52 protein-coding genes and 1 riboswitch (2 of these 53 cut by a window edge) are annotated in these 57,331 nt (G+C 69.0%); of the genes, 18 read left to right on the forward strand and 34 right to left on the reverse strand.

Features of this window, described 5'->3' with window-relative positions:
- The 3 genes in view from AMK34_RS41010 to AMK34_RS41020 are tightly spaced (each overlapping or abutting the next) and all read right to left on the reverse strand, a layout consistent with a single transcriptional unit that may run on beyond the window.
- A protein-coding gene (locus AMK34_RS41010) for an SDR family NAD(P)-dependent oxidoreductase (protein WP_073849138.1) crosses the window boundary here: on the reverse strand, positions 1-604 show its 5' portion. It extends 158 nt beyond the left edge of the window; the window shows 604 of its 762 coding nt (coding positions 1-604); the start codon lies at positions 602-604; its stop codon lies off the left edge, out of view.
- A complete protein-coding gene (locus AMK34_RS41015) occupies positions 601-1,902 on the reverse strand; it encodes an enolase C-terminal domain-like protein (protein WP_038509644.1) in 1,302 nt (433 codons plus the stop codon). Before AMK34_RS41015 ends, AMK34_RS41010 begins: the two co-directional genes overlap by 4 nt.
- The gene (locus AMK34_RS41020) at positions 1,902-2,762 is read right to left on the reverse strand and encodes a fumarylacetoacetate hydrolase family protein (protein WP_038509641.1); all 861 of its coding nucleotides are present in this window, start codon (positions 2,760-2,762) and stop codon (positions 1,902-1,904) included. The genes AMK34_RS41015 and AMK34_RS41020 overlap by 1 nt, the downstream gene beginning before the upstream one ends.
- 230 nt (positions 2,763-2,992) lie before the next feature.
- On the opposite strand from AMK34_RS41020, the gene AMK34_RS41025 reads away from it, so the two are divergent.
- Positions 2,993-4,252, forward strand: coding sequence for a Bcr/CflA family multidrug efflux MFS transporter (locus tag AMK34_RS41025; RefSeq protein WP_073849139.1), 1,260 nt, complete (start codon positions 2,993-2,995; stop codon positions 4,250-4,252).
- Positions 4,253-4,329: 77 nt separating this feature from the next.
- Here the strand turns inward: AMK34_RS41025 and AMK34_RS41030 are convergent, their stop codons facing one another.
- A complete protein-coding gene (locus AMK34_RS41030; RefSeq protein ID WP_073849140.1) occupies positions 4,330-5,553 on the reverse strand; it encodes an NAD(P)/FAD-dependent oxidoreductase in 1,224 nt (407 codons plus the stop codon).
- A gap of 196 nt (positions 5,554-5,749) precedes the next feature.
- Between AMK34_RS41030 and AMK34_RS41035 the strand changes: the two genes are divergently transcribed.
- The 3 genes from AMK34_RS41035 to AMK34_RS41045 all read left to right on the forward strand — a co-directional run bounded on the left by AMK34_RS41035 (position 5,750) and on the right by AMK34_RS41045 (position 9,922).
- Complete coding sequence (locus tag AMK34_RS41035; RefSeq protein ID WP_039922712.1) at positions 5,750-5,968, forward strand: hypothetical protein; 219 nt, start codon at positions 5,750-5,752, stop codon at positions 5,966-5,968.
- A gap of 58 nt (positions 5,969-6,026) precedes the next feature.
- Entirely contained in the window at positions 6,027-8,000 is a 1,974-nt protein-coding gene (locus tag AMK34_RS41040) for an SDR family oxidoreductase (RefSeq protein WP_073849141.1), read from the forward strand.
- Between the two features lie 113 nt (positions 8,001-8,113).
- Entirely contained in the window at positions 8,114-9,922 is a 1,809-nt protein-coding gene (locus AMK34_RS41045; protein ID WP_073849142.1) for a hypothetical protein, read from the forward strand.
- A 72-nt stretch (positions 9,923-9,994) separates the two neighbouring features.
- Here the strand turns inward: AMK34_RS41045 and AMK34_RS41050 are convergent, their stop codons facing one another.
- Complete coding sequence (locus AMK34_RS41050) at positions 9,995-11,311, reverse strand: aminotransferase-like domain-containing protein (protein ID WP_073849143.1); 1,317 nt, start codon at positions 11,309-11,311, stop codon at positions 9,995-9,997.
- Between the two features lie 128 nt (positions 11,312-11,439).
- Between AMK34_RS41050 and AMK34_RS41055 the strand changes: the two genes are divergently transcribed.
- Both AMK34_RS41055 and AMK34_RS41060 read left to right on the forward strand, forming a co-directional pair.
- On the forward strand, positions 11,440-12,267 hold the full coding sequence (locus tag AMK34_RS41055; RefSeq protein ID WP_038509632.1) for an ABC transporter ATP-binding protein: 828 nt from the start codon (positions 11,440-11,442) through the stop codon (positions 12,265-12,267).
- 32 nt (positions 12,268-12,299) lie between these two features.
- Positions 12,300-12,956 carry an O-methyltransferase gene (locus tag AMK34_RS41060; protein WP_073849144.1) on the forward strand — a complete coding sequence of 219 codons (657 nt, stop codon included), beginning with the start codon at positions 12,300-12,302 and terminating at the stop codon, positions 12,954-12,956.
- A gap of 542 nt (positions 12,957-13,498) precedes the next feature.
- Here AMK34_RS41060 and AMK34_RS41065 read toward each other — a convergent pair.
- Complete coding sequence (locus AMK34_RS41065) at positions 13,499-15,439, reverse strand: transglycosylase domain-containing protein (RefSeq protein ID WP_073849145.1); 1,941 nt, start codon at positions 15,437-15,439, stop codon at positions 13,499-13,501.
- A gap of 100 nt (positions 15,440-15,539) precedes the next feature.
- Between AMK34_RS41065 and AMK34_RS41070 the strand changes: the two genes are divergently transcribed.
- Together AMK34_RS41070 and AMK34_RS41075 are read left to right on the forward strand one after the other, a co-directional pair.
- On the forward strand, positions 15,540-15,869 hold the full coding sequence (locus AMK34_RS41070; protein ID WP_007031391.1) for an ArsR/SmtB family transcription factor: 330 nt from the start codon (positions 15,540-15,542) through the stop codon (positions 15,867-15,869).
- A 4-nt stretch (positions 15,870-15,873) separates the two neighbouring features.
- Entirely contained in the window at positions 15,874-17,544 is a 1,671-nt protein-coding gene (locus AMK34_RS41075) for a SulP family inorganic anion transporter (RefSeq protein WP_073849146.1), read from the forward strand.
- Here AMK34_RS41075 and AMK34_RS41080 read toward each other — a convergent pair.
- From AMK34_RS41080 to AMK34_RS41130, 11 genes are all read right to left on the reverse strand, one after another.
- The gene (locus AMK34_RS41080) at positions 17,518-18,240 is read right to left on the reverse strand and encodes a FadR/GntR family transcriptional regulator (protein ID WP_016336365.1); all 723 of its coding nucleotides are present in this window, start codon (positions 18,238-18,240) and stop codon (positions 17,518-17,520) included. The two genes, AMK34_RS41075 and AMK34_RS41080, sit on opposite strands and share 27 nt — an antisense overlap.
- A gap of 88 nt (positions 18,241-18,328) precedes the next feature.
- Positions 18,329-19,702 (reverse strand): L-serine ammonia-lyase, encoded by a 1,374-nt coding sequence (locus AMK34_RS41085; protein WP_073849147.1) that lies wholly within the window; start codon positions 19,700-19,702, stop codon positions 18,329-18,331.
- Positions 19,703-19,718: 16 nt separating this feature from the next.
- On the reverse strand, positions 19,719-20,720 hold the full coding sequence (lipA, locus tag AMK34_RS41090) for a lipoyl synthase (RefSeq protein WP_016336367.1): 1,002 nt from the start codon (positions 20,718-20,720) through the stop codon (positions 19,719-19,721).
- Entirely contained in the window at positions 20,717-21,985 is a 1,269-nt protein-coding gene (glyA, locus tag AMK34_RS41095) for a serine hydroxymethyltransferase (protein ID WP_073849148.1), read from the reverse strand. Before glyA ends, lipA begins: the two co-directional genes overlap by 4 nt.
- 1 nt (position 21,986) lies before the next feature.
- Positions 21,987-22,364, reverse strand: coding sequence for a glycine cleavage system protein GcvH (gene gcvH / locus AMK34_RS41100; protein ID WP_038509617.1), 378 nt, complete (start codon positions 22,362-22,364; stop codon positions 21,987-21,989).
- A gap of 17 nt (positions 22,365-22,381) precedes the next feature.
- A complete protein-coding gene (gene gcvT / locus AMK34_RS41105) occupies positions 22,382-23,473 on the reverse strand; it encodes a glycine cleavage system aminomethyltransferase GcvT (protein ID WP_038509615.1) in 1,092 nt (363 codons plus the stop codon).
- An 8-nt stretch (positions 23,474-23,481) separates the two neighbouring features.
- Positions 23,482-26,313 (reverse strand): aminomethyl-transferring glycine dehydrogenase, encoded by a 2,832-nt coding sequence (gene gcvP, locus AMK34_RS41110; RefSeq protein WP_073849149.1) that lies wholly within the window; start codon positions 26,311-26,313, stop codon positions 23,482-23,484.
- Positions 26,314-26,455: 142 nt separating this feature from the next.
- Positions 26,456-26,549: riboswitch (glycine riboswitch) on the reverse strand.
- Between the two features lie 370 nt (positions 26,550-26,919).
- Positions 26,920-27,687, reverse strand: a complete 768-nt coding sequence (locus tag AMK34_RS41115) for a 3-oxoacyl-ACP reductase (protein ID WP_037342142.1) — start codon at positions 27,685-27,687, stop codon at positions 26,920-26,922.
- Positions 27,688-27,689: 2 nt separating this feature from the next.
- Positions 27,690-29,054: an aldehyde dehydrogenase family protein gene (locus tag AMK34_RS41120; protein ID WP_038509612.1), complete on the reverse strand. Its 1,365-nt coding sequence runs from the start codon at positions 29,052-29,054 to the stop codon at positions 27,690-27,692.
- Positions 29,051-29,764: a gamma-glutamyl-gamma-aminobutyrate hydrolase family protein gene (locus tag AMK34_RS41125; protein WP_038509610.1), complete on the reverse strand. Its 714-nt coding sequence runs from the start codon at positions 29,762-29,764 to the stop codon at positions 29,051-29,053. Before AMK34_RS41125 ends, AMK34_RS41120 begins: the two co-directional genes overlap by 4 nt.
- Positions 29,745-31,109 carry a glutamine synthetase family protein gene (locus tag AMK34_RS41130; protein WP_083650152.1) on the reverse strand — a complete coding sequence of 455 codons (1,365 nt, stop codon included), beginning with the start codon at positions 31,107-31,109 and terminating at the stop codon, positions 29,745-29,747. Before AMK34_RS41130 ends, AMK34_RS41125 begins: the two co-directional genes overlap by 20 nt.
- A gap of 228 nt (positions 31,110-31,337) precedes the next feature.
- Here AMK34_RS41130 and AMK34_RS41135 point away from each other — a divergent pair, with 228 nt between their 5' ends.
- Positions 31,338-31,862 (forward strand): general stress protein, encoded by a 525-nt coding sequence (locus tag AMK34_RS41135; RefSeq protein WP_038509609.1) that lies wholly within the window; start codon positions 31,338-31,340, stop codon positions 31,860-31,862.
- A 124-nt stretch (positions 31,863-31,986) separates the two neighbouring features.
- Here the strand turns inward: AMK34_RS41135 and AMK34_RS41140 are convergent, their stop codons facing one another.
- The gene (locus tag AMK34_RS41140) at positions 31,987-33,231 is read right to left on the reverse strand and encodes a DUF1700 domain-containing protein (protein ID WP_073849150.1); all 1,245 of its coding nucleotides are present in this window, start codon (positions 33,229-33,231) and stop codon (positions 31,987-31,989) included.
- Positions 33,228-33,551 carry a PadR family transcriptional regulator gene (locus tag AMK34_RS41145; RefSeq protein WP_034323457.1) on the reverse strand — a complete coding sequence of 108 codons (324 nt, stop codon included), beginning with the start codon at positions 33,549-33,551 and terminating at the stop codon, positions 33,228-33,230. The genes AMK34_RS41140 and AMK34_RS41145 overlap by 4 nt, the downstream gene beginning before the upstream one ends.
- Before the next feature lie 163 nt (positions 33,552-33,714).
- Between AMK34_RS41145 and AMK34_RS41150 the strand changes: the two genes are divergently transcribed.
- From AMK34_RS41150 to AMK34_RS41165, 4 genes are read left to right on the forward strand one after another with little or no spacing between them, the layout of a single operon-like run.
- A complete protein-coding gene (locus AMK34_RS41150) occupies positions 33,715-34,092 on the forward strand; it encodes a GntR family transcriptional regulator (RefSeq protein WP_016336380.1) in 378 nt (125 codons plus the stop codon).
- Entirely contained in the window at positions 34,089-34,976 is an 888-nt protein-coding gene (locus AMK34_RS41155; protein WP_073849151.1) for an ABC transporter ATP-binding protein, read from the forward strand. The genes AMK34_RS41150 and AMK34_RS41155 overlap by 4 nt, the downstream gene beginning before the upstream one ends.
- On the forward strand, positions 34,973-35,662 hold the full coding sequence (locus AMK34_RS41160; RefSeq protein WP_038509601.1) for a hypothetical protein: 690 nt from the start codon (positions 34,973-34,975) through the stop codon (positions 35,660-35,662). Before AMK34_RS41155 ends, AMK34_RS41160 begins: the two co-directional genes overlap by 4 nt.
- Before the next feature lie 28 nt (positions 35,663-35,690).
- On the forward strand, positions 35,691-36,038 hold the full coding sequence (locus AMK34_RS41165) for a DoxX family protein (protein ID WP_038509599.1): 348 nt from the start codon (positions 35,691-35,693) through the stop codon (positions 36,036-36,038).
- On the opposite strand, the gene AMK34_RS41170 is transcribed toward AMK34_RS41165, so the two are convergent.
- The 14 genes from AMK34_RS41170 to rsmD form a co-directional block, all read right to left on the reverse strand.
- On the reverse strand, positions 36,022-37,215 hold the full coding sequence (locus AMK34_RS41170; RefSeq protein ID WP_073849152.1) for an MAB_1171c family putative transporter: 1,194 nt from the start codon (positions 37,213-37,215) through the stop codon (positions 36,022-36,024). The genes AMK34_RS41165 and AMK34_RS41170 overlap by 17 nt on opposite strands.
- Positions 37,212-37,775 carry a hypothetical protein gene (locus tag AMK34_RS41175; protein WP_073849153.1) on the reverse strand — a complete coding sequence of 188 codons (564 nt, stop codon included), beginning with the start codon at positions 37,773-37,775 and terminating at the stop codon, positions 37,212-37,214. The genes AMK34_RS41170 and AMK34_RS41175 overlap by 4 nt, the downstream gene beginning before the upstream one ends.
- Positions 37,776-38,216 carry a helix-turn-helix domain-containing protein gene (locus tag AMK34_RS41180; protein WP_016336386.1) on the reverse strand — a complete coding sequence of 147 codons (441 nt, stop codon included), beginning with the start codon at positions 38,214-38,216 and terminating at the stop codon, positions 37,776-37,778.
- Positions 38,217-38,283: 67 nt separating this feature from the next.
- The gene (gene mutM / locus AMK34_RS41185; RefSeq protein ID WP_073849154.1) at positions 38,284-39,144 is read right to left on the reverse strand and encodes a bifunctional DNA-formamidopyrimidine glycosylase/DNA-(apurinic or apyrimidinic site) lyase; all 861 of its coding nucleotides are present in this window, start codon (positions 39,142-39,144) and stop codon (positions 38,284-38,286) included.
- Positions 39,145-39,186: 42 nt separating this feature from the next.
- Positions 39,187-40,545: a polysaccharide lyase 6 family protein gene (locus tag AMK34_RS41190; RefSeq protein WP_073849155.1), complete on the reverse strand. Its 1,359-nt coding sequence runs from the start codon at positions 40,543-40,545 to the stop codon at positions 39,187-39,189.
- A gap of 111 nt (positions 40,546-40,656) precedes the next feature.
- Positions 40,657-41,403, reverse strand: coding sequence for a ribonuclease III (gene rnc / locus AMK34_RS41195; RefSeq protein WP_198941857.1), 747 nt, complete (start codon positions 41,401-41,403; stop codon positions 40,657-40,659).
- A 15-nt stretch (positions 41,404-41,418) separates the two neighbouring features.
- A complete protein-coding gene (gene rpmF / locus AMK34_RS41200; protein ID WP_005160412.1) occupies positions 41,419-41,601 on the reverse strand; it encodes a 50S ribosomal protein L32 in 183 nt (60 codons plus the stop codon).
- Between the two features lie 72 nt (positions 41,602-41,673).
- A complete protein-coding gene (locus AMK34_RS41205) occupies positions 41,674-42,291 on the reverse strand; it encodes a YceD family protein (protein ID WP_037342128.1) in 618 nt (205 codons plus the stop codon).
- Between the two features lie 233 nt (positions 42,292-42,524).
- On the reverse strand, positions 42,525-43,250 hold the full coding sequence (locus AMK34_RS41210; protein ID WP_073849191.1) for a DivIVA domain-containing protein: 726 nt from the start codon (positions 43,248-43,250) through the stop codon (positions 42,525-42,527).
- A 119-nt stretch (positions 43,251-43,369) separates the two neighbouring features.
- Positions 43,370-44,125, reverse strand: coding sequence for a hypothetical protein (locus tag AMK34_RS41215; RefSeq protein ID WP_073849156.1), 756 nt, complete (start codon positions 44,123-44,125; stop codon positions 43,370-43,372).
- The gene (locus AMK34_RS41220) at positions 44,125-44,640 is read right to left on the reverse strand and encodes a SigE family RNA polymerase sigma factor (RefSeq protein WP_073849157.1); all 516 of its coding nucleotides are present in this window, start codon (positions 44,638-44,640) and stop codon (positions 44,125-44,127) included. The genes AMK34_RS41215 and AMK34_RS41220 overlap by 1 nt, the downstream gene beginning before the upstream one ends.
- Before the next feature lie 67 nt (positions 44,641-44,707).
- Positions 44,708-45,400: a ribonuclease domain-containing protein gene (locus AMK34_RS41225; RefSeq protein WP_073849158.1), complete on the reverse strand. Its 693-nt coding sequence runs from the start codon at positions 45,398-45,400 to the stop codon at positions 44,708-44,710.
- Between the two features lie 99 nt (positions 45,401-45,499).
- Positions 45,500-45,982, reverse strand: a complete 483-nt coding sequence (gene coaD / locus AMK34_RS41230) for a pantetheine-phosphate adenylyltransferase (RefSeq protein WP_016336395.1) — start codon at positions 45,980-45,982, stop codon at positions 45,500-45,502.
- A gap of 52 nt (positions 45,983-46,034) precedes the next feature.
- Positions 46,035-46,589, reverse strand: coding sequence for a 16S rRNA (guanine(966)-N(2))-methyltransferase RsmD (gene rsmD / locus AMK34_RS41235; protein ID WP_073849159.1), 555 nt, complete (start codon positions 46,587-46,589; stop codon positions 46,035-46,037).
- A 122-nt stretch (positions 46,590-46,711) separates the two neighbouring features.
- On the opposite strand from rsmD, the gene AMK34_RS41240 reads away from it, so the two are divergent.
- A complete protein-coding gene (locus tag AMK34_RS41240) occupies positions 46,712-48,826 on the forward strand; it encodes a HelD family protein (RefSeq protein ID WP_073849160.1) in 2,115 nt (704 codons plus the stop codon).
- 256 nt (positions 48,827-49,082) lie between these two features.
- Here AMK34_RS41240 and AMK34_RS41245 read toward each other — a convergent pair whose 3' ends face one another.
- Positions 49,083-52,898: an nSTAND1 domain-containing NTPase gene (locus AMK34_RS41245; protein WP_443111225.1), complete on the reverse strand. Its 3,816-nt coding sequence runs from the start codon at positions 52,896-52,898 to the stop codon at positions 49,083-49,085.
- A gap of 164 nt (positions 52,899-53,062) precedes the next feature.
- Here AMK34_RS41245 and AMK34_RS41250 point away from each other — a divergent pair, with 164 nt between their 5' ends.
- The 4 genes from AMK34_RS41250 to AMK34_RS41265 form a co-directional block, all read left to right on the forward strand.
- On the forward strand, positions 53,063-54,058 hold the full coding sequence (locus tag AMK34_RS41250; protein WP_172843578.1) for an LLM class flavin-dependent oxidoreductase: 996 nt from the start codon (positions 53,063-53,065) through the stop codon (positions 54,056-54,058).
- A 798-nt stretch (positions 54,059-54,856) separates the two neighbouring features.
- Positions 54,857-55,651 (forward strand): MlaE family ABC transporter permease, encoded by a 795-nt coding sequence (locus AMK34_RS41255; protein WP_016336400.1) that lies wholly within the window; start codon positions 54,857-54,859, stop codon positions 55,649-55,651.
- Positions 55,651-56,502, forward strand: a complete 852-nt coding sequence (locus tag AMK34_RS41260; protein WP_038509575.1) for an MlaE family ABC transporter permease — start codon at positions 55,651-55,653, stop codon at positions 56,500-56,502. The genes AMK34_RS41255 and AMK34_RS41260 overlap by 1 nt, the downstream gene beginning before the upstream one ends.
- Positions 56,499-57,331, forward strand: the 5' portion of a protein-coding gene (locus AMK34_RS41265) for an MCE family protein (RefSeq protein WP_038509574.1). 433 nt of this gene lie beyond the right edge of the window; the window shows 833 of its 1,266 coding nt (coding positions 1-833); its start codon is at positions 56,499-56,501; its stop codon lies beyond the right edge, outside the window. Before AMK34_RS41260 ends, AMK34_RS41265 begins: the two co-directional genes overlap by 4 nt.

Here is a 57,331-nt window from a genome sequence, read left to right on the forward strand (position 1 = left end):
CGGCCAGCGCGGCGCGTTCGGCCTCCGGATCGCCCGCGGCGTCGAGCAGCCTGCCGACCCACGGCGTGTCCGCGGTGCCGGGGCAGACGCAGTTGACGCGGATCCGGTCGGCGAGGTGATCGGTCGCCATCGCCAGGGTCAGCGAAAGCACCGCGCCCTTGCTGGCCGAGTACAGCGCGCGGTTGGGCAGGCCCGCCCACGCGGCGATCGAACAGGTGTTGACGATCGCGGCCGACGGCGAGTTCTTCAGATGCGGCAACGCCGCCCGCGCGAGCCGCACCATGCCGACGACGTTGATGTCGAGCACCCGGTGCCATTCGTCGTCGCTGTTGGCGGTGACGTCGCCCTGCGCGCCGATACCCGCGTTGTTGACCAGGACGTCGAGCCTGCCGAATCGCTCGGCGACCGCGTCGATCGCCGACCGGACCTCCTTGTCGGAGCCGACGTCGCAGCGGAATCCGGTGAGGCCTTCGGGAAGGTCGCCGGGATTCAGGTCGAGCACCGCGACCTTCGCCCCTCGCGCGGCGAGCAGGTCGGCGGTGGCCCTGCCGATTCCCGAGGCACCGCCGGTGACGGCGGCGACGAGGCCTTCGAACTCACTCACTGGTTTGTCTCCGTCCACTCTGGACCGTCGGGGAAGGTGAACCGGCGCAGGGTCGCGTCGTGCATCCGGGCCGAGAAGCCCGGCGCGGACGGGGCGACGTAGCGGCCGTCGACGACGGCGGCCGGATCGGTGAAGTGCTCGTGGAGGTGGTCGACCCATTCAATGGACCGGTCGGTGTCGCTCCCGGACACGGCCACGAAGTCGAACATCGACAGGTGCCGGACGAGTTCGCACAGCCCGACGCCACCGGCGTGCGGACAGACCGGGACGCCGAATTTGGCCGCCAGCAACAGGATCGCCAGGTTCTCGTTGAACCCGCCGACCCTGGCGGCGTCCAGCTGCAGTACCGAGATCGCGCCCGCCTGCAGCAGCTGCTTGAACACCACGCGGTTCTGGACGTGCTCGCCGGTGGCCACCCGGATCGGGGCGAGCGCCTTGGCGATCGCGGCGTGCCCGAGCACGTCGTCCGGCGAGGTGGGTTCCTCGATCCAGTACGGGTCGTACGGTGCCAGCGCGGTCATCCAGGTGATCGCGGTCGAGACGTCCCAGCGCTGGTTCGCGTCGACGGCGACCCGGATGTCCGGGCCGACGGTCTCGCGGGCGAGCTTCATCCGGCGGACGTCGTCCTCGAGATTCCCGCCGACCTTCAATTTGATCATCTCGAAGCCGTCCGCGACCGCCTGTTCGGCGAGCCGGACCAGTTTCGCGTCCGAGTAGCCGAGCCAGCCGGGGGAAGTGCTGTACGCGCGGTAGCCGTCGCGCTCGATCTTGGCGATCCGCTCGGCGCGGCCGGGTTCGGCGGCGCGGAGGATGTCGAGCGCCTCCTGTTCGGTCAACGCGTCGGAGAGATACCGGAAATCGACGAGGGAGACCAGGTCCTCCGGCGACATCTCGGCGGCGAACCGCCAGACGGGGAGACCGGCGATCCGCGCGGCGAGATCCCAGGCGGCGTTGACCACCGCGCCGATCGCCATGTGCGCGACGCCCTTTTCCGGGCCGAGCCAGCGCAGTTGCGAGTCGCCGACCAGTGCCCGTGAAAGGTCGCCGAGCGCGGCCGCGTCGGTGGGCACGTCCCTGCCGACGACGTGCGGTTCCAGCGCGCGGATCGCCGCGGCCTGGACGTCGTTGCCGCGTCCGATGGTGAAGGCGAGCCCGTAGCCGTCCGGGCCGCCGTCGGTGTGCAGCACGACGTACGCGGCCGAGTAGTCCGGGTCCGGGTTCATGGCGTCCGAACCGTCCAGCTCCCGCGAAGTGGGGAAGCGGACGTCGAGCACCTCCATGCCCACGATCTTCGCCATCACGCCTGCCTGACGTTCTGACGCTGGCGGCCGAGGCCGTCGATCTCGAGCTCGATGACGTCACCTTCGGTCAGGTACGGCTTCGGCTCGGGCTGGCCGAGCGCGACGCCCTGCGGGGTGCCGGTGTTGATGAGGTCCCCGGGGCGCAGCACCATGTACTGGCTCACGTAGTGCACGATCTCCGCGACCGAGAAGATCATGTCCTTGGTCGACGAGTCCTGCTTCTTCTCGCCGTTGACCCACAACCGCAGGCCGAGGTCCTGCGGGTCGGCCACCTCGTCGGCGGTGACCAGCCACGGGCCGAGCGGGTTGAAGTTCTCGCACGACTTGCCCTTGTCCCAGGTGCCGCCGCGTTCGAGCTGGAACTCGCGCTCGGACACGTCGTTCGAGACGGTGTAGCCGGCGACGTACTCCAAGGCCTCTTCGACACTTTCGAGGTAGCGCGCGGTCTTGCCGATGACGACGCCGAGCTCGACCTCCCAGTCGGTCTTGGTCGAGCCGCGCGGCACGAGCACGTCGTCCTCCGGGCCGACGACGACGTCGGGCGCCTTCATGAAGACAACGGGTTCGGTCGGGACCTCGGCGCCGGATTCCTCGGCGTGCTGCCGGTAGTTGAGGCCGATGCAGACGACCTTGCCCGGCCGCGCGATCGGCGAGCCCACTCTGGCCGACGTGAATTCGGGGCCCGCTTCGGGCAGTTCACCGGCGGCCAGCGCGGCCGCGACCCTGGCGACGCCGTCGCCCGCGAAGAAGCTGCCATCGATGTCGGCGGTCAGCGCCGAGAGGTCGCGCAGCGTGCCGTCCCCGGCACGTACGAACGGACGCTCACTTCCCGGCTCCCCGAGTCGCAACAGCTGCACGGATTTTCCCTTCCAGCCGAACCGTCAACAATCAACGGCTCCCACAGCAACGAACAGACATCCGATGTATACCCGACGACCTCCGACGAGATCTAGGGGCCACTCGGATTTGTCCGGAAAATTGATCGGATCAGTCTTGCGAAGTCCGGGTGGCGAGACTCACAGTGGGAATAGTTACCTACTCTAAGCAAGTTGTTCCTCGCGGAACCATCACTGGGGAAGGAACGAGCATGACCATCGCGCCCGAGCGAGTGGAAGAACCCGTCGCGCGTCCTCTCACGACCGGACGCGCCCGGTTCGTCCTGATCCTCGGCGGCCTGTCCGCCTTCGGGCCCCTGTCCATCGACATGTACCTGCCCGCGCTGCCGCAGATGGCGGGCGAGCTGCGCGCGGCGGACGCGACCGTGCAGCTCACGCTGAGCGCGTTCATCATCGGGCTCGCGCTCGGCCAGCTGATCCTCGGACCGCTGTCCGACGCGATCGGCCGCCGCAAACCGCTCGTGGCCGGGCTCGCGCTCTACATGGTCGGCTCGATCCTGTGCGCCGTCGCCCCGACCGCCGAACTGCTCATCGCCGCCCGCGGGGTGCAGGCCTTCGGCGCCGCGGCCGGCATCGTGATCGCCAGGGCGACCGTGCGCGACCTCTACTCCGGCACCGCGATGACGAAGTTCTTCTCGCTGCTCATGCTGGTCAACGGGCTCGCGCCGATTCTGGCGCCGATCATCGGCGGCCAGGTCCTGAACTGGACGTCGTGGCGCGGCGTGTTCGTCTGCCTGACCGTGTTCGGCGCGGTCCTGCTGGCCGTCGTCTTCTTCCTGCTGCCGGAGCCTCTGCCCGAGGAACGCCGCACCCCCGCGCGGTTCGGCTCGGTGCTGCGGAAGTACGCGAGCCTGTTCCGCGATCGCGGCTTCCTCGGCTACGCGCTGGCCTCCGGCCTGATGTTCGGCAGCCTGTTCGCCTACATCTCCGGCTCCTCCTTCGCGCTGCAGGGCGTCTACGGGCTCAGCCCGCAGGCGTACAGCCTGGTATTCGGCCTCAACGGCATCGGCATCGTGGCCGTCGGACAACTGAACGGGCGCATCGTCGGACGTTTCCCGGAGCGGACGCTGCTGACCGTCGGCCTGGTCATCGCGGCGGTGGCCGGCTTCGGCGTGCTGGCCGCGACGGTGCTGGACCTCGGGCTGATCGGGCTGCTGATCCCGCTGTTCATCCTGGTGTCGAGTATCGGCATGGTGGCGCCGAACGCGAGTTCGCTGGCGCTCGCCGAACAGGCGCGGTCCGCCGGTTCGGCGTCGGCGCTGCTGGGTGTGCTGCAGTTCGTCGTCGGCGGGCTGGCGACGCCGCTGGTCGGGCTGGGCGGTCCGGGCACCGCGGTCCCGATGGGGATCGTGATGGCGGGCTTCGGCGTGCTCGCGCTGCTGGCCTTCGGGACCCTGACGCGGCCTTCGCGCGCTTCGGTGCCTCTCGTGGCCGTCGCCCAGGAGGTCTGACCCCGTCACGCGCGCTAGGAAAGGACCGTTCCTTGCAAATTTTGCAAGGAACGGTCCTTTCCTAGCATCCGGAGGGGTCAAACGAGCGAAGTGAGATCGGCAGTCCTCAGCTGCTCCGCGGTCACCGCCGCGCGTCCCTCGACCAGGGCCTTCAAGGCGTCCCCGTCATCCCACTGGTTGACGTTCATCGCGGCGGCCACCTGCCCGTCCCGCAACCAGAACGCGGTGAAGTCCCGCGCCGCGAGATCGCCCCGCACCACGAGTTCGTCGGTCTCGGGATCGGCGAGGCCGCGGTACTCGCATCCGAGGTCGTACTGGTCCGAGAAGAAATACGGACTCCGCAAGTACGGCTCGTTCTCGCCCAGCAGGTTCCCGGCGACGTGCTCCCCCTGCCACTTCGCGTTCGACCAGTGCTCGACGCGGACACGTTTTCCGTAGCGGGGATGGAAATGCGCGGCGATGTCGCCGATCGCGTAGACGTCGGGCGCGGCCGTCCGAAGGCCTGCGTCGGCGCAGACACCGCCGTCATCGGACAGTTCCAGCCCGGCGGCGTGCGCGAGATCGACCCGCGGCGCGGCGCCGACGGCCACCAGCACGACGTCGGCGGGGAGCTCGTCACCACTCTGAAGGCGGACACCGGTCACCCCGTCCGGGCCGCCGGTGAAGCCGGCGACGCCTTCACCCAGACGCCAGTTCACCCCGTGCTGCGTGTGCAGGTCCTTGAAGACGCCGGACACCTGATCGCCCAGTACCGCGAGCAACGGCGAGCCGACCTGGTCGACCACGGTCACCTCGGCGCCGTGTTCCCTGGCGGCCGCCGCGGCCTCGGTCCCGATCCAGCCCGCGCCGACGATCACCACCCGCCGCGCGTCCTTGAACGCCGAGCGGAGCGCCAGCGCGTCGTCGAGGGTGCGCAGGGTCCGCAGACCCGGCAGATCCCCGCCGGGCACCGGCAACGAACGCGGCCGAGAGCCGGTCGCGAGGACGAGCCGGTCGAAGCGGTGTTCGCCGCCCGCGTCGTCGTGCACGAGCCGCCCGCCGAGCTCGATCCTGGTCGCGGTCACCCCGCTCCGGAACGCGATGTCCTTCTCGCCGTAGAAACCTTCGCCGTGCACCCAGTCGGGTTCATCGGTCTTGCCCATCAGAAGTCCCTTGGACAAGGGCGGTAATTCGTACGGGCGATGTGTATCGGTGCCGAGAAGCACGATCTCGCCCTCGTAACCGCGTTCTCGCAGCGTCCCGGCGGCCGTCGCCCCGGCGAGACCGGCGCCGACGATGACGATCTTCCTGGGTTCGGACATCCATGACCTCCCAAGCAGTCCCTCCCCCGGACGCTACTCCCGTTCGTCCCCTTCCGGCCTAGCGAGAGCGGAAGTCGATCACGATATGCAGGATCGGTTAACCCATCAGTAGGAACATGGGGTAATCGGCGTCACGCCCCCGAAAGCGCCTCGTCCCAGCCTCGGACGAGAAAGGGAGATCATGGGATACGGGAGGATGAGGACGTTGGCACCCCGGGACGAATGGTCGGTCGGCTGCCGGGATCTCGCGGGCAGGCGCAGGGACGTGACGGTGTTCGTGAGCAGCGACAAGATCGTGCTCGTGGCGCCGCCCGGAGAGGCCGCCGTACTCGGGCCGCTGGACGTGGGGCGCCTGCGCGCCGCGCTCCGCGACGCCGTGGTCGCGGTGGCCGAACATCCGGACCACAGTGAATGACAACTACCGTTCCTACTTCTGAGTAGGTAGAGTCGGCCCCGTTCGGAAGGAGCCGGCCATGACCACCTACTTCGTGACGGGCGCGACGGGTTTTCTGGGAAAACGCCTGGTCGCGCGCCTACTACGGCGACCGGAGACCGTAGCCGTCCATGTTCTCGTGAGGGAGACCTCACGCGGGAAGCTCCCGAGCCACGAGAAGCTCGTTCCCGTCACCGGCGATCTGACCGAACCCTCGCTGGGCATCGATCCCGCCCGCGTGGGACCCCTCGACCACGTCGTGCATCTCGGCGCGATCTACGACCTCACCGCGGACGAAGCGGCGAACCGCGCGGCCAACGTCGACGGCACGCGCAACGTCCTGGAGTTCGCCGCGGCCGCGAAGGCCGGGCTCTTCCACCACGTCTCGTCGATCGCGGTCGCGGGACAGTACGCCGGACGGTTCACCGAGGCCGACTTCGACCTCGGCCAGGGTTTCGCGTCGCCGTACCACGCGACGAAGTTCGAGGCGGAGAAACTCGTGCGACGGCACGGGAAAACGCCGTTCCGCGTGTACCGGCCGTCCGCCGTGGCCGGTGATTCGCGCACCGGTGAGATGGACAAGATCGACGGTCCGTACTACTTCCTTCCCGCGATCTCGCGGCTCGCCGCGCTGCCCCGCCGTCTTCCACTGGCCGCCCCGGATCTCGGCGCCACGAATCTCGTTCCGGTCGACTACGTCGTCGAAGCGATGGAACACCTCATGCACGTCGACGCGCCCAGTGGCAGCACGTACCACCTCGCGTCGCCCCGGCCACAGCCGCTTCACGAGGTCTACAACGCGTTCGCGCGGGCCGCGGGCGGGCCGAAGATCTCCGCCGTCCTTCCCGCCCGGCCTTCCGGAGCGCTCAAGCGCGCGGGAACCCGGCTGGCGAAATCCGCGGCCGCCGGCTTCGACCGGGTCCCCGGCGGACGGTCGGCCCGCGCGGCGGTGCTCGCGGAACTCGGCATCCCGCTCGAAGTCCTGCCGCATCTGAGCATGGAGGTCGACTTCGACACCAGCGCGACCACGGCCGCGCTCGAAGGCAGCGGGATCACCTTGCCCCCGTTGAAGGAGTACGCCGGTCCGCTCTACCGGTACTGGCTCGCGCATCTGGATCCCGATCGCGGCCGCCGCCGTCCCGGGCCGGAACCGCTCGACGGCCGCAAGGTCCTCATCACCGGCGCGTCCTCGGGTATCGGGCGCGCGTCGGCGCTCGCCGTCGCCGCGAAGGGCGGCGAAGTGATCCTCGTGGCCAGGCGCGCCGACGAACTCGAAGAGGTCCGCGAGCAGATCGTCGCGGCCGGCGGCAAGGCGTCCGCGTATCCGTGCGACCTCACCGACGGCGGCGCCGTCGACGCTCTGGTCAAGGACGTGCTCGCCGCGCACGGCGCCGTCGACATGCTGGTCAACAACGCGGGCCGCTCGATCCGGCGATCGCTTTCGCTGTCCACCGAACGATTCCACGATTTCGAGCGCACGATGGCGATCAACTACTTCGGACCCGTGCGGCTGACGCTCGGCCTGCTGCCGTCGATGACCGCACGCGGTTTCGGCCACGTCGTCAACGTGACCACCCAAGGACTGCAGACCGACACCCCGCGGTTTTCCGCTTACCTGGCTTCGAAGGCCGCGCTGGAGGAGTTCGGGCTGACCGCCGGGCGGGAAACGCTTTCCGACGGCGTCACCTTCACCTCGGTCCGGATGCCGCTGGTGCGCACCGACATGATCACCCCGACCGGTTCCTATCGCGGCATGCCGTCGAGCTCCCCCGAACGCGCCGCCGCCCTCGTGGTGAAGGCGTTGGAGAAACGACCGGAGATCCTGAACCTGCCCGAGGGAACGGCCGCCGAACTGGTGACGCTCGTCGCACCGAAGACGGCCCGGTTCTTCGCCCACCTCGTCTATCGCGCGATGCCCGAATCCGCACCGGAATCCCGTGGCCTGCCCCGAAAGGCCCCGCTCGCGTCGGTGGCGGGCGCGGTCACGAGGCTGGTCTGGCGCCGTCGTCCCTGACGTCCCGCCGCCGGGGCTCGATCGGGGGACGCCCCCGGCCGCTACCATCGGTTTCCGATACGCCGGGGGTCGGCGGGCACGGGCCGAGGTAGGGACGACCGGGAAGGGGCAGTGTGGACGTCGCCAGTCCCCCGCTGTCGACCGGACCGGACGCAGCGGTGGTACGTCCGTCCAGGACAGTGCTGCGGCTGTCCCTGCACGCGGCCTGGGTGCTCGCGCTCGCCGTCGCCACCGAACTCCGGGTGGGGCGCTTCGGTTTCCACCCGTCGGACCAGGGTTTCATCCTCGCCCAGGCCTGGCGGGTGCGGCACGGGGAAGTGCCGCATTCGGACATCATCTCCGCGCGGCCGCTGGGTTCGGCGTACCTGCACATCGTCGACTTCCTGCTGCCGGGGCCGCTGTTCTTCGTCTCCAGCGTGCTCAGCATGCTGGAGATCATCCTGGCGACCATCGCGTTCGCGGTTCTGGTCACCCGCCGCCGCGTGCGTGACTGGGGGCCGGGGCTCACCGGGCTGACGGCGGCCGCGTCGCTGCTGAACCTCAACGCGTTCCCGCTCATGGCGTGGCACACGATCGACGGGATCTTCCTGACCGCGTGCGGCGCCTGGGCGCTGGATTCGGGGCTGCGCAACGGCAAGGCGTGGCCACGCCGGCTCGGCCTGGTGCTGCTGGGCACCTCGGTGTTCGTCAAACAGAGTTTCGCGCCGGTGCCGCTGATCGCGCTGTGCTGGCTGCTGCTGCACCCGTCGCTGCGCGAGGGAGCGTTTCGCACCGGCCGCTGGTGGGGACGGCTGGCCTGGGATCTGCTGGCGCTGGGCGCTTTCCTGGTCTTCTACGTCGGAATCGTCACCCTCGACGGCGGGCTCGGCGCGATGGCCGAGCAGCTCACCGGCGGGCTGCCCGCGTACGGCGAGCGGCTTCTCGGGCTGTGGCTGGAAAATCCCGCGTCCCTGCTGCGTCCACCGGTGCGGGGCTTGACGTTCTTCCTGATCGCGGGGGTGTTCCTGGCCCTGCTCGGGACCTTCCGCGACCGCGCCGGTTTCGCCGGGGCGGTCCTCGCCCGGCTGCTGCTCCTGGCGGGGGTGGCGGTGGTGGTCGGCACCGTCGTCGACGGGCATTTCACCGGCGCGTCGCGCTGGGCGGACGTCCTCTGGTGGATCCTCGGTGTCGCGCTGCTGGTGAACTGGGTCGCGACGCGGCGATTCCCGAGAATGGCCGCGCTGGTCTTCGCGACCGGCTTCATGACCAGCCTGTCGTGGGGCAACGACACCCCGACGTTGTTCACCGGAACACTGGCGCTGACGGCGATCCTGCTGCTCGCGGACGCGCTGCCGCCGATGCCGGAACCGCCCCGCCGGGTGCGGCTGGCGGGCGCGACAGCGATGGGCCTGGTCGCGGTGCTGGTGTCGGGCTGGGCCGTCGTCGCGCATCACGACGAAGCCGCGTACCTCGACATGGCGCACGAGAAGCTGACGGGCGACCTCGGCACGGTGACGCCGTCGATGCGCGGCATCCGGACGAATCCGGGCACCTACACCTACATCTCCCAGATCCACGACTGCGTCACGCGTTTCCCCGCCGGGCGCACGGCCGTCCTGCCCGACAACCCGTTCGCGTATCCCGCCTTCGGCCTGCGCAACCCGTTCCCGCTGGAATGGCCGCTGCCGCTGGAGATCGTCGCCGACGCCCCGGAACGCATGCTCGCGGCGGCCGACGGGCTCAACCGCGACGGCGACTACCTCGTGCTGTTCCAGACCGTGAGCATGCCGGTGCTGGCCAAGGGCGGCCCCGTGCCCGACCAGGTCGCCGGGGACGCCCCGATCTTCGACTACCTCGGGCTGGAGAACGCGCTGCGGTCGCGGCTCACCGGGCAGACCGTCACCTGCGGCAGCTTCATCGGCAAGTGGGCACCCCGCCCCTGACGCGTTTCGTCCTCTGAATGCGGTAGTTCGCGCTGCCAACTACCGCATTCAGAGGACGAAACGCGTTGGGGGTCAGTCGACGCCGGCGTCCTCGGGGCGGCCGGAGGCGAGTCCGGCGAGGACGTCCAAAGCGGCCGCGAGCGTTTCGAGCGGCGGCGACGAGACCGCGAGCCGCACCGCGTTCGGGGCGTGACCGGGGACGACGGCGAACGCGGCCGCCGGGGTGACCGCGATCCCGCGGCGCGCGGCCGCGGCGACGAAGGTCTCGGCGCGCCAGTGTTCCGGGAGCTCCCACCAGCAGTGGTACGCCTGCGGATCGGCGCGCAGGGTGAACCCGGCCAGGCGTTCCGCCGTCAGCCGCTGGCGTTCCGCGGCGTCGAGCCGTTTCGCCCGTTCGACGGTTTCCAGCGTGCCGCCGGTGATCCACCGGGTGGCCGCTTCGACGGCGAGCCGGGGCGCGACCCAGCCGCCCGAACGCACGGCCGCGGCGAGCCGTTCCGTCCATGCCGCCGGGACGGCGAGAAATCCGGTGGTCAGCCCCGGCGCGAGTCGTTTGGACATGCTGTCGGCGAACACCGTGCGTTCCGGCGCGTACGCCGCGAAGGGGCGGACCTCGGGCCGCAGGAAGGTGTAGATCCCGTCCTCGATCACCGGGATGTCCATCCGGCGCACGGTTTCGGCCAGCTCGCTCCGGCGCGCTTCGTCCATTGTGGACCCAAGTGGATTGTGCAGCGTCGGCTGGACGTACAGCGCGCGGACGGACGCGGCTTCGAGCGCCTCGGGAATGAGACCCCGGTCGTCGGTCTCGATGGGCACCAGTTGCACACCTAGCCGCCCGGCGAGCGCCTTGACCACGGGGTAGGTGATGGCTTCGACGGCGAGCCGTTCCCCCATCGGCACGAAGGCGGCGATGGCGGCCGCGATGGCCTGGCGCCCACTCCCGGCGAAGAGGACTTCGGGCGTCCAGCCGTCCTTCGCGATCAGCCCGGCGACGGCGTCACGCGCCTGCTTCGAGCCCGAAACGCTTCCCGGCCGCAACGCCGCTGTCAGGACGTCTTCGCGCAGAAGCGGCTCCAGCGCCTTCCCGACCAGCGCCGACTGTTCCGGAAGGACGGCGAAGTTGAGTTCGAGGTCGACCGTCGCACCGCCGGGCTCGGCGAGCGCGGTCTCCAACGGCGGCCGACCGGCGCGGACGAACGTGCCCCGGCCGACCTCGCCGACCACGACACCCCTCCGGACGAGCTCGCCGTAGACCCGCGCGGCCGTCGAGTTCGCGATCCCGCGTTCCCTGGCGAAACGCCGCTGCGGCGGCAGCCTGTCGCCCGGCCGGAGTCTGCCCGCCTCGACGTCGGCGGAGATCTCGTCCGCGACTATCCGGTAGTCCTCCATGCCGCCCTTCGATCGCACCGAGTGCATTCACGCGATTGCACTGGGGATGATGCCATCGAAGCACGTCGTGAGCCGACTGCGACCTACGGAACACCACAACGGCGGCCTCCTAGGTTAGCCTAACCTGCGTGGAGACCGTGGAAACCCTCACCGAGCAGAGCACGACGTCCCGTCTGCACGCGGACGCGCTGACGCTCGCCTACGACGGCCGGACCGTGGCCGAAGACCTCGGGGTGGTCATCCCCGACCGGTCGTTCACCGTCATCGTCGGGCCGAACGCCTGCGGCAAGACCACCCTGCTGCGCGCGCTGGCGCGAATGCTCAAACCGCGCAAGGGTTCGGTGTTCCTCGACGGCCAGGTGATCAGCTCCTTCCCAGCCAAGGAGGTCGCCCGGCGGCTCGGCCTGCTGCCGCAGAGCTCGATCGCGCCCGACGGCATCACCGTCGCGGACCTCGTCGCGCGCGGCCGGTACCCGCACCAGCGCCTGCTGCGCCAATGGTCCCGTGAGGACGCCACCGTGGTCGCGGAGTCCATGCGCGCCACCGGCGTCGACGATCTCGCCGAGCGGCTGGTCGACGAACTGTCGGGTGGTCAGCGGCAGCGAGTGTGGATGGCGATGGCGCTGGCGCAGGAGACCGACCTCCTGCTGCTCGACGAGCCGACGACCTATCTGGACATCGCGCACCAGATGGACATCCTCGACCTGTGCGCGGAACTGCACCAGAAGCAGGGCCGGACGCTGGTCGCGGTGCTGCACGACCTCAACCACGCCGCCCGCTACGCGACGCACATGATCGCGATGCGCGGCGGAGAGGTCCTCGCGACCGGCGCACCCGAAGAGGTCGTGACCGCCGCCAACGTCGAAAAGATCTTCGAGCTGCCCTGCCGGGTCATGCCGTGCCCGGAAACCGGTACCCCGCTGGTGATCCCGAAAGCCGGCCGCCGCGCCGCCTGATCTCCTCGGAGTAAGTTGGCCGCGGAGGTGCCATGTCACAGCAACTGTGGTCCGAAGTGGACGACTATCTGTCCGGGGTGCTCGTCCCGTCCGACCCCGCCCTCGAACGCGCGCGGAAGGCGTCGGACGAGGCCGGGCTGCCGTCGATCGCCGTCGCGCCGAACCAGGGCAAACTGCTCAACCTGATGGCGCGGATGATCGGCGCCCGGTCCATCCTGGAGATCGGCACGCTCGGCGGGTACAGCACGATCTGGCTCGCCCGCGCCCTGCCGCCGCAGGGCAGGCTCGTCACCCTCGAATACGACCCGAAGCACGCCGATGTCGCGCGCAGCAACATCGACGCGGCCGGACTCGGCGGGCTGGTCGACGTCCGCGTCGGCAAGGCGCTGGACCTGCTGCCGTCGGTCGACGGCCCGATCGATCTGGCGTTCATCGACGCCGACAAGGCCAACAACCCGGCCTACTTCGAGGCGTCGCTGAAGCTCGTCCGGCCCGGCGGCGTGATCGTGGTCGACAACGTCGTCCGCGGTGGCGCGGTGACCGACGCCGCCAGCGAGGACCCGAACATCCAGGGCATCAGGCGGCTGCACGAGATGATCGCCGCCGAACCCCGCGTCGACGCGACGGCGATCCAGACCGTCGGGAGCAAGGGCTACGACGGCCTGACCGTCGTGCTCGTGAAGCCCTGACGGACATCGCTCGGCCCGCCGGGGCGTGGGTGTTTCGGGTCGCTAGAGCCAACGGTGTCTTAGGTACCTACGCGGATCGCGGCTGAGCCAACCTGCGCCAGTAGGCACGTCAGCGCGTGAAGCTTCGGGTCAGGTCCGTGAAGGTCTCTTGCCTCGGCTCAGCCGAGGAAACTCGACCATGCCAGTACATGAAGGCCCCCATCCTTGCGCCTAGGTACAGGAAGGGGGCCTTCATGTACAACCCGGCTCGTGAGTGGCGTTTCGGGTTAGAACCAACCGTGTCCTGAGTACCTACTGGCGGTCTTGCGTGACTGGATGGACGACACACGTGATCCGACGGACGACACGCGTGTCTGGACGGACGACTCACGGCGAAAGCTTCACCGCGAGCGTGTCGTCCATCTGATCACGTGTGTCGTCCGTCGGATCACACGTGCCGTCCGCCCAATCACGCGAAGCCGCTGTCTCGGTACAACCCGGCTCGTGAGTGGCGATTCGGGTTAGAACACGAAACGCCACTCACGACCCGCTGGACCGAAGCATCACCGCGGCGCCGTCGTGGCAGGCCGCGGTTCGGAACCGTCCGGCCACCGCGCCGGCTGTCCTCGGTGGACACCGTTCATGAAGCGCTGCCACATGTCCGACGGCAGTGTCCTGCCCGTCAGTTTCTCCCCGGCGGCGTCCCGCATCCGGCGCGGCTCGTCGGAGCCGACCCAGACCGCGGTCGCGAGCTGCGGTGTGTACCCGACCGCCCAGCCGCCCGCGTTGTCGTCCGTCTCCTCGAACCGGAAGTCGCCGGTCTTCAGCGCCGCCGGACGATCCTTCAGACCGGTGGCCAGTACCTGGCTCATCGTGCCCGCGACCCGGCGGCTCAGCACCTCGTCGCCCTGGAACGCGGGCGTCTTGTCCGACGGCCGTTCCCACACGATTTCGCCGTTCTCGTCCCGGATCTTCGACACCAGATGCGGGGTGGCACGCATGCCGTCGGCGGCGAAGGTCGCGTAAGCACCGGCCATGTCGCTGGGGCGTAAGGGATACCGGCCGACGGCGATCCCCGGGCCGATCAGGAACCCGTCCTTCTCGCGCAGGGTCACCGCGCCATCGACGGACTCGGGGATCCCGGCCGCGCGGGCGCCTTCCCGGACCGCTTCGGCGCCGAGCTTCTTCGCCAGGTCGACGAACGGGCCCTGAGCGCCCCGCCCCATCGCCTCGCGCAGCGTGCACTTCCCGCCTTCGCCGCATTGGTCCTGGAACTCGAAGGTCTCGCCGAGGAAATCGACCGAAGCGGGCGCCTTCAGCGGTTCGTCCACGTTCACGCCCCGTTCGAGCCCGGCGGCGAGGAGCAACGGCTGGAACGCCGAGCCGGTGCCGTACGGGGTGCCCGCGTAGTCGTGCACGCTCCAGCCACCCCCGTTGTAGGCGCGGATGGCCCCGGTCCCGGGTTCGACGGCGACCAGCGACGCGCGGAAATGCTCGGGCTGCCCCTTCAACCGCTCCTTGACCGCCTTCTCGGCTTCGGCCTGGGCACGCGGATCGATGGTCGTCTCGACCTTCATCGCGCCGCCGCGCAGCCGGTCGAGTGGGTAGCCGACCTGCTCGAGTTCGGCGAGGACCTGCTGCTTGATGTGGTACTGCTCGTAGGTGACGCGGCCCGCGCGGGTCTCCGACGGCGCCTGGATCGCGTCCTCCGGATAGGTCATGGCGACCGCTTCGGCCTGGCTCACGTAGCCACGCGCGACCAGTTTGTTCACCACGTAGGACCAGCGCTTCATGGCGTGCTCGTGGCTGGAGGCGTACGGGTCGTGCACCGAAGGCGACTGGATCATCCCCGCGAGGAAGGCCGCCTCACTCCAGGTCATCGAATCGTCGAGTTTGCGGCCGAAGTAGGCGTTCATCGCCGAAGCCGGGCCGTACGTGCCGCGGCCGAACGAGATGATGTTGACGTAGCTTTCGAAGATCTCCTTCTTGGTCTGCTGCTGGGTGATCTTCGTGGCGAGCACGAGTTCGGAAAACTTCCGCGTGAGGGTGACGTCCTCGTTGCCGGTGGACTTCTTGATGTACTGCTGGGTGATCCCCGAGCCACCGCCGACACCGGTCACCAGCGCGCGGCCGAGCCCGGTGAGGTCGAAACCCTCGTTGTCCCAGAAGGTCGGGTCCTCGGTCGCGACGATCGCGTCGCGCAGTTTCGCGGGGACGGCGTCGTAGGGCACGAACAGCCGGTCGCCGCCGGGCGGGACCACCTTGAGCAGTTCGGAACCGTCGGCGTTCTGCAGGACGACGGTCTTGTCGAGATCGGCGAGCACCTCTTGCGGGCTGCGGACGTCGAGCAGGACGTACGCGAGCCCGAACGCGACGACCGGGATGCCGATCACCAGGCCGAGCGTCCAGGCGACGATCTTGCGCCACCTGCGCTTCTTCGGTTTCGGCTCCGGGGTGGCCGTGGTCTCCGACTCGGGTGCGTCTGCCTCATCCGGGTTTTCCACGCCAGGTTAGACGCCCGAACGAGTGAAAAGGTTGTGGGAAAGTCACCAAACTGCCTCCTGTTCACGACTTGAAGAATTCTTCATTTGATAATGTGAACAGATGCCCGTCCCCCTGTACCAGGCCAAGGCGGAGTTCTTCCGCATGCTGGGCCACCCGGTCCGGATCCGTGTACTGGAGCTGCTCGCCGAAGGCCCGAAGGCCGTCCGCGAACTGCTCGCCGAGATCGAGGTCGAGGCCTCCAACCTCTCCCAGCAGCTGGCCGTCCTGCGCAGGTCGGGAATCGTCACTTCGACCCGCGAGGGCTCGACGGTGGTGTACGCGCTCGCCGGCGGCGACGTCGTCGAGCTCCTGCGCGCGGCCCGGCGCATCCTCACCGAGCTGCTGGCCGACCAGAACGCCCTGCTCGCCCAGCTACGCGACGCGGAGTGACGGCGTGGCGGGTCTGAGACTTTCGGAACTGCGCTCGCTCCTGCCCGGACGTGAAGACCTGCGGACGCTCAAACGCGCTCCCCGGCGCGACCTCACGGCGGGCCTGACCGTCGCGATCGTCGCCCTGCCGCTGGCGCTGGGCTTCGGCATCTCGTCCGGCCTCGGGGCCGAAGCCGGGTTGGTCACCGCGATCGTCGCCGGCGCGCTGGCCGCGATCTTCGGCGGCTCCAACCTCCAGGTGTCCGGGCCGACCGGCGCGATGACCGTGGTGCTGGTGCCGATCATGGCCACGCACGGGGCGGGCGGCGTGCTGACGGTGGGCCTGCTCGCCGGGGTCTTGCTGCTCCTGCTCGCGGTCGCCCGCGCCGGCCGGTACATGCGCTACGTGCCGACACCGGTGGTCGAGGGCTTCACGCTGGGCATCGCCGGGGTGATCGCGCTGCAGCAGGTTCCCGCCGCGCTCGGCGTCGCCACTCCGGAGGGTGAGAAGGTGGCCGTCGTCGCGGCGAAGGCGGTGGCCGATTTCGCCGGGCATCCGGCCTGGCCGTCGATCGCGATCGCCGCCGGGGTCGCCGCCCTGATGCTGCTCGGCGCGAGGTGGCGGCCGTCGATCCCGTTCTCGCTGGTCGCGGTGGCCGTCGCGACCCTCGTGAGTCATTTCGCGCAGCTGCCGGTCGCTCGTATCGGCGCACTGCCCAACGGTCTTCCCGCGCCCTCGCTGGACTTCCTGGATCTGTCGACCTTGGGCGCGCTGGCTCCCTCAGCCGTCGCGGTCGCGGCGCTGGCCGCGCTGGAAAGCCTCCTGTCGGCCACGGTCGCCGACGCGATGAGCGTCAACGAACGCCACGACCCGGACCGGGAACTCTTCGGGCAGGGCCTCGCGAACCTCGTCACCCCGCTGTTCGGCGGCGTGCCCGCCACCGCGGCGATCGCGCGCACCGCGGTCAACGTCCGCGCCGGGGCGAAGTCGCGGCTGGCCTCGTTCACTCACGCGATGGTGCTGGCGGTGATCGTCTTCGCGGCGGCGCCGCTCGTGGCCACGATCCCGATCGCGGCGCTCGCCGGGGTGCTGCTGGCCACGGCCGTCCGCATGGTCGAGGCGGGTTCGGTCCGCGCGCTCCTGCGTTCGACCCGGCGTGACGCGCTGGTCCTCGTGCTCACCGCCGCCGCGACGCTGATCCTGGACCTGGTCACCGCGGTCATCCTCGGCCTCGTCGTGGCGGGCGCGCTGGCCCTGCGGGCGATCGCGAAGGCGGCTCGCATCGAAGAGGTGGCGCTCGACCACGCCGATCACGTGGCCGAGGAACGGGCGCTCCTGGACGAGCACATCGTCGCGTTCCGGCTCGATGGACCGCTGGTCTTCGCAGCGGCGCACCAGTTCCTGCTGGAGCTCTCCGAGGTCGCCGACGTCCGGGTGGTCATCCTCCGGATGTCACGGGTGTCGGCCATCGACGCCACCGGCGCCCTCGTCCTGCGCGACGCCATCGAACGCCTCGAACATCGCGGGATCACGGTGCTGGTGTCGGGGATCAAACCCGGCCACGAGAAGGTGCTCGACGAGCTCGGCGTTGCGGACCGGCTCCGCGCGGAGGGCCGGGTCTTCCCGGATACACCGCACGCCATCGATTTCGCGCACGCGCTGCTGACCTCAAGCGAGGAACGCGCGAAGCAGTGACGCGGTCCCTTCGACGTGTTCCGTCATCGCCCGGCGGGCCGCCTCGGAGTCCCCGGCGAGGATCGCGTCGACGATGGCCTCGTGCTGGGCGTTGGAATGCTCCAGGTTCGGTTCCAGCAGCGGGATCATGTCGAGCAGCTGGTTGACCCGCATCCGCGCGTCGGCCATCGCCGTGGTCAGCGAGCCGGACGCGGTGACCTCGGCGATCGCCAGATGCAGCCGCGAATCCTTGCGCCGGTAATCGCCGACGTCGGCCGCCGCGGCCTCGGCGAGCGTGCTGGTCAGATGCTGCCGGTCGGCCGGGCTGAGCGAACGCGAGGCCGCCATCTCGGCGGCACCGGTCTCCAGGACGTGCCGGAGACCGAGCGCGTCCTCCAGCGTGGCGTTGTCGACCTTCCGGCCGTCGGCGGCGGGCGGGTCGGGCAGGACGTCGTTGACGAACGTGCCGCCGTACCGTCCGCGCCGCGACTCGACGTAGCCCGCGTCGGACAGCGCGCGGATGGCCTCGCGCAGCGTCACCCGGCTGACCCCGAGCCGCTCGGCGAGCTCGCGTTCCGAGGGCAGCCGCTCCCCCGCGCCCACCACGCCCAGCCGGATCGCCTGGAGCAGCCTTTCGACGGTCTCCTCGAAGGCGTTGCCCGCGCGCACCGGGCGGAACAGCGCGTCACCCGCGTTCGCGACCGTGCTCGACTCCACCCTTCGAGTTTAGGCGGCCCGCAATTCGTCCTCTGGATGCGGTACTTGCGTGTGCAACTACCGCATCCAGAGGACTAAATGCGGGCCGTCAGCACTCGATGACGTTCACGGCGAGGCCGCCGCGCGCGGTCTCCTTGTACTTCACGCTCATGTCGGCACCGGTCTCGCGCATCGTCTTGATCGCCTTGTCCAGCGTCACGACGTGCGAACCGTCGCCGCGCATCGCCATCCGCGCCGCGTGGATCGCCTTCGACGCGCCGACGGCGTTGCGTTCGATGCACGGGATCTGCACCAGCCCGCCGACCGGGTCACAGGTGAGCCCCAGGTGGTGCTCGACGCCGATCTCGGCGGCGTTCTCCACCTGCGCGGGTGAACCGCCGAGCACCTCGGTGAGCCCGGCTGCGGCCATGGCGCTGGCCGAACCGACCTCACCCTGGCAACCGACCTCGGCGCCCGAAATCGACCCCGTCTGCTTGAGGATCGAGCCGATCGCGCCCGCGGTGAGCATGAACGTCACGATGCCGTCGTCCGACGAGCCCCGGATGAACCGCTGGTAGTAGTGCAGAACGGCCGGGATGATCCCCGCCGCGCCGTTGGTCGGCGCGGTGACGACGCGGCCACCCGCGGCGTTCTCCTCGTTGACCGCCAGCGCGTACAGGCTCACCCAGTCCATCGCGTACAACGGATCGCCGACGCCGTCCTCGGCGAGCAGCTTCTCGTGCAACGCCTTGGCGCGACGCGGAACCTTCAGGCCGCCCGGCAGGACGCCCTCGTGCTCGCAGCCGTTGCGCACGCATTCCGCCATGACCTGCCAGATCTCCAGCAGCCCTTCGCGGATCTCCTCGCGGGTGCGCCACGCGAGTTCGTTGCGCAGCATGACCTCGCTGATGGACAGCCCGGTGTCCTCGCAGTGCTTCAGCAGATCCGCGCCGGTGCGGAACGGGAACTCCAGCTTCGTCGAGTCCTCGACGACGACGGTGTCGGTCTCGTAGGACTCGTCGCGGACGAACCCGCCGCCGACGGAGTAGTAGGTGCGCTCGCGCAGCACCTTCCCGTCGGCGTCGAACGCGCGGAAGATCATCCCGTTCGGATGCGCCGGCAACGACTTCCGCCGGTGCATGGTCAGGTCGGTGTCCTCGGTGAACACGATCTCGTGCTCGCCGCGCACCTTCAACCGGCAGGATTCGCGGATCGCCGCGATCTTGCCGGGCACGGTGTCGGTGTCGATCTCCTCCGGACGCTCCCCGGACAGCCCGAGCAGCACGGCCTTGTCGCTGCCGTGCCCGAACCCGGTCGCGCCGAGCGAGCCGAAGAGCTCGCTCTGCACGCGTGCCGTGGCGGTGAGGTCACCGTCGGCCGCCAGACCGTCCACAAAGGTCAGTGCGGCGCGCATCGGGCCCACCGTGTGGGAGCTGGAGGGGCCGATGCCGATCGAAAACAGGTCGAAGACGCTGATCGCCATTGATCTGCCCTCCTTCCTATCTGGCCAGCAGTGAGCTGGCCTCTTGGGCCGCGGGCCCTTCGGCGGCGAGATGGGCCAAATTCTCCGACAGCGCTTCGCCGCGGTGGGCCTTCGTCTGGGCGAACAGGCGACCGGCCCGATACGACGAGCGTACGAGCGGCCCGGCCATCACACCAGCGAAGCCCATCGCTTCGGCTGCCTTCGAATGCTCGACGAACTCCTCCGGCTTAACCCAGCGGTCCACCGGATGATGCCGCGGCGACGGGCGCAGGTACTGGGTGATCGTGAGGATCTCGCAGCCCGCGTCCACCAGATCCTTCATCGCCGGAGCCACCTCCTCCGGCGTCTCACCCATGCCGAGGATCAGATTCGACTTCGTCACCAGACCGGCCTCACGAGCCTTCGTGATGACCTCAAGCGACCGCGCGTACCGGAAACCCGGCCGGATCCGCTTGAAGATCCGCGGCACGGTCTCGACGTTGTGCGCGAGCACCTCGGGACGTGAACCGAAGACCTCGGCCAGCTGGTCCGGATCCGCGTTGAAATCCGGGATCAACAACTCGACACCGGTACCCGGGTTCAACGCGTGGATCTGACGGACGGTCTCGGCGTACAGCCACGCACCACCGTCCTCCAGGTCATCGCGCGCGACACCGGTCACCGTCGAGTAGCGCAAGCCCATCGCCTGCACCGACTCCGCCACCTTGCGCGGCTCGGTCCGGTCCAGCGCCTCCGGCTTGCCCGTGTCGATCTGACAGAAATCACAGCGCCGGGTGCACTGGTCGCCACCGATCAGGAACGTCGCCTCACGGTCTTCCCAGCACTCGTAAATGTTGGGACAACCGGCCTCCTCACACACGGTGTGGAGGCCTTCACGCTTGACCAAGCCCTTGAGCTCCGTGAATTCCGGACCCATGCGCGCACGGGTCTTGATCCACGGCGGCTTCTTCTCGATCGGGGTCTGCGCGTTGCGGACTTCCAGCCGGAGAAGTTTGCGCCCCTCGGGGAGCGCGCTCATCGGCTGAGGTCCGCGTACAGCGGGTGCTTCTTGGCCAGCAGTTCGACCCGGGCGGACAGCGACTGGCGCAGGTCCTCGTCGAAGTCCGGGCGCAGCGCCTCGGCGATGATGTCGGCCACCTCGGCGAAGTCCTCGGCGCCGAAGCCGCGGGTCGCGAGCGCCGGGGTGCCGATCCGCAGGCCGGAGGTGACCATCGGCGGGCGCGGGTCGAACGGGACGGCGTTGCGGTTGACCGTGATACCGACCGAGTGCAGCCGGTCCTCGGCCTGCTGACCGTCCAAAGTGGAGTTGACCAGATCGACGAGCACCAGGTGCACGTCGGTCCCGCCGGTCAGCACGCGGACGCCGGCCTCGCTGCAGTCCGTGCGCGACAGGCGGTCGGCCAGGATCTTCGCGCCTTCGAGCACGCGCTGCTGACGCTCGCGGAACTCCTCGCTCGCGGCGATCTTGAGCGCGACGGCCTTGGCGGCGATGACGTGCTCCAGCGGGCCGCCCTGCTGGCCGGGGAACACCGCCGAGTTGATCTTCTTGGCGAGTTCCTGGCGGGACAGGATGATGCCGCCGCGCGGACCGCCGAGGGTCTTGTGCGTGGTCGTGGTGACGATGTCGGCGTAGGGCACCGGGCTCGGGTGCAGCCCGGCCGCGACCAGACCGGCGAAGTGCGCCATGTCGACCATGACCTTCGCGCCGACCTCGTCGGCGATACGGCGGAACTCGGCGAAGTCGAGCTGACGCGGGTACGCCGACCAGCCGGCGATGATCAGCTTCGGCTTGTGCTCCTTGGCGAGGCGCTCGATCTCCTCGATGTCGACGATCCCGGTCTCTTTGTCGACGTGGTACGCGACGACGTTGTAGAGCTTGCCCGAGAAGTTGATCTTCATCCCGTGGGTCAGGTGCCCGCCGTGGGCGAGGTCGAGACCGAGGATGGTGTCGCCGGGGTTGAGCACCGAGACCATCGCGGCGGCGTTGGCCTGCGCGCCCGAGTGCGGCTGGACGTTGGCGTGCTCGGCGCCGAAGAGGGCCTTCGCGCGGTCGATCGCCAGCTGCTCGATGACGTCGACGTGCTCACAACCGCCGTAGTAGCGGCGGCCGGGGTAGCCCTCGGCGTACTTGTTCGTCAGCACCGAACCCTGCGCCTCGAGCACGCCCACCGGGGCGAAGTTCTCCGAGGCGATCATCTCCAGGGTCGACTGCTGCCGGTCGAGTTCGGCCGCGACGGCGGTGGCGACCTCGGGGTCCACTTCGGACAGGGCAGCGTTGAACATCTCAGTTCTCCTGGGTCAGGACGGCGTATGCCTGGGCGTCGAGCAGGGCGGGCACGTCGCCGGTCAGACGCACCTTCAGGAGCCATCCTTCGGCGTACGGGTCCGAGTTGATGAGCTCGGGGGTGTCCGTTGTGGCCTCGTTCACCTCGACGACCTCGCCGTCCACGGGTGCGTACAGCTCGCTGACCGATTTGGTCGACTCGACCTCGCCGAACACCTCGCCCGCGGTGACGGTGTCGCCGACCGAAGGGAGCTGGACGAACACGATGTCACCGAGCGACTCGGCGGCGAAGGCGGTGATGCCCACGGTGGCGACGCCGTCGGCGACGTTCAGCCACTCGTGTTCCTTCGTGTACTTCAGGTCCTGGGGGATGCTCATGATGTCGGAAGGGCCTTTCAGGCGCGGGAGTAGAAGGGCAGGGCGACGACCTCGACGGGCTCGATACGGCCCCGGATGTCGACGGAAAGCTCGGTGCCGGGCTCGGAGTGCTCCCGGTCCACGTAGGCCATGGCGATCGGGTAACCCAGCGTCGGCGAGAGGGCACCGCTGGTGACCTCGCCGATCTCGGTCTCGCCCGCCAGGACGGTGTAGCCGTGACGCGGCGCGCGGCGGCCGGAGCCCTTGAGCCCGACGCGGACCCGGGGAACGTCCTTCTTGGACAGCTCTTCGAGCGCGGCCTTGCCGACGAAGTCGTTCGGCTTCTCGAACTTGACCACCCGGCCGAGACCGGCCTCGAACGGGCTCAGCTGGAGGCTGAGTTCGTTGCCGTACAACGGCATTCCGGCTTCGAGACGCAGGGTGTCGCGGCAGGCGAGGCCCGCCGGGAGCAGGCCGTGCGGCTCGCCGGCCTCGGTGAGGATGCGCCAGACGGCGGGTGCCTCACCGGCCGGGACATACAGCTCGAAGCCGTCCTCGCCGGTGTAGCCGGTGCGGGCCAGCAGGACGTCGTGACCCTTCACGACGGCCGGGACGCTCGCGTAGTACTTGAGCGCGCCCAGGTCGGCGTCGGTGACGGCGCCGAGGATCTCGACGGCCTTCGGGCCCTGGACGGCGATCAGCGCGACGTCCTCGGACTTGTTCTCGACGACCGCGTCGAAACCCGAGACCCGCTCGGCCAGCGCTTCGGCCACCACGGCGGCGTTGCCCGCGTTGGCCACGACCAGGAACTTCTCGTCGGCGAGGCGGTAGACGACCAGGTCGTCCAGCACGCCGCCGTTCTCGTCGCAGATCATCGTGTAGCGCGCCCGGCCCGGCTTCACGCCGGACAGGTTGCCGACCAGCGCGAAGTCGAGGGTGTCGGCGGCCTGCGGGCCGGTCACCTCGATCTCGGCCATATGCGAGAGGTCGAACAGACCGGCGGCCTCGCGGACCGCCTTGTGCTCCGCCAGTTCGCTGGAGTAGCGGATCGGCATCGACCAGCCCGCGAAATCGGTGAACAGCGCACCCAGTCCTTTGTGGACTCCGTGCAGGGACGTCTCTTTCGACATCAAGTGCCTCAGTTCTCGTAGGCGTTGAGCGGCGGGCAGGAGCAGACGAGGTTACGGTCCCCGCGCGCACCGTCGATGCGGCGCACCGGAGGCCAGTACTTGGACTTGCGGTTCACTCCGGCGGGGTACACCGCCAGTTCGCGGTCGTAGGGCAGGTCCCAGTCGCCGACGAGGGTCTCGGCGGTGTGCGGGGCGTTGCGCAGCGGGCTGTTGTCCGCGGCCCACTTGCCCTGCGCGACGGCGTCGATCTCCGCGCGGATGGCGATCATCGCCGCGATGAAGCGGTCGATCTCGCCGAGGTCCTCGGATTCGGTCGGCTCGACCATCAGCGTGCCCGCGACTGGGAACGACATGGTCGGAGCGTGGAAGCCATAGTCGATCAGGCGCTTCGCGACGTCGTCGACGCTGACGCCGGTCTCCTTGGTGAGCCCGCGCAGGTCGAGGATGCACTCGTGCGCGACCAGGCCGTCCTGTCCGGTGTAGAGCACCGGGTAGTGCTGGTTGAGGCGCTTGGCCACGTAGTTCGCGGCGAGCACGGCGACCTGCGTCGCGGCGGTGAGCCCGCCCGCGCCCATCATGCGGACGTACGCCCACGAGATCGGCAGGATCGACGCCGAGCCGTACGGGGCGGCGCTGATCGGGCCGACCCCGGTTTCGGGACCGGCCTTCTCCAGCAGCGGGTGGTTCGGCAGGTACGGCGCGAGGTGCGCGCGGACCGCGACCGGGCCGACGCCGGGGCCGCCGCCGCCGTGCGGGATGCAGAAGGTCTTGTGCAGGTTCAGGTGCGAGACGTCGCCGCCGAACTCACCCGGCTTGGCGAGCCCGAGCAGCGCGTTGAGGTTCGCGCCGTCGACGTAGACCTGGCCGCCCGCGTCGTGGACGATCTTGGCCAGCTCGTCGATGCCGTTCTCGTACACGCCGTGCGTGGACGGGTACGTGACCATGATCGCGGACAGCGTGTCGCGGTTGGCCTCGACCTTGGCCCGCAGGTCTTCGAGGTCGACGTTGCCCTCGTCGGTGCACTTGACCACGACGACGCGCATCCCGGCCATCACCGCGGAGGCGGCGTTCGTGCCGTGCGCGGACGACGGGATCAGGCAGACCTCGCGTTCGGTCTGGCCGTTGGCGTGGTGGTACGCGCGGATCGCGAGCAGACCGGCGAGCTCGCCCTGGCTGCCCGCGTTCGGCTGCAGCGACACCTTGTCGTAGCCGGTGACCTCGGCCAGCCAGCCCGACAGCTGCTCGACCAGGGTGTGGTAGCCCTCGGCCTGGTCGGCGGGCGCGAACGGGTGGATCCCCGCGAACTCGCGCCAGCTGATCGGCTCCATCTCGGTGGTGGCGTTGAGCTTCATCGTGCAGGAGCCGAGCGGGATCATGCCGCGGTCGAGCGCGTAGTCGAGGTCCGAAAGGCTCCGCAGGTAGCGCAGCATCGCGGTCTCGGAGCGGTGTGAGTGGAAGACCTCGTGGGTGAGGTACTCGCTCTGGCGGTCAAGGCCCGAGGGCAGGGCCTGGGCGTCGGCCGCGGGGGTGTCGACGCCGAAAGCGTTGAGCACCTTGGCGATGATCGCGGGCGTGGTGACCTCGTCGACCGCGATGCGGACGTGGTCGGCGTCGACCGGGCCGAGGTTGATCCCGTTCTCCCGCGCGACCGCGACGACCGCTTCGGCCTGTCCGGGCATGCGGGCGAGGACCGTGTCGAAGAAGCCCTCGTGGACGACCTCGACGCCGCCCTCGCGGAGGGCTCCCGCCAGTCCGGCGGCGAGTTCGTGGACGCGGGTCGCGATGCGCTTGAGGCCGTCCGGACCGTGGTAGACCGCGTACATCGCGGCGAGCACGGCGGGCAGGACCTGCGCGGTACAGATGTTGGAGGTGGCCTTCTCGCGGCGGATGTGCTGCTCGCGGGTCTGCAGGGCGAGGCGGTACGCGGGGTTGCCGTCGGCGTCGACCGAGACGCCGACCAGGCGACCCGGGAGCGAGCGCTCGAGCCCGGCGCGGACGGCCATGAACCCGGCGTGCGGGCCGCCGTAGCCGAGCGGGACACCGAAGCGCTGGGTGGAACCGGCGGCGATGTCGGCGCCGAACTCACCCGGCGCGGTGATCAAGGTGAGGGCGAGCAGGTCGGCGGCGACGGTGTACAGCGCGCCGGCGGCCTTCGCGGTCTCGGAGATGGCGGAGTAAAAGCCCGCGCCGCGCAGCACGCCGGAAGCGCCCGGGTACTGGACGACGACGCCGAAGAACTCCTCCGGCAGGCCGGTGAGCAGGTCGCGGACCTCGACCTCGACGCCCATGGCCTCGGCGCGGGTGCGGACGACGGCGATGGTCTGCGGCAGGCACTCGGCGTCGAGGACGACCTTGTTCGACTTCGCCTTCGACGCGCGGCGCATCAGCATGACGGCCTCGGCGACGGCGGTGGACTCGTCGAGCAGGGAGGCGTTCGCGGTGGCGAGACCGGCCAGCTCGGAGACCATGGTCTGGAAGTTGAGGAGGGCTTCGAGACGGCCCTGCGAGATCTCCGGCTGATACGGCGTGTAGGCCGTGTACCAGGCCGGGTTCTCCAGCACGTTGCGGCGGATGACCGCCGGGGTGACCGTGTCGTGGAAGCCGAGGCCGATCATCTGCGTCATCGGCTTGTTGAGCGCGGCGAGCGCGCGAAGCTCGGCGATGGCGTCCTCTTCGGACGCGGCGGGGGGAAGGTCGAGGTCGCGGGTGACGCGGATCGCGGACGGCACCGCGGCCTGCACCAGGGCATCGAGACTGCCGAAGCCGACCTCGGCGAGCATCTTGGCCTGCTCGGACTCCGAGGGGCCGATGTGCCGGTCGTCGAAGGACGTACTGGTCAAGGGAGCTCCTTGGGTCAGGCGCCGGATAGACCGGTGCGCTGGGAACTCCCCCTCTGTCATGGCACCTGAGAGTTTCACCACCGATGAGGGTGGCTTTCACCTTGGGTGAGGCGCACTTGCGCGCCTGCTTTCCAGAGTGGCCTCGCGTGAAGCGGTAGTGGGTACCTGAGAGATTCCGGGGAGTTTGCTCCTTCGGTGCCCCACCACGTTCGTGGGGGCTCTCCCGCTCCAGCTCGACGGCCCGATCTGCAGTTGTGCGCACACCGTACCTGGCCTGTTCAGCGCGCGTCTACTTCCCACCGACCACGTCACTTGCGAGTTCCGGCTTTGATCACGCGAGTTCCGCCTCCAAGCACGCGAGTTCCGGCCCCGATCACGCGAGTTACGGCCCACATTCAGAGGACTAAACGCGCCGGGGCGCGGCAGGGCCCGGGGTGAAGGGGCCCTTCACCGCATGAGACGAGGGGAAAGCGTCCTTCGGCCCCCGGCCCGGGCGCGACGGCCGGCCCGGAGGCCGTGAAGGCCTCCTTGAGGGACTCTGGGTCTCTCAAGGAGGCCTTCACGGACAGACCAACCGCATTCAGAGGACTAAACGCGGGCCCGGGGTCAGAGCGGCGTGACGTAGGCGCCCGAGATGCCGCCGTCCACCAGGAACTGCGAGGCCGTGATGAACGAGGCGTCGTCGCTCGCCAGGAACGCGACCGCGCCCGCGATCTCCTCCGGCTCCGCGAACCGCCCGACCGGCACGTGCACCAGCCGCCGCGCGGCCCGCTCGGGGTCCTTCGCGAACAGTTCCTTGAGCAGCGGCGTGTTCACCGGACCCGGGCACAGCGCGTTCACCCGGATGTTCTCCCGCGCGAACTGCACGCCCAGTTCCCGGCTCATCGCCAGCACCCCGCCCTTGGACGCGGTGTACGAGATCTGCGACGTCGCCGCGCCCATCACCGCGACGAACGACGCCGTGTTGATGATCGAGCCCTTCCCCTGCCGCTGCATATGCGGCAGGACCGCCTTGCAGCACAGGTACACCGACGTCAGGTTGACCTTCTGCACCTTCTCCCACGCGTCGATGCCCGTGGTGAGGATCGAGTCGTCCTCGGGCGGGGAGATACCGGCGTTGTTGAACGCGACGTCGACCGAGCCGAAGGTGTCCACAGTGGTCTGGAACAGGGCCTCGACCTGCTCGGCGTCGGTGACGTCGGCCTGCACGAACAGGCCGCCGACCTCGTCGGCCGCGGCCTTGCCCGCCTCGGCGGAGATATCGCCGATGACGACCTTCGCGCCTTCGCTCGCCAGCCGCCGCGCGGTGGCGAGGCCGATCCCGCTGCTGCCGCCGGTGATGACGGCGACGCGGCCTTCGAAACGCTGAACCATTCCTATTCCTCCGTGCTGATGAAGACGTTTTTGGTCTCGGTGAAGGCGTCGACGGCGTCCGGACCCAGCTCACGGCCCAGCCCGGACTGCTTGAATCCGCCGAACGGCGTCCAGTACCGGACGGACGAATGCGAGTTGACCGACAGGTTCCCGGCTTCGACGCCGCGCGCGACGCGGAAGGCGCGGCCGACGTCGCGGGTCCAGATCGAGCCGGACAGCCCGTACTCGGTCTGGTTCGCCATGGTCACCGCGTCCGACTCCCCGTCGAACGGGACCACCGCGACGACCGGGCCGAAGATCTCGTCCGAGGCCAGCGGATGCCGCAGATCCGGCGGGGTGACGACGGTCGGCGCGAACCAGTACCCGGGGCCGACGGGCGCGTTGCCCCGGAAGGCGACCGGCGCGGAATCGTCCACATAGGACGACACCTTCGCGTGATGCCCCGCCGAGATCAGCGGGCCCATCTCGGTGACCTCCAGCCGCGGATCCCCGACGACGACACCGTTCACGGCGGGTTCCAGCAGCTCCATGAACTTCTCGTACACGCTCGACTGCACCAGGATCAGCGACCGCGCGCAGCAGTCCTGCCCGGCGTTGTCGAAGACGCCGTACGGCGCGGTGGCCGCGGCCTTCTCCAGGTCGGCGTCGGCGAACACGATGTTCGCGTTCTTGCCGCCGAGTTCCAGGGTCACCCGCTTCACCTGCGCGGCACAGCCCGCCATGATCTGCTTGCCGACCTCGGTGGAGCCGGTGAACACCACCTTCCGCACCGCCGGATGGTCCACGAAGCGCTGCCCCACCACGGATCCCTTGCCGGGAAGCACCTGGAAGACGTCTTCGGGGATTCCTGCCTCCCGGGCGAGTTCGCCGAGGCGGATCGCGGTGAGCGGGGTGAGTTCGGCGGGTTTGAGCACGACGGTGTTCCCGGCGGCGAGCGCCGGCGCGAACCCCCAGCCCGCGATGGGCATCGGGAAGTTCCACGGCACGATCACCCCGACCACGCCCAGCGGCTCGTGGAACGTCATGTTCACGCCACCGGGCACCGGGATCTGCTTGCCGCTCAGCCGTTCGGGCGATGCCGAGTAGTACGTCAGCACGTCGCGGACGTTGCCCGCCTCCCAGCGCGCGTTGCCGATCGTGTGGCCGGCGTTGGCGACCTCCAGCGCGGCGAGGTGCTCGATGTCGGCGTCGACGGCGTCGGCGAACCGGCGCAGCAGCCGCGCCCGGTCGCCGGGGGCCACCGCGCGCCAGGCGGGGAACGCCGCGTGCGCACGGGCGATGGCCGCGTCGGTCTCCTCGGCCGAGGTCGGTTCGACCGACCTCACCACCTCCTCGGTGGCGGGGTTGATCACCTCGAACGTGGTCATTCGCGCTCCTTCGCAGCTTTTACCAGCGCTTCGAAAAGCCTGATGTCGTCGGGATTCTGTTCGGGATGCCATTGGACGCCGAGTACGAACCCGTCGCCGGGCAGTTCGGCCGCCTCGATGGTCCCGTCGGCGGCCCAGCCGGCCGGGACCAGCCCGTCACCGAGCTTGTCGATCGCCTGATGGTGGTAACACGGCACCTTGGTCTCGGCGCCGAGGATCGACGCGACGCGGCTGCCCTCGGCAAGCGTCACCGTAGTGGTGCCGAAGATCCCCGGCGAGGGCTGGTGATCCGCATTGTCCACCGTCTCCGGCAGATGCTGGACGAGCGTGCCGCCCAGCGCGACGCTGAGCACCTGCAGCCCGCGGCACACGCCGAGCACCGGTTTCCCACTGTCCAAAGCGGACCGCAGCAGGCCGAACTCGAACGCGTCCCGGTTCGGCCTCGTGTACGTCGTCGCGTGCTGCTCTTGGCCGTAACGTGCCGGGTCGACATCCGCGCCGCCGACCAGCACGAGACCGTCCACGGCGGAGATCAGCCGATCGTGTGCCTCGCTCACCGGCGGCAGCAGGACCGGGATCCCGCCCGCCGCGACGATCCCGTCGACGTAGACCCGGTGGAGCAGCGCCGCTTCGGTCTCCCACACCAGGAACTTCGCTGGTTCCAAATAGGACGTGAGCCCGATCAGGGGCTCAGAGCCGTTCGAAGCCACGGATCCTCTCCCAGTCGGTGACGGCGGCGTCGTACGCGGTGAGCTCGACCTTCGCCGCGTTCAGGTAGTGGTCGACGACCTCGTCCCCGAACGCGGACCTCGCGAGTTCACTCCCGTCCAGCAGCGCCGCCGCGTCCCGCAGCGTGGTCGGCACGGTCGGCTTGGCGGAACCGTAGGCGTTGCCGTGGAACTCCGGCTCCAGCTCCAGTTCGTTCTCGATACCGTGCAGCCCGGCCGCGATCAGCGCGGCCGCCGCGAGGTACGGGTTCACGTCGCCGCCGGGCACGCGGTTCTCCGTGCGCAGCGAATCCCCGTGCCCGACGACGCGGAGCGCGCACGTGCGGTTGTCCGTACCCCACGCGACGGCCGTCGGCGCGAAGCTCCCGGGCACGAACCGCTTGTAGGAGTTGATGTTCGGCGCGAAGAAGTAGGTCAGCTCACGCAGTCCGGCCAGCTGGCCGGCGAGGAAATGCTCCATCAGCGGCGAGAATCCACCTGGGCCGTCTCCGGCCAGGACGGGTTCGCCCGCGGCCGAGCGCAGGCTGATGTGGATGTGACAGGAGTTGCCCTCGCGTTCGTTGTACTTCGCCATGAACGTGAGGCTTTTGCCTTCCTGTGCGGCGATCTCCTTGGACCCGGTCTTGTAGACGCTGTGGTTGTCACAGGTGGTCAGCGCGTCGGCGTAGCGGAACGCGATCTCGTGCTGGCCCGGATTGCATTCGCCCTTGGCGGACTCGACGTACAGCCCCGCTCCGCCCATGTCGTTGCGGATGCGACGCAGCAGCGGTTCGATCCGGGCGGTGCCGAGCATCGAGTAGTCGACGTTGTACTGGTTGGCCGGGCGAAGGTCCTGATAGCGCTTGTCCCAGGCCGATTCGAAGGTGTCGTCGAAGACGATGAACTCCAGCTCGGTGCCGACGTAGGCGGCGAGACCGCGCTCGGCGAGCCTGTCGAGCTGGCCGCGCAGGATCTGGCGGGGCGAGGGGGCCACCGCGCCGCCCTGCACCCGTTCGAGGTCGGCGAGGACCAGCGCGGTGCCCTCCTGCCACGGAAGCAGGCGCAGCGTGTCGAAGTCCGGGCGCATGACGAAGTCGCCGTAGCCGGTCTCCCAGGACGACATCGCGTAGCCGTCGACGGTGTTCATGTCCACGTCGACGGCGAGGAGATAGTTGCACGCTTCGGTGGCGTGCTCGACGACCTCGTTGAGGAAGTACTCGGCGGCGCAGCGCTTGCCCTGCAACCTGCCCTGCATGTCGGTGATCGCCACCAGCACCGTGTCGACGGTGCCGTCCTCGACCAGTTCCCGGAGCCGATCCAGCGTGAGCATGCCGCGCCTGTTCGCCATCAGCCTCACCTAAAGGTTCGAAGCGGTACCTTTGCGGCTTCTTCCTACCGGGTCGACCGGACCCGGTCAACTCCTTCAATGGTCTGGTTCGTTATCCATTGCTCACCGTAGTTGATCCCTGGGCGGATTGTCTGTGATGCCCGGCTGAGAAGATGCTGTGAATCCCGCCGCACCGGGAGGAGATCCGCGCATCCGGGACGTTGTACGGATCAAGAGAGGTGAGAAGGAATGACACAGGCATTCACGCAGCAGACCACGTTCACCGAGCCCCAGGGGCGGGCTCAGCTCCCGACGCTGCCCAGCGGGTGGCCGATCGGCTCCTACGAGTCCTACTCCGAAGCGCAGCGTGCCGTCGACCACCTCGCGGGAACGGACTTCCCGATCACGGACGTCACGATCGTCGGTGTCGAGCCGATCCTGGTGGAGCGCATCGCCGGACGCATGGGCTGGAGCAAGGTGCTGACCAGCTCGGCGCTGTCCGGCGCGATGTTCGGTGTGTTCCTCGGGCTCGTGCTGAGCCTGCTGAACCCGGGCGCCGGGCTGGTGCCGATCATTGTCGGCCTGGTCGGCGGTATCGGGTTCAACCTGCTGTTCGGCGCGCTGGGGTACGCGTCGTCGAAGAACAAGCGAGGGTTCATCTCGCAGAGCCAGCTGGTCGCCCGGCGTTACGACGTCCTGGCCCAGCCGCGCAACGCCGAGAAGGGCCGCGCCCTGCTGGCCGACCTGGCCGCCAGGAGCGCGTTCAACCACTGAGCCTCACCCCACGAGGCGCCGCGTTTCGTCCTCTGAATGCGGTCGTTGGCATCGCGAACCATCGCATTCAGAGGACGAAACGCGGGTGGAGGCGGCCCCCGACGTCCGCCTCCACCCGGGCCACCTAGCGCGTCGGCTGGGTGGAGTTCGACGGCGACGCGGGGGAAGACGGCGGCGCCTGGGCGGTCGTGGAAGGCGGAGCCGGGGTGATCTTCGGGATCGCCGCGCTGAACGGCACGTCCGTCCTTTCCAGACAGTAGCTGCGGTAACCGTTGTAGCCGTTGAGGTTTCCGTCGTTGTCCCGGACTCCCCGATCGAGCCGCGGCCGCGGATAGCGGTTGTCGTCGCCGATCTTCCGCTTCTCGCCCGTGCTCTGCTCGCAGGCGTACCGGGTCGTGCTGAGCGGGCGGCCGTTCTCGTCGTAGAGGTAGATCTCGGTCAGCGGTTTGCCTTCGGCGTCGAACGCGTAGATGTTCTCCACGTCCTGGCTGCCGTACGTCAGCTGCGGGTTCCCGTAGCTGTCGTTGTAGCTCGGCCCATAGGAGCTGTTGTAGGAACCGCCGCCATAGGACCGCTTCGCGATCAGGTCGACCGCCGCGCCCGCCCCGCCGAGCATGCTGCCGATGACGAACGCCGAGATCGGCACGGCCAGCCACAGCAGCCGCCGGTCGGTCTTCAGCTTCGGCCCCGCCCAGACCACCGCGACGGCGGCCAGCAGCATCAGCGGCAACAACAGCACGGCCTCGGTGTCGCGCAGCACGAGCAGCAGGCCGAAGATGACCAGCACCGCCGCGCACAGCACCCACCACGCCGGCTTGAGCGTGCGGAAGTAGTTCAGCCCCTTGCCGTTCCGGTCCTTCTGGAACGAGGCGGCGATCTCGCGGAGCTTGACCACCTCGGGCAGCTCGACGATCGGGGCGACCCCCTTCCGCACCACGTAGGCGACGCTGATCGCGAGTACGGGTGCGACGAAAAGCAGGCCCAGCAACGGTTCCACCCGCACCCACACCGCGGCCGCGAAGCCGAACAACGCGAAGCCGCCGACGGAGAACACCAAGCCCCAGAACGCGAACCGCGCCCCGCCGATCCCGGTCTTCACCTTCAGCACGGCGGTCTTGTCGCCCGCGTCGGGCGGACGCGGCGGATAGCCGCCGGACGCCCGCAGTTCGGCGGCATAGCCTTCCGGGCTCCCCAGACGCTCGATCAAGGCGTCGACCTTGGGGTTCTCCCCCAGCTCCGCCTCCATCTCGGCGAGATGCGGCCGGACGTCTTCGAGGATCTCCTCGACTTCGCTCTCGGGCAGGTCGGCGAGCGCGCTCCTGACCCTCGCCAGATACACCCGCACGGCGGTCGGATTCTGCGTGCTCATGCTGCCTCTCCCAACAGGCTGTTCATTGTCGTGGCGAAAGTCCGCCAGGTCTGCCCCGACTCTTCGAGGCGCTGACGACCCGGCTCGTTGAGGCTGTAGTACTTGCGGTGCGGGCCTTCCTCGCTCGGCACCACATAGGACGTCAGCAGGCCTGCCTTGTACAGCCGCCGAAGCGTCCCGTACACCGAAGCGTCGCCCACTTCCTGCAACCCCGCGATACGGAGTCTTCGGAGCACGTCGTAGCCGTAGCCGTCCTCTCCGCGAAGCACCGCGAGAACGGCGAGGTCCAGCACGCCTTTGAGTAGCTGACTGATCTCCACAGTCGCGTCCCTCCCAGTCTTACGCAACAGAAGGTACCACGCATTACACAGTAGTGCGCACGGCGGAAGCCACTTGCGCCGAAGAGGTGGTTCATGGGTTACTTAGTCCAGTAATGAACCACCGCACCCGAGAGGGTGCTCGAAGACTGGGGACGGAGGTGTCGTGCTCGACGAAGGAACACCCCTGTTCGTGCAGATCGCCGAACAGATCGCCGACGACATCGCCGAGGGAAGCCTGGCCGAGGGGGAACGCGTGCCGTCAACCAACGAACTCGCCGCCTTCTACCGGATCAATCCGGCGACGGCGGCCAAGGGGATCAACGTGCTGGCCGACGACGGCCTGCTCGAAAAGCGACGGGGTATCGGCATGTTCGTCGCCGCCGGCGCGCGGCAGAAGCTGCTCACCGACCGGCGGCAGCGGTTCGCCGAGCAGTACCTCGACCCGATGCTCATCGAAGCGAAGCGCCTCGGCATCGACGACGAAACCTTGATCTCGCTCATCCGCGGGAACGGACACCGGAACGGAGGACCCGCCGCATGACGCCGACCATTTCGACCACCGGCCTGACCCGGCGCTACGGCGACCATCTCGCGCTCGGCGATGTCTCGGTCGACATCGGAGAAGGAAAGATCACCGGCCTGCTGGGCCGCAACGGTGCGGGCAAGAGCACCTTCCTGCGGATCGTGACCGCGCAGGAGTTCGCCAGCGCGGGCTCGGTCCGTGTGTTCGGCGAGACCCCGGTCGAGAACGAGCGGGTGCTGCGGCGCCTGGTGCTCGTCCGCGAAGACCAGCAGTTCCCGGACTTCAAGGTGCGGCACGCCCTTTCGGCGGCGTCGTGGTTCTACCCGAACTGGGACGCGGAACTGGCCGAAGACCTGCTCCGCGACTTCGATCTGCCGACGAAACGCCCGATCAAGAAGCTCTCGCGAGGGATGCGTTCGGCGCTGTCGATCACGATCGGGCTCGCGGCCCGGGCGGAGCTCACGCTGCTCGACGAGCCGTACGCGGGACTCGACGCCGTCGCACGCCAACTGTTCTACGACCGGTTGCTCGACGACTATTCGGCCCATCCCCGCACGATCCTGCTTTCCACGCACCTGATCGACGAGGTCGCCGATCTGCTGGAGCACGTGGTGATGATCGACAAGGGCCGCGTCGTCCTCGACGCGCCCGCCGACGAACTGCGCGGCACTGCCGTCACGGTTTCCGGCCCCTCCCTCGCGGTGGACGACTTCGTCGCCGGCCGCCGGGTGCTGCACCGCCGCAAGATCGGGTCGCGCGCTTCGGTCACCGTCGCCGACGCGCTCGGCCCCGCCGACAAGGCGAAGGCGAAGGCCCTGCATCTCAAGCTGGAGCCGCTTTCCTTGCAGCAGTTGATGGTGCACACCTCCAACGGACAGACCGCAGAGGAGGCGTCCGCATGAACACCCTGGTCAACGTCGCGCGCTACCACCTGGTGGACCGGCTCCAGTACGTCGTCCTCCCGGTCGGCGTCACGTTCTTCGCCTTCGGGGTGAATCTCGCGATCTTCTCGCTGATCCCCGAAACACCCGAGGAGAACTACTCCGGCGGCCTGTTCACGCTGTTCGTGTTCATGCTCGTCTGCGGGGCACTGAGCATGACGAAATCGCTCCCGTTCGGGCTCGCGCTCGGTGTGTCGAGGCGGTCTTACTACCTCGGCACGATCCTGCTGGTCGCCGGGCTCTCCGCGGTGTACGCGGTGGGGGTCACCGTGTTCCAGGTGATCGAAGACGCGACCGGAGGCTGGGGGCTCGGTCTCAACTACTTCCGCGTTCCCTGGTTGCTCGACGGTCCCTGGTACCTGACACTGCTCACGTCGTTCGTGTTCCTGTTGCTGATGTTCGTCTACGGCATGTGGTACGGCCTGATCTACCGGCGCGCCGCGGTGGTGGGTGTCGTCCTGTTCGGCGCGGCGCAGGTCCTGGTGCTGCTGGGCGGGGTGCTGCTGCTCAGCTGGACCGACTCCTGGCCGAAGCTCGGAGAGTTCTTCAGCACGTTGACCGTCGGCGGGATGACCGGGGTGCTCGCCCTGATGGTCTGCCTCGCCGGGGCGGGCGGGTTCGCCACGATGCGCCGCGTCACCGTCTGAGAATCCTTCCACACCAAGGAGTTCCGTTATGGCCGTGGCTCATGTGGTGCTGTCGGTGATGCTGATCGCGATCTTCGCCGTACTGGGGGTGGCGAAGGTCCTGCGTCAGCCGGCGTTGGTCTCCCGGACCGAGAGGCTCGGCTTCTCGGTCCGGGGGATCCAGGGGATCGGAGCGCTGGAGATCGCCGGGGCGGCGGGCCTGGCGGCCGGATTCTTCTGGCCACCGCTCGGGATCGCCGCGGCGATCGGCCTGGTGGCGTTGCTGATCGGGGCGGCGATCTCCCACGCGCGGGCGGGCGACGGGATCAAGGACGTCGCCCCTCCGGTCTGGCTCGCGCTGGTCGCGGCGGCGGCCGCCGTCACCGCGATCGTCTAGCCGTCCGGCGGAACTCGCGTGCTTGGGCACGGAACTCGCGTGCTTGGAGGCGGAACTCGCGGGTGACCTCCACCAGCCACGCCGCTTCGGTGGCGATGTCCGGCTCGTCGAGGTAGGTCGCCGGAACGTCGTCGGGGGCGTACCGGCGGCCTGCCTCGGAGGCGACGAGCGCGGCGGCCAAGGTCGCGGCCTCGACCGTCGCGGCCACGCGGGCTTCGGGGATCTTCGCCTTGCGTGCTTCGGCTTCCGCGACCGGCGGGAGGTCCGGATCGAAGAAGGGCCGCAGCGCGAGATGGCCGTCCCGGATCTCGATGACCCTGCGGTACAAGGCGAATTCCACGCCACCCGGCATACCGGGGCCCGGGTCCAGCGCGATGCCCGGGACGGCTTCGCGCAAGGCGGCCCACAACGGTTCGATCCGCCGGTACGTCCGGTACGTGCCGAGCAGCCGGAACGGAGTGGCCAGCGCGGGCCCCCACACGCTGAGCGTCGCGCCCGCCCCGGCGAGCCCGACGCTCAGCGCCGCCAGGATCGCCGAGAGCGTGTCCTCGCCGGCGTCGACCGCGCCGGTGGTGGCGAGGATGTAGATGTCGTCGACGTCCCAGAAAGTCCAGCCCAGCGCGGAAACCCCGCCGCCGACGAGCAGCCACAGCCCCGTGCGAAGCGGCCCGGGGTCGGCATGCCGCGCGAAACGGGCGAAGACGATCGAGAACGTCAGCAGGCTGATCAGACCGTAGACGAGGAAAAGAACGTTGTACGCGACGAACCAGCCGAGCCCGCCCGGTCCGGCGGCGGTGTGCTCGCCGACGCGATAGCTGCCGGAGAGGAAGAAGAGCGCGATCTCGGCGGCCACGACGGCCCAGGACAGCAGCGCGTGCCGACCGATCCGCTTGCCCTCCCCCAGTTTCAGCGAATGCGCGAACGCGACCGCGAAGGCCATCGCGCCGATCTTGAGCAGATCGGCCGCGAGATTCAGGAGGCTGCCGATGGGTTCTTCGACACCGACGGCGTTCTCCATGGCCGGAGTGAGCAGCATGATGCCGCCCGCGATGCACATGCCGAAGGCGCTGAGGAACCACATCCGCCGCCGAGGCTGGGTGTGCCGGGCCTGGATCAGCTTGTAACCGAAACCCGCGAACGCCACCACGCAACAGAAGTACGCGATGGTCTCGGTCACGGCAGGCGCCGTTTACGGCTGCCGAAGAGGTCGTCGACCCGCGCCAATCCGCCGGCGAGATCACTTCCGCCCTCGTGGTGCCGGACCGTGCCGCGCACCGACGTCCGCGCCACGCGTTGCGCGAGGAGGCTGGCGAGCAGTTCGGCCTCCTGCTCCTCGACCGCGCTGTAACTCGTGCGGCCGAGGACACGGCGGACGAGCTCGGGCGCCAGATTCGGCATGAGGGCCTTGCTGGCGGCGGCGTCGAGCGCGATCCCGTCGGCTCCCGCGTTCGCACCGACGTGACCGCACAGCAGGTGGCCGACCTCGTGCAGCAGGATATGCCGCCGGTGCAGGGCGGTGGTGTTGGTCGGATAGAGGATGTAGTCCGCGCGCTCGGTGCTCATCAGCAGCCCGCACGGGCCACTGGAAGGGACGCTGACCTGCATCAATTCGATCGGACGGCCGCGTCCGGCGGCCAGTTCGGCGACGAAGGACTCCGCGTCGAAGGGTTCGGGAAGCGCCACGCCGTCGGCGAGACTCCGGCAGCGGCGCCACAACTCCTTACGGCGGCGATCCACTCACGACTCCTTCTTCTGGCCGCCCCGTCCGGATTCCCTGCGGGCGATCGCGTCGATCATGTCGCTGATGGTGTCGAGTCCGTCGGGGGAAAGCGTTACGGCCCGGAGCGCGACATCGCGGACGCCGGCGTCGCGGAGGGCGCCGAGGAGCGCGAGTTCCTCGGCGATCTTGGCGCTCTGCTCGTCGTCGAAGAAGTACGCGGGCGAGACGCCGAAGAACTGGGCGAGCGCCTCGAGATGGCGTTTCGTCGGGTTGTCGCGACGGCCGGTGCGCAACTGCCACAGGTACGTCGTCGAGAAGCTCTCGCCGGTGGCCTCGCGGCAGGCCTTGGCGACCTCCTCGTGGCTGTACGGCTCGCGATCGGGTCTCAGCACGATCTGGAACAGCTTGTCGATCTTCTCGGCGAGCGTCGTCTTACCGGGCTCGGTCGCGGCCACCATCCCACTCCCTACATGTCGTGCCCGTTCATGCTAGTTGACGCGGGCCCCGCGCCGTACACGACAGTTTTCACCTCGTGCGCGGCCTCGGCTGGCAACGGGGGCAGGAGAACGACGAACGGTTCATGAAGGGATCGCGCCGGATGGGCGTCCCGCACCGTCCGCAGGGCAGTCCTTCCTGGCCGTAGGCGTCGAGCGAGCGGTCGAAGTATCCGGACTCGCCGTTGATGTTGACGTAAAGCGCGTCGAACGACGTCCCGCCGACGACCAGTGCCGCGGCCATCACGTCGCTCGCGGCGGTGAGCACGGTGCGGCCTTGGGCCGCGGTGAGCCTGCCGGTCGGGCGGGCCCAATGGAGCTTGGACCGCCAGAGCGCCTCGTCGGCGTAGATGTTGCCGATCCCGGAGACGAGCGTCTGGTCGAGCAGGGCGCGTTTGAGCTCGGTCCGCCTCGACCGCAGCGCGCGGACCGCCTGGTCGAGGTCGAACCGAGGATCCATCGGGTCGCGGGCGATATGCGCGATGGTGGTCGGCAACTCCGTCCCGTCGACCTCGGTGAGTTCCGCGAGCGCGAGCCCGCCGAAGGTCCTCTGGTCGACGAAGCGCAGCTCCGGTCCTTCGTCGGCGAAGCGGAATCGCACGCGAAGGTGCTTCTCGTCCGGCGCGTCCCTGGGCTGGACGAGCATCTGGCCGCTCATGCCGAGGTGCGCGAGCATCGCCTGGCCGTCGGAAAGCTCCAGCCACAGGTACTTGCCGCGGCGCCGGGCGGCGGTGATCTTCACGTCGGAGAGCCGTCCGCTGAAGTCCTCGGCGCCGAGTTCGTGGCGGCGGATCGCGCGGGGGTGGAGGACTTCGACCTCGGTGATCATCCGGCCGGAGACATGCGCCTCGAGCCCGGCACGGACCACCTCGACCTCGGGGAGTTCGGGCATACCGTCGATTCTCCCACCGGCCCCCGTGAGCGGTGAGGACGGTCAGGGAGCGAGCGGCCCGACATCCTCCCGCGTCAACGCTTTCCGCGTCCCTCCCGGCAGCAGTTCGTCGGCGCCGACGTCGTACTTCCCCGACCGCGTCTGCAGATCGAAGTCGGTCCCCGCGTACGGGTAGGAGCCGACACCGGCGTCGATCGCCGGGCTCCCGGCGGACAGCCGGTACAACCCGTCCTGCACCAGCTTGGGGTCGACGGCCTTGTAGCCACCCGAAGGCATCCCGGCGGGCCCGCCCCAGGCGATGTTCCCCTCGTATTTCACGTCCGAACCGCCCGGCATGCTCACGAGCTTTCCGGTCCCCTGCAGGATGTTGTTCGCGAGCACGCAGTCCTTGGGCTTGAAGTCGCCGCCGTCGCCGTGGATACCGTCGGTGGTCCCGACGACGGTGTTGTAGGCGACCACGACGCGGTCGGGCCGGTCGTGGAGTTTGCTGTCCGGCCCGCTGTCCGCCTCGTTGCCCGAGCCGAACACGATCCCGCGATTCGCCGTGGTGTGCACGTAGTTGTCGACGATCTTGTGGTCGTTGCCGTGGAAGCGGATCCCGGACCGGCCCAGCAGGATGTTGCCCTCCACCACACTGCGATCCCCGTGGCGCAGCACGATGAAACCGCGGCTGTCGCGGATCGTGTTGTACCGGACGACGTTGTCCGACGACTTCACGGAGATCGCCTCGGAATCACCGTCGGCCTTCTCGAACAGGTTGTACTCGACGACCCCGCCCGCCGAGTACTTCTGGTGATGGCTCAGTCCGAACCGGATCGACTCGCCGCCGTTCGAACCGGTGAACTTGTGGTTGGCGAAGAGGTTGTGGTGGACCTTGACCCGCTTCGCCATGTCCTTCTCCGGACCGAGCACCTGCAGGAAGACACCTTGGGTGGTGCGGTTCTGCAGGACGTTGTGGTCGAACTCGGTGTCGTCACCGTTGAGTGTGACCCAGTTGCCGCCGCCGGAGAGCTGGACGTCGAGCCGGGTCAGCCGGTTGTGCGTGCTGCCGACCGGCACGCTCATCGAGCCGCCGTGCCGGAGCTTGAACCCGCGCAGCACGACATGCGAAGCGCCCGAAGAGAACGAGAAACCCGCGGATCCCTTGATCTCGGCCTTGCCGACGTGTTCCGCGGTGATCGTGATCGGCGCGTTCGCCGTTCCCGACCGTTTGATCGCGATCGCCGAGCCCGCCGAGTAGCTCCCGTCGGCCAGCCGGATCTCATCGCCGGGACCGGCCTTGTCGATCGCGGACTGCAACGCGCTCAACGACGTCACACGGACGACCTGGGCGGCCGAAGCCGTGGAGGGACCTGTCACCAGCGCCAGAATCGTCGCTGTGACCAGGCAGAAATGACGCATCCGCCGACCTCTCGACAGGCGACCTGAAGGGTCGCGTCAGTGGCGGCGGACTGCGATGAGGTTACTGATTCACCGACTCGTGCGTCAACGAACCGTCCCGGTGAAGGGGACTCAGGTCGTCTTCGGCGGCTGCTCGATGTCGAGCTCGGACGAAAGCTGGCGCCAGGCCGTCTCGGCGGCCTTCTGCTCGGCTTCCTTCTTGGTCGTTCCCGAGCCGTAGCCGAGTTCACGCCCGCCGACGAGGACGGTGGCGCTGAACTCCTTGCGGTGATCGGGGCCGGTGTCCTCGACCTTGTACTCGGGCACGCCGAGCCCGGCCGACGCCGTCAGCTCCTGGAGGCTGGTCTTCCAGTCCAGGCCGGCGCCACGCAGCGGCGCCTCGGCGAGCAGGCCGTCGAACAGGTGGTGCACGAGCTTGCGCGCGATGTCGATGCCGTGCTGCTGGTACGCGGCGCCGATGACGGCTTCGAGCCCGTCGGCGAGGATGCTCGCCTTGTCCCGGCCGCCGGTGAGCTCTTCGCCCTTGCCCAGCAACAGGTGCCTGCCCAGCCCGCCTTCGCCGAGGCCGCGCGCGACCCTGGCCAGCGCGTGCATGTTGACCACGCTGGCACGGAGCTTCGCGAGCTGACCTTCGGCCAGTTCGGGATGGGTGTTGTAGAGGTGGTCGGTGACGACCAGGCCCAGCACCGCGTCCCCGAGGAACTCCAGACGCTCGTTCGGCGGCAACCCACCGTTCTCATAGGCATAAGAACGGTGGGTCAGCGACAACGTCAGCAGCTCGGGCTCGATCGTGATCCCGAGTGCTTCGAGCAGTGGTGCGGGGTCCGCGGGTGGTCCACCGGCCGACTTGCCCCCCATGTCGTCAGCTGCCGATCAGGCGGGCTCGACGACCTGGCGACCGTTGTGCTGGCCGCAGGCCGGGCACGCGATGTGCTGGAGCTTCGGCTGCTTGCAGGCGCGGTTGGAGCAGGGCACCAGCTGAACCGGAGCCGCCTTCCACTGGCTGCGGCGCGCGCGGGTGTTGGATCGCGACATCTTCCGCTTCGGGACGGCCACGAGTAGATCTCCTTCAGACGGTCTGCCCGCGGTCGCGAGCGAACTTGCTTCTCCGGAACGAGCTGGTGCTCGTCAGGCTTGCTTTCCGGGGCCATCGGCCTGGTCATCGCCCGTTTCGTCCTCGAAACGATCGACCAGCGCGGCCCACCGAGGGTCTATCTTCTCATGCCCGTGCCCGGGCTCGAGATCGGCCCACTTGACACCGCATTCGGTGCACAGTCCCCGGCAGTCCTCGGTGCACAGCGGGGCCAGCGGCAGCGCCAGCACCACCGCGTCGCGGACGGTCGGCTCGAGATCGATCCGGTCGTCCACCAGGCGGGGGATCTCGTCCTCGTCGGTGGTCTCCTCGGTCGCGGAGCCGGGGTAGGCGAAGAGCTCGGTCAGGTCGACCTCGACGTCCTCGGTGATCGGGTCGAGGCACCGCGAGCAGTGCCCCGTCGCGACGGCGGACGCCGTACCGCTGACGAGCACACCCTCGACGACGGATTCGAGCATCAGGTCGAGCTCCAGGCTGGAGCCGGCGTCGATGGTGATGACGTCGGGCACACCGAGCGCGGACTCGACGGGGATCGAGCGTTGGACGGCCTTGCTCAGGCCGGCGTGACGGCCGAGCTCGCGGGTGTCGAGCACCCACGGGTTCCGGTCGTCCAGCTGCGCAGGCCTGGCCTGCGGCGACTTGTTCTCAGACATCGGTCACCAGGGTACGCAGGTACCGCCACTCACTTTCGGGCGGCCGGAGGCCGGGCAAGTCCGTGAAGGCCCCCTTGAGGGACCCAGGGTCCCTCGAAGTTCCCCTCACCCATCGCGAAGCACCCAAGCCGGCGGCCAGTGAGTCGCTGCTGCAGGAGCCGTCCGTGAAGGCCTCCTTACCTACCCTGAAGGTAGCGAAGGAGGCCTTCACGTACTTACAGGTGCCCAGGCGATCAGCTCTGGTAGTCGTACAGCGAGGTCCGGCTGTTGCCCGGCAGGTTGACCGGCGACCGCAGGTGGTTGCGCCCGGAGTCGACCGTCCGCAGCGTGGTCGCCAGCAGTTCGGAGAACTCGGCCAGCTTCCCGTCGACGTAGGCGTCGCAGTCGCCGCGCTGCTTGTCGGCCTCGACGTGCGCCTCGTCGACGATGCGCGCCGCCTCGCCGTGCGCGGCCTGGACGACCTCGGTCTGGGCGACGAGCCTGGCCTGTTCGGCGCGGCCCTCCTCGATCGCGCGCTCGTAGGCGTCGCGGCCCGCCTGGATCATCCGTTCCGACTCGGCACGCGAGCGGTCGGTGAGGTTCTGGAACTCGGCCTGTCCGGCGGCGACCATGCGCTCGGCCTCGCCGTGCGCGTCGCTCATCATCTGCTCGGCGCGGGCCCGGGCGTCGGCGAGGATGCGCTCGGCCTCGGCCTGCGCGTCGGCGACCGTGCGGTCGGCCTCGGTGTTCGCCGTGGTGATCGTCTCCGCCGCCTCGGTACGGGCGGTCTGGATCAGCTGATCACGTTTGTCCAGGACGTCCTGCGCGTCGTCGACCTCGCCCGGCAGGGCGTCACGGATGTCGTCGAGCAGCTCCAGGGTGTCGCCACGCGGGACGACGCAACTGGAGGTCATCGGCACGCCGCGGGCTTCCTCCACGATGGTGACGAGCTCGTCGAGCGCCTCGAAAACCCGGTACACGGCCACTCCCTACCTACAGCGATCCCCACATTCCCTGAGTTCAGTTTGCCCTCATCGCCGCCGTAAGGGGTGAAAGCGCGCGGTACCGGGCGTGTCCCCGCCGGTACCGCGCGCCATGATCACCTCGGGGCGAACGCCGGATCCAGGACCAACGCGAGCAGTTGCCGGTCGGTCAAGGACGGGGCACCGCGGTCGCCGTCGTCCAGTGTGCCGAGATCGGCGATGTTGACCGAGCCACCGCCGCCGGGCGGGAAGGCGATCGCGGCGCGGGTGACGATCCTCCCGGTCGTGAACCCTTGACCGAGGATGACGTCGCCGTCCGATTCCGCCGACTTCGGCGCGGTTTCGGAGATCACCACGAAGCTCCCGTCCGGCTGGGGAAGTTCCACGCACCGCGTCGGCTTGCGATCCGACCCGATCGCGTCGGCCCTCTTCGCCGGGTCACACCGGTTTTCGCGCGGATATCCGTCCTTCGTGCTCACCGGACCGGCGATCGTGAGGTTGACGCCCCGCGGCCGCCCTTCGGCGTCGGTGTACCTGACTTCCGAGGTCTTCAGGTCCCCGAACCCCACGAAGTCCCGCACTTGGATGTCCTTCGCGCCGGCGAGCACCTTCGGCATCACGTCCTTCAGGTGCTGGAGCGGGTCCTTCGGTGCGGCCTGCGACGCCGCCGGCGCCAGCGGCGCGGGGCCGCCCCCGGGCGCCACGAACACCACCGCCGCCGCGATCACCGCCAGTGTCGCGACCCCCGTGGCGACGACCCCTCGCCGGTTTCGCGCCTTCTTCGCCGCCTTCCCGGCGACCTCGTCCGGGTCGAAGCCGAGCGGTGGCTCGGCCAGTGTGATCCCGCGCAGCCTGTTTTCGAGTTCGTCCATCACGCGCTCCTCCCGGAGACAGCCTCGTCGTGCTGTCTCTGCAGGGCCGCACGGAGGACGTCGAGTCCCCGCGCGGCCTGGCTCCTGACCGTCCCTTCCGAACAGCGCAGCGCGACGGCCACCTCGGCGACCGGGAGATCGGCGCAGTAGCGCAGCACGACGGCGGCGCGCTGTTTCGGGGGAACTTCGGCGAGGGCGCGAAGCAACGAATCCGAGATGCCGGCGGTGGCCGGAGCGGCGGGCTCGTCGGGGACGACGCCGTCGCGGTTCTCTCTGCTCCGCCAAGGTCGTCGCCGCTCGTCGAGCCAGCAGCGCATCAGGATCTGCCTCGTGTAGTTGTCGACGGGCCCTTTCCGGCGGACCTTCGGCCAGACCCGGTAGAGCTTGATGAGCGCGGTTTGGACCAGATCCTCCGCGAGATGCCAGTCGCCGCAGAGCAGATACGCCGTCCGCCTGAGCGGTAGCGCCTTGTCCCTGGCGAACTCCCTGAAGCTCGCATCGTCCCCAGACCGCATCGTGCCTCCTCGTCCGTGTTCCGGTGTATCTCACGGACGGGGAGGCACGAAATGTTGCACGGACGGGTCAGCCGGCGAGGTTCACCAGCTTGAAGGTGACGTAGCGGTCCGGCGTGTAGACGATCTCGCCGCCCTTGCCGGAGATCACGCGGTCGCTCGTGCCCACCGGGAACAGCTGGTAGTAGCCGGCGGCGCACGACGGCAGCACACCTTCGCGGTTCTCGTAGACGGTGCCGGTCGCGCCGCCGCGGGCCTTGTCCACCACGGACTTGGCCGCGGAAGACAGCGTCGAGTAGCCGATCTTCGTCAGCTTCGAGGTGTCACCGCAGGACGGCGCCGGGGTGCCGTCGACGTCGATCACGGAGAAGGTCTTGTAGTGGTCGGCGGTGTAGAAGAACTCCCCGCCGTTACCGGTGACGATGCGCCGCGCGCCGCGGTCCGGCGAACCGGGCGTCGGGACCGTGTACTCGTGGTAGTAGGCCGAAGCGCACTTCGGAAGGATGTTCTCCCGGTTCGAGAAGACCGTGCCGTCCTTGTCCGGGTACGGGAACGGCCCGCCCTTCTTGATGAGGTCGTAGGTCGTCGTCGCCTCGGCGGGCAGCGACGACAGCGACACGTGCTTGAACCCGGTGAGATCCCCGCAAGGGTTCTGCTGGACGAAGACGGGGGCGGCCGTGGCCTGCGCGGCACTCAGCCCGCCGAAGAAGCTGACAAGCAGAACGAGCAGCGCGGCGGCGATCCGCGATCGTTTGTTGGTCATTTTCGGACCGTAACCCGATCGTGTATTCACCAGAAGGCGTCGAGATGAACTCTTCATCGCCGCCCGCGACTGCCCGACCAACGGCTTCGGCCGTTCGGGTCAACCTCGTTCGGAGTACTTCTCCGAGAGGCGTTTGAACACTATCGGCGGCACCAGGTGCTCGATGTCGCCACCGAGCGCGGTGACCTCCTTGACCAGCGAGCTCGACACGAATCCGTACGCCGGGTTGTTCGCCATCAGCAGGGTTTCGAGCCCGGTCAGCTCGCGGTTCATCTGCGCCATCTGGAGCTCGTAGTCGAAGTCGCTGACCGACCGCAGGCCCTTCGCGACCGCGATGATGTCGTTCTCGCGGCAGTAGTCGACCAGGAGTCCTTGCCAGGAATCGACGCGCACATTCGGCAGCTTCGCGGTGATCTCGCGCAGCATGTCCATCCGCTCCTCGGTGGTGAACAGGCCCTTCTTGCTCTTGTTCACCCCCACCGCGACGACGACCTCGTCGAACAGCTTCGCCGCCCGCTCGATGATGTCGAGATGTCCATTGGTGGCCGGGTCGTAGGACCCGGGACAGACCGCACGCCGCATGGCGCGGACGCTACCAAGGAGAGTGGCCCCTTGCGCGCTCATCAGGGTTGCGTCACACCTGATATTCGGCCCAGTAGAGCGCCGTGTCGCCGTAGCGCTTCGTCCGCATCGGCTCGAAGCCCGCCGGCCAGTCCGGCTCGCCGTCGCGCGCCGCCCGCTCGATGACCACCAGCGCCCCGTCCGTGATCCACCGGTTCGCCGCGAGCGCGGCCATGACCTCCCCCAGGCGGGTGGAATCCACTGCGTAGGGCGGGTCGGCGAGGACGATGTCGAACGTTTCCGCCGCCGGAGCGGCCACGACGGACTCGACGGCGCCCGCCCGGACCGCGCCGCCGAGCCCCAGCGCGGCGACGTTCCCCTTGAGCACTTCTACCGCGCGCCGATCCGACTCGACGAACAGCGCGCCCGACGCGCCGCGGGACAATGCCTCCAGCCCGAGCGCGCCCGAACCGGCGTAAAGGTCGAGGACCTGGGCCCCCTGCAGCTCGCCGGCGACCTCCAGCGCGTTGAACAGCGCCTCGCGCACCCGTTCCGACGTCGGCCTCGTGCCTTTCGGCGGGACCTTCAGCCGCCTGCCGCCCGCGGTCCCCGCCACGATCCTGGTCATTGGAGCATCGTGCCTCAACGCCTTCCGCCGTGACGTTGGCCGGGACTTGGTGAAGCCTCCGTCCAGCTCGCGTAGAGTCGTCCTTCGCCCTCGGAGGCGATAGAAGCGTTTAGGAGCGTTGCGTGTCCGAACCTCGGGTCAGACGGGCCGAGATCGCCATCGAGCAAGCCCATGTGGACACCGTCTACACCCGGCTCGCCGAGCTGCGAGCCCAGGCTGAGGCCATGCGTACCAAGGGCTACGAGATCGGCCATGGCGCCGGGCGGGAAGCCATTTTCGAGCAGGCGTCCATGCTGTTCGAGCGGGACATGATGGTGTATCACGCCAATCAGACCCTCCAGACCCTCGACGCGGAGTACGAGGGCCTGGTCTTCGGCAGGCTCGACCACCTCGACAACGACCACATCTACGTCGGCCGTCTCGGCATCCGCGACGCCGAGTTCGACAACCTCGTCACCGACTGGCGCGCGCCCGCGGCCGCGGCGTTCTACCAGGCGACGGCCGAGGAGCCGATGGACGTCGTCCGGCGCCGGGTGATCCGGTGCTCGGGCCAGAACGTGCTCGACGTCGACGACGACGTCCTGATCGCCGACGCGGTCCCCGAGAACATGCAGATCGTCGGCGAAGGCGCGCTGATGGCCGCGCTCGGCCGGTCGCGCGGCGAGAAGATGCGGGACATCGTCGCGACCATCCAGAAGGAACAGGACGAGGTCATCCGCGCGCCGTGGCGCGGTGTCACCGAGATCACCGGCGGCCCCGGCACCGGCAAGACCGCGGTCGCGCTGCACCGCGCGGCGTACCTGCTCTACCGCCACCGCCGTCAGCTCGGCGGCGCGGGCGTGCTGGTGATCGGCCCGTCCGGCGTGTTCACCAGCTACATCTCGCGGGTGCTGCCCTCGATGGGAGAGACGAACGTCGAACTGCGTGCGCTCGGCGAGGTCCTCGACGGCCTCGAAGCGACCCGGCAGGACCCGGCTCCCCTGGCGGCGATCAAGGGTTCGCTGCGGATGCGGAAGATCCTGCTGCGCGCGCTGCGTGACACGCCGGAAGACGCGCCCGAAGACATGAAGATCGTGTACCGCGGCGAGGTGCTGCGGCTCAACGCGCGCGAGCTCGACAAGGTGCGCCGCAAGGTGCACACCGCGGGCGGGCCGCCGAACCGGTCGCGGATCCGCGCCGCCGAACTGCTGCTCGACGCGCTCGCCGCGAAGGCCGAGCAGCACGCGAAGGACGACGGCCGTCAGATCGACAAGGCCGAGCTGATCACCGAGCTCGGCGAGCGCATCGAGTTCCACCGGTTCCTGGTGGTCTGGTGGCCGATCCTGTACCCGGCGCAGATCCTGCGGTGGCTCGGCACCGAGAAGCGGCTCGCCTCCGCGGCGAAGGGCCTGCTCAACCGCAACGAGATCAGCATGCTCGCGGCCGACTTCGCCGACCGCTCGCGCGGCTGGACCGTCGCGGACGTCGCGCTCCTCGACGAGCTTCGCGTCCTCATCGGCACGCCGCCCAAGAGCCGCCGGACCCGCCAGAGCATCGAGGTCAACCCGGAGCGCGGTGGCGCCCCGACCCGGCCCGAGCACTACGACGAGTACTCGCACGTGGTCGTCGACGAGTCGCAGGACCTCTCGCCGATGCAGTGGCGGATGGTCGGGCGGCGCGGGAAGTACGCGAGCTGGACCGTGGTCGGCGACCCGGTGCAGAGTTCGTGGCCGGATCCGGCCGAGGCCGCGATGGCGCGGGACCAGGCGTTCGGGCTCAAGACGACCCGGCGCCGGTTCACCCTGCGCACCAACTACCGGAACTCGGCGGAGATCTTCGATCTGGCCGCGAAGGTCGTCGCGGGGCACGCGGAGGCCGACGAGCTTCCGCGCGCGGTGCGGCAGACCGGCATCACGCCGGAGGTCCGGCCCGTCGAGGCTTCCGGGCTGGAGGCGGCGACGCAGGCCGCGGTGAAGGAACTGATGGGGGCCGTCGAAGGCACCGTCGGCGTGATCACCGCCATGGACCGGGTGCCCGAGGTCGAGGGCTGGCTCGAAGGGCTTTCGGACGAGCGGCTCAAGGTCGTCGGCAGCCTCGACTCCAAGGGTCTCGAGTACGACGCCGTCGTACTGGTGGAGCCGAACGACCTCATCACCGAGTCGACCACCGGCCGCCGGGTGCTGTACGTCGCGCTGACCCGCGCGACCCAGCAGCTGACCGTCCTGGCGTCCAACCCCGACTGGATCCCGGCCGCCTGACCCCCTCACGCATTTAGTCCTCTGAATGCGGTGCTTGCGCGTGCAACTACCGCATCCAGAGGACGAAACGCGTGCGAAAAAGCTGAAGGGCTCCTTCAGGACACTGGTGAATGCCCTGAAGGAGCCCTTCAGACCCCCGGTGAGTGAACGATGTGGGGACGCATCGCACGTCCAGGGGTATTTCTAGCGCCTCTTCGTTGTTCGGTGTCACGCCGGTTTCACCGAACAACAACGCCGAACAACGAATCGGCCGTGGTCACGGGCACGGGGGCTGGTAATCGAGCCCCGGCAGGTGTTGTTCCCACTCGCCCGCCGTGATCCGCGGGTACACCGTCGCGCAGATGCGTTCGGCCGCCCGCTCGGGGCTGGTCTCCCACAACCGCACGCTGCCGTCCGCGACCGAACCCGCGAGCGTGTGCCCATCGGGGGCGAACGCCACGGCGTTGACCCGGTCGACGTCGTCGCTCAGGTTCGCCGATTCGCGGACGGATCCCGGATCGGAGACGTCCCATAGTCGCACGGACCGGTCGTAGCTGCCGGTCGAGAAGGTCTTCCTGTCGCCGCTGAACGCGACCGAGATGACGTTGTCGGTGTGCCCCGCCAGCAGCGCCGCCTCCCGGGGTGCCGCCGGATCCGTCACGTCCCAGAGCCGGGCCGTGCGGTCGGCGCTTCCGGTGGCGGCGAGTTTCCCGTCCGGGCTGTAGGCCACCGAGAACACGGTGTCGGAGTGTCCTTTCAGTACCGAAAGCTGCTTCGGCGCCTTCGGCATCGAGACGTCCCACAGCCGCGCAGTGTGATCCCACCCGCCGCTGAGCAGGGTGCGGCCGTCCGGGCTGAACGTGAGCGAATGGACGTCGTCCTCGTGCCCGGTGAGGGTCGCGAGTTCGACGGGCCGCCGGATGTCGGCGACGTCCCACAGCTTCATCGTGTGCCCGGACCCCGCGGTCGCGAGCGTCCGGCCGTCCGGGCTGAACGCGACGGGGTCGATCTCGTCCGCCGGGCGGTAGAAGACGCCCGCGTCGACCGGCTTGCGCGGATCGGTGACGTCGATCAGCCGCATCGTGTGGTCCCAGGAGCCGGCGGCGAGCGCCCGGCCGTCCGGACTGAACGCGAGACCGCAGACGCCCTGGCCGAAGCCCGTGATCTTGCCCAGCTCACGCGGATTCCGTGTGTCGGACACGTCGACCAGGCGCACCACGCCGTCCTGGCTGCCGGTGGCCAGCAGCTCCCCGTCGGCGCTGAACACCGCCCGGCAGGCCGACCTCGCCGGGCCGCTGATCGCGGGCCCCGGCAGATCCCACATCCGCACCGTCTGGTCGTCGCTCGCGGTCACCAGCGTGCGGCCGTCCGGGGAGAACACGGCCCAGACCACGGCCGCGGTATGCCCGACGAGCGCCGGTTTCTCGCGCGGCTTCGCCGGATCGGTGATGTCCCACAGCCGTGCGGCGCGGTCGAAACCGGTCGTGGCCAGCGTCGTCCCGTCGGGGCTGAACGCCACGGACCGCACGATGGACTTGTGCGCGGTCATCGTCCCCAGCGGTGACGGCGCCATGGGGTCGGCGATGGACCACAGGCGCGCGGTCTGGTCGATGCTCGCGGTGGCGAGCGTCCTCCCGTCCGGGCTGAACGCCGCGGAGTGGACGCCGGCGGTGTGCCCGTTCACCACTCCGAGTGGTTTGGCCTGGAGCGGATCGGCCACGTCCCACAGCCGCGCGGTCTTGTCGGCGCCGGTCGAGACCAGCGTCCGCCCGTCGGGGGCGTAAGCGAGCCCATTGACGTTGCCGGTGTGCCCGGTGAGCGTGGCCGTCAGCACCGGTTTCGCCAGGTCGCGGACGTCGAACAGGCGCACCGTGCCCTCGCCGTCCGCGGTGGCGAGCACCGCCGCCTTCGGGCTGAACGCCACCGCGTTGACCCGGCCCGGATGCTCCCCGACCAGCACGCCAGGCCCGGGTTTCGCCGGATCGGCGACATTCCACACCCGCGCGGTCTTGTCCCAGCCCGCCGTCGCGACCGCGCCGCCGTCGGCGCTGAAGGACACCGAGTTGACGTTGCCGGTGTGCCCGGTCAGCGTGGCCAGCTCGCTCGGGCGGTGGGGATCCTTGATGTCCCACAGCTTGGCCGTCTGGTCCCAGCTGCCGGTCACCATCACCTGGCCGTCGCCGCGCAGGGCGGTCGCGTTGACGCGGTGGCCGTGCCCGCGGACGCGGGTCGAGTACGGCGACTCGAACATCCCGAGCACGCTGCCGCGGGTGTCGACGCTCGGATCGACGCGGTACGCCGCCAGCGCGAGCTGCGCGGCCAGCGCCGGGTTCGTCGTCCGCATCTCGATGGCCTGCCCGGCGACCTTCTGCGCGAGCGCGCTGTTGCGCTGGGCGGTCGCGGTCTGCTCGGCCCGGACGGCGTACACCATCGCGGCCGTCGCCAGCACCAGCAGGACGGCCAGGAGCGCGACCAGCTGCCGCAGCCGCCGGGTGCGGCGCCGCGCGACGGCCTGCTCGTGGTTCTCGATCGCCGCGCTCGCCTCGAGGAACCGGCGTTCACGCTGGGAAAGCGCGCTCTCGTGCTCCCCCGCCCAGTCCCTGGCGATGGACAGCCGCGCGCCCCGGTAGAGCCAGCCGTCGTCGCGGCCGACCGATTCCCACGCGTCGGTCGCCTCGGTGAGCTGGCGGTGCACGCGCAGGCCCTCGCGATCCTCGGCGAGCCATTCGCGCAGGCGCGGCCAGCCCCGGATCAGCGCCTCGTGCGCGATCTCGATGCCGTTGTCGTCGAGGGTGACCAGCCGCGAAGACGCCAGCCTGTCCAGCACGACGGCGACGTCCGGGTCGTCGGCGTCCACTTCTTCGCGGGTGATGCGGCGTTTGGTGTCCTCGGTGCCTTCGCCGAGCGCGGTCATCCGCAGGAAGATCTGGTTCGCCAGCCGCTGCTGGTGTTCGCTCAGCGCGGTGAAGGTGTGCTCGGAGGTCTGGGCGACCGACCGTTCGATCCCGCCGGTGGACTCGTAGCCGGTGAGGGTGAGGGTGTTGCCGTGACGGCGGCGCCAGGTCTCCAGCAGGGCGTGCGAAAGCAGCGGCAGCACGCCGGGCTGCCCGGTCGCGTCGGCGACGAGCCGTGAGACCAGCGCGTTCTCGACGCGGTACCCGGCGTCGATCGCCGGCCGCGAGATGGCCTGTCGCAGCTCCTCGGTGCTCATCGGGCCGACGAGGATCTGCGCGTCCTGCATGGCCTCGACCAGCTCGGGATGCCGCGCGCAGTGCGTGTAGAAGTCGGTGCGGATGCCGAGGACGACCCTCGTCCGGCTCTCCGGCTCGGTCGTCGCGGTGACCAGCGCCGACAGGAAGGCGGCCCGCTCGTCGGCGTCCTGGCAGAGCGTGAAGACCTCTTCGAACTGGTCGACGACCAGCACGACGTCGCCCTCGCGGTCGGCGACCAGCTGACGGGCGGCCAGGCCGAGGTTGCGCGGATGCTCGGTGAGTTCGGTGAGCAGCCCGCCCGGGGCGAGCCCGAGCGCGGCGCCGAACTGGACGGCGCACTCCTGCAGCGGCCGCGACCCCGGGCTCATCAGCATCGTCACGGAGGTCTCGGCGAGCGCGGGGAGCAAGCCCGCCCGGAGCAACGACGACTTACCGGAACCGGACGCCCCCAGAACCGCCAAGAATCGTTGATCCGAAAGCCTCGCGACGAGTTTTCCGACAAGTCGTTCGCGACCGAAGAATCGGCTCGCGTCGTCCGGTCCGAATGCGGTCAGGCCGATATAAGGTGCCGATTCCCCATTCAGCGGGGCAACCGGTGAATCGCGGACTCCGGTGCGCGTACGCTCGGTCACGTCGTGCCACCGGGCCTCCCACTCCTCCTCGGGGCCGTCGCACGCCCGGACATAGGCCAACGTCACCGCCAAGCTGGGCATCTTCTTCCCACCGGCGGCTTCGGAGAGGGTTCCCGCGGAGTAGTGAGCACGCCTGCCCAGCTCGCGGTACGTCGGATTTCCGGCCTTCTCCCGCAGACGCCGGAGATCGGCGGCGAACTCCAGCAACGGATCGTCCCCGGGGTCCAAAGGTCGCTCCGGACGCGGCACCCTCAATCCTTTCTTTTCAGTGGTTTTCCCACCCTCGCATTCGGGGGCAACCGTACCGTGGAAACGGGGGAACCCCGCCGAGTACCGGGTACATCGAGGTGGTTAATTTCGATCGATTGACAGACACGGGAAGGGATCGAGGGCCCGGCGCGTTGTACCGGGGCGTGACCTCTTTGCCTGACATCCCGCTGTCCGTGCTCGACCTCTCGCCCGTCGTGGCCGGAGGCGGTGTGGCGGATTCGCTGCGCAACACCCTCGACCTCGCCCGCCGGACGGAGGCCCTCGGCTATCACCGGTACTGGCTCGCCGAGCACCACAACATGCCCGGTATCGCGAGTTCGGCGACCGCCGTGATGATCGGCCAGGTCGCGGCCGCCACCGAACGCATCCGGGTCGGCTCCGGCGGGGTCATGCTGCCGAATCACGCGCCGCTGGTGGTGGCCGAGCAATTCGGCACCCTGGAGGCGTTCCACCCCGGCCGGATCGACCTCGGGATCGGGCGCGCCCCGGGCACCGACCAGCGGACCGCGCTCGCGCTGCGCGGGCCCGGCGGGCTCAGCGCGGAGAACTTCCCCCAGCAGTTCGCGGAACTGCTGGCCTACTTCGAGCACTCCGACCAGCGCGCCGTCAACGCCGTGACCGCCGAGGGCAACAAGCCACCGGTGTGGCTGCTCGGATCGAGCGGCTTCAGCGCGCGGATGGCCGGTGAACTGGGCCTGCCGTTCTCGTTCGCGCACCACTTCAGCGCCGAGAACACGCTGCCCGCCGTGGCGCTCTACCGCGACGCGTTCAAACCGTCGGACGTCCTCGACGAGCCATACGTGATGCTCGGCGTCTCCGTGGTCGCCGCCGAAACCGACGAGCGCGCCCAGTATCTCGCCGCACCCAGCGGTTTGACGTTCCTGAGCCTGCGCAAGGGCCGTCCGATCCCGCTGCCGACGCCGGAGGAGGCCGCGGCGTACCCGTACACCGACATCGAGCGCGTGTTCATCGAGGACCGGGCTTCGAGCAGTGTCATCGGTTCGCCTGAGACGGTCCACAAGGGACTGGAGACCCTGCTGGCGGATACCGGGGCCGACGAGCTGATGATCACGACGATGGTGCACGACCAGGCGGACCGGGTGCGGTCGTACGAGCTGGTCGCCGAACTGGCGCGCTGACGCCGGGCGGTCTCGCCTGCCCGCTGCCGCAAGTGCCATGAAAGGTCCTTTCCTTGCAAAATTTGCAAGGAAAGGACCTTTCATGGCATCCGGGGTGGTGCAGGGCCGGAGGCTGTGTTGCGCGCGTGACAGCACCGTGGCGCGTGTCATGAAAGGGTCGTTCAGGACGAAAGATGTCCTGAACGACCCTTTCATGACACGTGACCGACCGGCTTCAGTGCCGATACCGGCGGGCCGGGTCCCCGTTCCGTGAAGGCCTCCTTGAGGGACCCAGAGTCCCTCAAGGCGAACCGGCATTTGTGTACTTACGTCCGACCTGCGTGGGAGCGAGAGTCCGGTTGTCGTCGAGGGATGGCGATGGGCGGACGACCGAACGGGGAAGATCCCGGACGTTGGACGGCCGGAATCTTCCCCACTCGCCCAAGACGACAGCCGGCATCAGCTTCACTGCCCCCTCCCTTACCAACGGGGTCCCTCAAGGAGGCCTTCACGGACAAGCGCACTCACTCACCCCGCGCCCCGAACGGACCAACGCCCCACCGAACACGAAAGAACCGACAAGATCCCCGCCCGCCTTTGTCAGAAAAAGACAAGAATTCACCGGTTACCAGGACGTGACGTCTTGATCACACCGAAGTTCTTGTCACCAGGCAGGCGCGTGATTAGCGTACCGACCAGTAGCAAACAGCACGGTAACACCCCGTTGATCCTATTCAACGATTCCGTTCCGCCATTCGGAGCAAAGGAATTGCGCAAGCTGGGGTGTATTCGCCGTGCCCGGAAAACGGGAGGGTCGGCGTGGGCGTCCGGACTGGCGCACCCTCATTCCCCGGCGCGGGTGCGATCCGGGAGACCGGAAGGCTCTATTCGCTCGGCCTCGACGTCGTCCGCCTGACCTTCCGGCGGCCCTTCCAGGCACGCGAACTGATCCAGCAGTTCTGGTTCATCGCGAGTGTGTCGATCCTGCCGACGGCGCTGGTCGCGATCCCGTTCGGCGCGGTGATCGCACTGCACATCGGGTCGCTGACCGCGCAGATCGGCGCGCAATCCTTCACCGGCGCGGCCAGCGTGCTGGCGATCATCCAGCAGGCCAGCCCGATCGTGACCGCGTTGCTGATCGCGGGCGCGGGCGGTTCGGCGATGTGCGCGGACCTCGGGTCCCGCACGATCCGCGAGGAGATCGACGCGATGGAGGTGCTCGGGGTCTCCCCCATCCAGCGCCTGATCGTGCCGCGCGTGCTCGCCGCGATGGGGGTCGCCGCATTCCTCAACGGAATGGTCAGCGTGGTCGGCGTCCTCGGCGGTTATTTCTTCAACGTCATCATGCAGAACGGGACACCGGGTGCGTATCTGGCCAGTTTCTCCGCTCTCGCGCAGCTTCCGGACCTCTGGATCAGCGAGATCAAAGCGGTCATCTTCGGTTTCGTCGCGGCGATCGTCGCCTCTTATCGCGGGCTCAATCCGAAAGGCGGCCCGAAAGGCGTCGGTGACGCGGTGAACCAATCCGTGGTCATCACGTTCCTCCTCCTGTTCCTGTTGAACCTCGTGCTGACGACGCTTTACCTGCAGCTCGTCCCGGCGAAGGGCAGCTGATGGTCACGACCACACCCACCCGTGCGACGCGGGTTCGCGAAGCCGTCGATCGACGGTTCGGGTTCCTGGACACGCTCGGCGACCAGATCCTCTTCTTCCTCAAGGCACTCGCCTGGGTGCCGCGCGCGGTGCGCCGCTATCTCCGGGAGATCACCCGACTGCTGGCCGAGGTCAGTTTCGGCAGCGGCGCGCTCGCGGTCATCGGCGGCACGATCGGCGTGATGATCGGGATGACCGTGTTCACCGGCACGGTCGTCGGGCTCCAGGGGTATTCGGCGCTCAACCAGGTCGGGACGTCGGCGTTCGCCGGGTTCGTCTCCGCGTACTTCAACACCCGCGAGATCGCGCCGCTCGTGGCCGGGCTGGCCTTGTCGGCGACCGTCGGCTGCGGGTTCACCGCGCAGCTCGGCGCGATGCGCATCTCCGAGGAGATCGACGCGCTCGAAGTGATGGGCATCCCCAGCGTCCCGTATCTGGTGACCACCCGGATCATCGCGGGTTTCCTCGCGGTCATCCCGTTGTACGCGATCGGCCTGCTGACCTCGTATCTCGCGTCGCGCCAGATCACCGTCTGGTTCTACGGCCAGTCCGCGGGCACCTACGACCACTACTTCCTGCTGTTCCTGCCGCCGGGCGACGTGCTCTGGTCGTTCGGCAAGGTGCTGGTGTTCAGCGTCGTGATCGTGCTCGCCCACTGCTACTACGGCTTCCGCGCGAGCGGCGGCCCGGCGGGCGTCGGGGTCGCCGTCGGCCGTGGCGTGCGGACCGCGATCGTGGCGGTCAGCGTGCTCGACTTCTTCCTCAGCCTCGCGATCTGGGGCGCGACCACGACGGTGCAGGTGGCCGGATGAGCCGGCGCGGGCTGCGCAAAGCCGGGGTCAGGACGGCAGGGGTGCTGTTCCTCGTGGTGATGTCCGCCCTCGTGCTGCTGTCGATCAAGATCTACCGCAAGGATTTCGTCGACTCCGTGCCGGTGACGTTGCAGGCGGACCGGGTCGGCAACCAGTTGCGCACCGGCGGGCAGGTCAAGGCGCGCGGCGTGGTGGTCGGTGAGATCCGCGACGTCCGCGCCACGCCGGGCGGCGCGGAGATCGACCTGGCCATGGAGCCGGGGAAGGTCTCCCAGCTGCCGAAGAACGTGTCCGCGTTGCTCGTGCCGAAGACGCTGTTCGGCGAGCGTTACGTGCAACTGTCCATTCCGGACGGACCGAAGGCCGGATCCTTGAGCCCGGGCGACGTGATCACCCAGGACCGGTCGGCCAACGCGATCGAACTGGAGCGCGTCTTCGACAATCTGTTGCCGCTGCTCAAGGCCGTGCAGCCGCAGAAGCTCGCGACGACGCTGACCACGGTCGCCACCGCGCTGGAAGGCCGCGGCGACCAGATCGGCGACACGCTCGCCACCGCGGCCGCGTATCTCAAGGAATTCAACCCGAACCTCCCGGCGCTGAACGACAACATTCGCGACCTCGCCACGGTTTCGAAGCTGTACGGCGACATCGCACCGGACCTGCTCGACGCGCTGAGCGCCTCGGCCGTCACGCTCGACACGGTCAAGGAGAAACGGGCCGAGCTGGCATCGGTGTACCAGCAGGTGACGTCGTCGTCCCAGCAGGTCACGACGTTCCTCGCCAACAACCGCGCCAACATCATCGCGCTCGCCGCCGACAGCCGCGCTCC

The organism is Amycolatopsis sp. CB00013, from assembly GCF_001905755.1.
In the GTDB taxonomy this organism is placed as follows: Bacteria; Actinomycetota; Actinomycetes; order Mycobacteriales; family Pseudonocardiaceae; genus Amycolatopsis; species Amycolatopsis japonica.

Bases quoted from the DNA above. Each gene is read 5' to 3' on its own strand.
- AMK34_RS41015 (WP_038509644.1), bottom strand. From the start codon at position 1,902: ATGGCGAAGATCGTGGGCATGGAGGTGCTCGACGTCCGCTTCCCCACT.
- AMK34_RS41025 (WP_073849139.1), top strand. From the start codon at position 2,993: ATGACCATCGCGCCCGAGCGAGTGGAAGAACCCGTCGCGCGTCCTCTC.
- AMK34_RS41030 (WP_073849140.1), bottom strand. From the start codon at position 5,553: ATGTCCGAACCCAGGAAGATCGTCATCGTCGGCGCCGGTCTCGCCGGG.
- AMK34_RS41035 (WP_039922712.1), top strand. From the start codon at position 5,750: ATGAGGACGTTGGCACCCCGGGACGAATGGTCGGTCGGCTGCCGGGAT.
- AMK34_RS41040 (WP_073849141.1), top strand. From the start codon at position 6,027: ATGACCACCTACTTCGTGACGGGCGCGACGGGTTTTCTGGGAAAACGC.
- AMK34_RS41050 (WP_073849143.1), bottom strand. From the start codon at position 11,311: ATGGAGGACTACCGGATAGTCGCGGACGAGATCTCCGCCGACGTCGAG.
- AMK34_RS41060 (WP_073849144.1), top strand. From the start codon at position 12,300: ATGTCACAGCAACTGTGGTCCGAAGTGGACGACTATCTGTCCGGGGTG.
- AMK34_RS41070 (WP_007031391.1), top strand. From the start codon at position 15,540: ATGCCCGTCCCCCTGTACCAGGCCAAGGCGGAGTTCTTCCGCATGCTG.
- AMK34_RS41085 (WP_073849147.1), bottom strand. From the start codon at position 19,702: ATGGCGATCAGCGTCTTCGACCTGTTTTCGATCGGCATCGGCCCCTCC.
- lipA (WP_016336367.1), bottom strand. From the start codon at position 20,720: ATGAGCGCGCTCCCCGAGGGGCGCAAACTTCTCCGGCTGGAAGTCCGC.
- glyA (WP_073849148.1), bottom strand. From the start codon at position 21,985: ATGTTCAACGCTGCCCTGTCCGAAGTGGACCCCGAGGTCGCCACCGCC.
- gcvH (WP_038509617.1), bottom strand. From the start codon at position 22,364: ATGAGCATCCCCCAGGACCTGAAGTACACGAAGGAACACGAGTGGCTG.
- gcvT (WP_038509615.1), bottom strand. From the start codon at position 23,473: ATGTCGAAAGAGACGTCCCTGCACGGAGTCCACAAAGGACTGGGTGCG.
- AMK34_RS41115 (WP_037342142.1), bottom strand. From the start codon at position 27,687: ATGGTTCAGCGTTTCGAAGGCCGCGTCGCCGTCATCACCGGCGGCAGC.
- AMK34_RS41120 (WP_038509612.1), bottom strand. From the start codon at position 29,054: ATGACCACGTTCGAGGTGATCAACCCCGCCACCGAGGAGGTGGTGAGG.
- AMK34_RS41130 (WP_083650152.1), bottom strand. From the start codon at position 31,109: ATGGCGAACAGGCGCGGCATGCTCACGCTGGATCGGCTCCGGGAACTG.
- AMK34_RS41135 (WP_038509609.1), top strand. From the start codon at position 31,338: ATGACACAGGCATTCACGCAGCAGACCACGTTCACCGAGCCCCAGGGG.
- AMK34_RS41140 (WP_073849150.1), bottom strand. From the start codon at position 33,231: ATGAGCACGCAGAATCCGACCGCCGTGCGGGTGTATCTGGCGAGGGTC.
- AMK34_RS41155 (WP_073849151.1), top strand. From the start codon at position 34,089: ATGACGCCGACCATTTCGACCACCGGCCTGACCCGGCGCTACGGCGAC.
- AMK34_RS41160 (WP_038509601.1), top strand. From the start codon at position 34,973: ATGAACACCCTGGTCAACGTCGCGCGCTACCACCTGGTGGACCGGCTC.
- AMK34_RS41165 (WP_038509599.1), top strand. From the start codon at position 35,691: ATGGCCGTGGCTCATGTGGTGCTGTCGGTGATGCTGATCGCGATCTTC.
- AMK34_RS41180 (WP_016336386.1), bottom strand. From the start codon at position 38,216: ATGGTGGCCGCGACCGAGCCCGGTAAGACGACGCTCGCCGAGAAGATC.
- mutM (WP_073849154.1), bottom strand. From the start codon at position 39,144: ATGCCCGAACTCCCCGAGGTCGAGGTGGTCCGTGCCGGGCTCGAGGCG.
- AMK34_RS41190 (WP_073849155.1), bottom strand. From the start codon at position 40,545: ATGCGTCATTTCTGCCTGGTCACAGCGACGATTCTGGCGCTGGTGACA.
- rnc (WP_198941857.1), bottom strand. From the start codon at position 41,403: ATGGGGGGCAAGTCGGCCGGTGGACCACCCGCGGACCCCGCACCACTG.
- AMK34_RS41205 (WP_037342128.1), bottom strand. From the start codon at position 42,291: ATGTCTGAGAACAAGTCGCCGCAGGCCAGGCCTGCGCAGCTGGACGAC.
- AMK34_RS41215 (WP_073849156.1), bottom strand. From the start codon at position 44,125: ATGGACGAACTCGAAAACAGGCTGCGCGGGATCACACTGGCCGAGCCA.
- AMK34_RS41220 (WP_073849157.1), bottom strand. From the start codon at position 44,640: ATGCGGTCTGGGGACGATGCGAGCTTCAGGGAGTTCGCCAGGGACAAG.
- AMK34_RS41225 (WP_073849158.1), bottom strand. From the start codon at position 45,400: ATGACCAACAAACGATCGCGGATCGCCGCCGCGCTGCTCGTTCTGCTT.
- coaD (WP_016336395.1), bottom strand. From the start codon at position 45,982: ATGCGGCGTGCGGTCTGTCCCGGGTCCTACGACCCGGCCACCAATGGA.
- rsmD (WP_073849159.1), bottom strand. From the start codon at position 46,589: ATGACCAGGATCGTGGCGGGGACCGCGGGCGGCAGGCGGCTGAAGGTC.
- AMK34_RS41260 (WP_038509575.1), top strand. From the start codon at position 55,651: ATGGTCACGACCACACCCACCCGTGCGACGCGGGTTCGCGAAGCCGTC.